This window comes from Chryseobacterium sp. C3 (genome assembly GCF_014218905.1).
Taxonomy (GTDB): domain Bacteria; phylum Bacteroidota; class Bacteroidia; order Flavobacteriales; family Weeksellaceae; genus Chryseobacterium; species Chryseobacterium mucoviscidosis.
The window spans coordinates 1-57671 of record NZ_JACLCU010000011.1 but is presented as its reverse complement, the minus strand read 5'-3'; the positions used below and the strand labels follow the sequence as shown (position 1 = coordinate 57671).

Below are 57671 nucleotides of genomic sequence, written 5' to 3'. Positions count from 1 at the left end.
AGGGAAGAGCAGATTCTATTGCTTTTAATGAAACAGACGGAGTTCTTCATATGTATACCAATCCGATTTTATGGAGCAACGGAAAACAGGTAACCGGAGATAAAGTTGAAGCCTATTTCAATACCCAAAAAGAAAACATAGATTCTCTGAAAGTTCTCGGAAATGCTTTTGCCATCAGCAAAGTAGATTCTCTGAATATGAAAGACGAATTCAATCAGGTGAAAGGTAAACTCATGACGGTTTATTACGGAGAAGATAACAATATCAAAGAAGCAAAAGTAATCGGAAATGCTCAGGCAATTACCTACTCCGATGATGAAAACGAGCAGACGAAGGAAAAGGAAAGAATCGGGATTTCTCTTACTTCCTGCGGTATTATTGATGCTGTTTTTGAGGAAAAGATGTTGTATGTTGTTGCCTGTAATATCGGAGCGGCATCAGATACCTATCCTATGAGTATGATAGAACCCGAAAGGCGGAAATTTCCGGATTTTAACTGGAATACAAAAGACAGGATTCTGAAATGGCAGGATATTCTTGTGGATACTCCTAATTATGAAGAAGTAAAATACGAAGCCGACAATACACTTTATAATAAAGCACAGGAAGCAGTGGAAAAAGAAAAAGCCAAAGAAGAAGCAAAAAAGCCGAAACGTGTAAGGCGATAAATTCGCATTTTTTTAACAGAATTTTTTTTAATTATAAAATATTCACCATTTTCTAAATAGGAGATGGTGATTTATTTTTACAAAATAGCCCTGAAAATAATGGATCCCCGATAATTTTTTAAATTTTTTTTGAATTTTCAGGTGTGTTTTATTCAAAAATCTGTGAAGCGGAAAACCTTACTGCTATTCAGTTTGTTAATTGATGAATTGTCATTGTATGTTGAATTGAGTTATTATGTTGGTATTAAATGTAAATATTTTTTAAAGAATGTGTATTTCAATTCATTTTTTTCTATATATTTACCTAAGAATATATGAAACTATATTAATATTTTGTGATTTGGTGGTATTGCCCGCAGTTTTCTGCGGGCAATTTTTTTATTCTGTCCGTTTCATTTCGGAGTTTGCCGAATCTTTTATAGTTTTGCTAAAATTTCGGAAAATGGAAATGCAAAAGGATTTTTTTATATATCAGGCTCAGACGACAAAGTTTGCCGCAGGTTTTGAAGTAGAGAAGGCGGAAGGAAGTTATATTTATGGTAAAGACGGAAGAAGATATCTGGATTTTGTAGCAGGAGTTTCTGCCAATACTTTAGGACATTCTCATCCAAAATTGGTAGATGCAATAAAAGAGCAGGCAGAAAAATACCTTCACGTCATGGTTTATGGAGAATATGCCCAGGAAAAACCGATCGCTTTATGTAAATTATTGGCGGAAGCTACTCCTGATCCGTTAGAAATTACTTATCTCGTAAACAGCGGCGCAGAAGCCATAGACGGAAGTCTGAAACTGGCAAAAAGATATACCGGAAGAGAAGAGATTGTTTCTTTTAAAAACTCTTACCACGGAAATACACACGGTGCGCTAAGTGTATCAGGAAACGAATTTCATAAGAGAGAATTTCGTCCGTTATTGCCAATGGTTTCCTTCATTGAATTTAACAATGAAAAAGATTTTGATAAAATTACCGAGAAAACAGCTTGTGTAATTTTAGAAACCATTCAGGGAGCGGCAGGATTTTTAGTTCCTAATGACGATTATTTAATTAAATTAAAAAAGAGATGTGAAGAAGTCGGCGCATTATTAATTTTAGATGAAATTCAGCCGGGATTTGGGAGAACCGGAAAACTCTTCTCTTTTGAACATTTCGGCATCGTTCCGGATATTCTTGTCATGGGAAAAGGAATGGGAGGAGGAGTTCCTGTTGGTGCTTTTATGAGTTCGCGCAAAATTATGGAAACACTGTCTCATTCTCCGAAATTAGGTCATATTACGACCTTTGGAGGAAATCCGCTTATCGCAGCTTCCAGTTATGCAACTTTGAAAGAAGTTCTGGAAAGCGGTCTGATGAATGAAGTAGAAGAAAAAGAAAAACTATACAGAAACCTTCTGGTTCATCCCAAAATAAAAAATATTAACGGAAAAGGGCTTATGTTGGCTGTAAATCTCGGATCACCGGAATATACTTTAGACGTTGCCAAAAGATGCATGGAAAAAGGACTGATTGTATTTTGGCAGCTTTACAGAAATGAATATCTGAGAATCTCTCCACCCCTTACGATTTCAAAGGAAGAAATAGAAGAAGGATGTAAAATTATCCTTGACGTATTAAATGAAAACCAATAAAAAAGCTCTTTTTCAGAGCTTTTTTTTGATACCACAAAACAAAAAGATTATGGTAAAATAATAATTAAACACGTATTTAAGAATCTCTGACAAATATCATGAAGATTATGCAAAAAAATAAATACATTTTTGTGTAATAAAAAAATTAATTTATATATTGCGGAACGATTAAAACAAAGATTATATGGCGAAACATAAAGTCCATTACGAATTCCCAATGCATTGTTTATCAGAGATTTTATATGAATATCTGGCAACAGCGGAAGGATTGTCTGAATGGTTTGCAGATGATGTGACAGAGAAAGGGGATGACTTCTTTTTCAGCTGGGGTGGAGGTCCTTCTGAGAAGGCTACTTTAATAAGATATAAGCCTGAAGGTTTCGTACGTTTCCGATGGGAAGAAGACGAAGGAACCAAGAACTTCTTTGAAATGACGATCGCAATAGACGACATTACAGAAGACCTGTCTCTTAATATTACAGATTTCTGTGAAGAAGGAGATGAGGAAGAAAACGCAATGTACTGGGAAAATCTTATCGAAAATCTTAGAATTAAATTAGGAGCAGCCTAAACGTAGGCAAGCTGAATTATAAAACTGATGAACGATTTATCGTTCATTATTTTTTTTGTAAATAAATCAGATTACAGTGGAAAATCAATATTTTACATCAGACGAAATTAATGTAAAAAACAGAGCCTTTCTTTCGGGGGATGCCGTTAAAGTTTCTTTTTTCATCAGAAACGGAAAATTAATCATGGATGAAGAATGCTATTTCTTCCTGATGGCTTCCATGAGAAAAATGAGACTGAATATTCCGTTAACCTACACTCTGGAATTTTTTCAGTCATTATTTCAGAAAGAAATTATTGAAGGAGAAAACATTCAGAATGCCATTATTAATTTTCAGGTTTTCAGAAATTCAGACGGATTAACTCTTTCCAAATCCTCAGTTTCTTATTTTTATGAAATTACAGAGACCGAAGATGTCTTAGCATTACAGGAAAGACATCTTGAGCTTGATTTAATTAAGGAAATAAACGTTAATAACAACCTTTTAAGCAGCATCAGAGTCCACAATCCGGAAAATATTTACGGAGAGATTTATGCGCAGGAAAATGATCTTGATGATGTTATCCTTTTAAACCCGAATAAAAGGATCGCGCGTACAACTTTCGGCAATCTTCTGTTTTTGGAAGGCGACGTGATCAAAATTCCAAAACAGACGGAAGGAGCTTACATTTCGCCGCTCATGGAGAATTTTGTAACCTTCTTGCATAAAAACAATCTTGCAGATATACAGGAACATGAGATCATTGCTTTTGAATCTCAGAAAGCAGAAGAAATTTTACTGATTTCAGATGAAAAAGGGATATTTTCTGTGGGGAAAATAAGAAATAAAACTTTCGGAAATCACAAGTTTTCTGAACTGATTAAAAGCTGGAAAGAAAGTTTTTAATATGAAAATTGACAAACCCGGTAAACAACAAAGTTCCGAAAGTCCTTTACCGGGTTTTATTCTGAATGAATCAGAATTTGTATCTTTATTTAGTATTCTCTGAAAATTTCAGAAAATTTCTGAGCAATTTCTTTCTGACCTTTCTCGCTGGTCAAATATTCTCTGTCTTTTGTATTATTGATATATCCGAGTTCCATTAAAACGGTCGGAGCCTTAGATTCTCTTAAAATATGAAGATTTTTCTCTTCAATTTTTAACGTGTTGAATTTCTTTGAAATTCGGTCAGCAAGCTTTTTTGAACCGTCGGTATTCTGCGTGTAGAGTTCGGCTCCCTGTTCAGTAGATTCAGGCTTCGGACTGCTGTTCACGTGAAGTGAAATAACCATTTCAGGATTCAGCGTATTGATAAGAGCTGTTCTGTCTGATAGCTGGCTGTAGGTATCATTACTTCTCGTTAAAATAACCTCGTATTGATCCTGAATATCATTGAATTTTTGAATCTCTTTTCCGATGTTCAGAACAATATTCTTTTCATAAATTCCGTTTCTGTTCGCTCCCATGTCTTCTCCGCCATGTCCTGCGTCAATAATGATGACTTTTTTATGAATTGGAGTGAAAGATAGAAATGCAGTGGAAAAAACGGAGAGAATAAATAGTTTTGTTCCTTTCATATCGTAAAGATTTTAGTTAAACAAATAACGTAAATTCTTTGCTTAAAATTGGTTAACACTTTCTTAAAGTTTGTTAAATATTAACGGAATGTTAATAATGGGATGTTTCTAATTCAGGGAAATATCTTCAGGAGAATTTGCCCATAAAAGATATTCTCCACCCAGATTCTGCATGATCGATTTCCAGAGTGTCTGATCATTGGGCAAAGTATAATCAAGGTTATAAACATCTACTACCGTCCAGAGTTTTCTCTGGATTTCCCCATCAAGCTGCAAAGCTGTCCATCCGGAATAGCCGGAAAATATTTTCACGTTATTGATGTCCAGTTCACCGTTCAGAACAGCACTGATGATGTTTTCAATGTCTTCCGTAAGATAAAATTCGGGGGTGATTTCTGTATAAATTTCGGTTACTTTTTTTCCTTTTACAATAAAGAAAACTTTGTCGTTTTCTACAGGACCGCCATCATAAACTTCAATCTTAAAATCAAAAAAATCTTTGAATTTACTGCTCATCTGGCTGTTTTTCTTATTTAATATTAAACCAAATGCACCGTTCTCATTATGTTCAATAATCAAAACAACAGATCTGGAAAAAATATCGCCGGAAATGTCGGGTGTGGAAATTAATATTTTACCTTTGTAAGAGTAATTCATACTCAAATTTAATAAAAAATATTTATGGAAAACCTGCACGACAAAAGAAAAGTGTACGAGAAATCCCAACTTATTGAAAGTGAGATAAAACAAAATCCTATCGAACAGTTTCGCGACTGGTTTCTGGAAGCCAGCGAAAATCCTAACATCTCGGAAGCCAATGCAATGGCTATTTCCACGGTAGAAGAAGATGGCTGTCCGCGTACAAGAATGGTGTTGTTAAAAGCGTATACACATGAAGGATTTATTTTTTATACGAATTATGACAGCAGAAAAGGAAAATCCATAGAAAAGACCCATAAAGCCTGTCTTCATTTCTTTTGGCCGAGTCTTGAAAAGCAAATCATTATTAAAGCAGATCTGGAACGCATCGCAGAAAACCTGAGTGACGGATATTTTCATTCCAGACCGAAAGGAAGTCAGTTAGGCGCAGTGGTTTCTCCGCAAAGTCACGAAATTCCGAACCGTGAATTTTTAGAAAAAAAGCTTAAAGAGCTTGAAGAAAAGTATGAAAATGCAGAAGTTCCAAGACCTGAAAACTGGGGCGGTTATATTGCAAAACCTTACGAAATAGAATTCTGGCAGGGAAGACCGAATCGTCTTCACGATAGGATTGTATATAAATTAGTAGATGGAATTGATTGGAAAATAGCAAGATTAGCTCCCTAAATAGCTGATATATCAATAAGAAAACCTCATCGTAAGATGAGGTTTTATTTTTTCTTTAATCTTTCAAAGATTATTTTTTCTTTTTACTTGGAGCAGGAGCGTTTGCTGAAGCAACAGCAGCAGAAAGATCTGCACCCGCTTTGAATTTAGCAACAGTTTTAGCTTCGATGTTAATTGGCTTTTTAGTTGCAGGATTAATCCCCTGTCTTGCTGCTCTTTCAGCTACAGAGAAAGTTCCAAACCCTACTAAAGAAACTTTTCCGTCTTTTTTCTTTAGCGTAGTCATTACATTAGAAATAAATGATTCTAAAGCAGCTTTAGCTGCAACTTTAGTGATGCCGGCATCTTTTGCGATTGCGTCGATTAATTCAGACTTGTTCATAATTTTTAATATTAAAGTTAGTTCGTATTAATAGCAAATATAATACTATTTTCTATATGTGCAATTTTTTTGCAAAAAAATAAATAAATTTTTTGATTTTACGTGAAAATAGTTAAAATATGATAATTCAGCTTTTTACGAAAAATCTACGTTACACGTTACTAAAATCATGCCAAATGCTTATGTATATTGACTTTATTAAAAATGTAATATTATTTTTTACATTTATTAAATCCTGAATTTTGTAATAAGTATTGATCGTTTTTAGGATATGTTTGTAAATTCTGTAAATAAAATCTTTAAAAATTATGTTTAATTAAATTAAAGTACTGGCATTCTGTGAGTTTTAAATTCATTATAAAAGGCGGTTTTGTAAATTATTATTAATAAATTTGCACCATGTTAATAGAAGTTTTTAAGTCTAAGATTCACAGGGTGAGAGTTACGGCTTCTGACCTTAATTATATTGGAAGTATTACAATAGATGAAGACCTTATTGAAGCGGCTGGTTTGGTAGTAGGAGAAAGGGTTTATATTGTAAATGTGAATAACGGAGAGCGTTTCGACACTTACGTGATCAAAGGAAAAAGAAAATCGGGAGAAGTTTGTCTTAACGGTCCTGCAGCGAGAAAAGTACAGAGAGATGATATCATTATTATCATTGCTTATGCACAGATGACTCCGGAAGAAGCACAGACTTTCCAGCCAAAAATTGTTTTCCCGGACGAAAAAACAAACCTTTTGACGTAACCGGATGGAGAAAAAATCAAAAAATCCTCTGAAATCCATTCTTACAATAGTGATCTCGCTTGCTTTTGCAGGCTTTTTTTTATGGTTTGCCCTAAAAGGTTTAGATTTTAAAGTGATCCAAAAATCTTTAGCAAAAGCAAATTACTGGTGGGTTTTATTTGCTGCCTGTTTTGGAATTGCAGCATACTGGTTCAGAGCAATCCGCTGGAATCTGATGCTGGAACCAATGGGACACCAAATTTCAAACTCCAATTCTCTATGGTCGATTTCTTTTGGATATCTTATGAATCTTACCATCCCAAGAAGTGGGGAAGTCGCAAGAGCAACTGCTTTGTACGGAGTGGACAGAATTCCGGTAGACCAGTCTTTCGGAACCATTATTCTGGAAAGAGTAGTGGACTTAATGTGTATGCTTTGCTTTTTAGGGTTGACTTTGATCTTTAAAGGAGATGTTATTTCATCGGTTTATGAAAGTTCGGGAGCCGATTTCAATCCGAATAAAATCTTTTTCATCATAGGAGTTTTATTGCTCGGTGCGGTTTTATTTTTTATGTTCAAAAAAAGACTCGCCAGTGTTCCTGTTTTAGATAAGATTATCAAATTTATAGACGGAATACTCGACGGTTTAACATCTGTATTCAAATTAAAGCAAAAAGGAAAATTCATTCTTTATACTTTAGGAATCTGGGTTTCCTATTATTTTGCCGCCTATTTGGTCTGTTTTGCGTTGCCGGAAACTTCAGACTTTACTTTTGATGACGGATTTTTAATTCTTGTTGTAGGAACATTTGGGATGATTATCCCCGCAAGTGGAGGAATCGGAGCTTTTAATCTTGCAATGAAGTACGGTTTTATGGCTTTATTTATATCCATGGGGAAAAGCGGTGAGCTTGGAGGAGAAATCGGATTAACGTATTCTTTCATTTCACTGCCTTTGCAGATCTGCATCATGTTGGTCATGGGATTAATCTCAATTCCGATGCTGGCAAAAGCTAGAAATAAAATTGTTGCAGAAAAAGAATTTGCAGAATAATTTATCTTTTAATTAAATCTTTTGAAAATATAAAATCCGGTCTTGGTGATCGGATTTTTTTGCTTTTCATTTTGCTGAATTTCAAAATTTTATGTTTTGCAATTTACATAATTTTTTGTCACAAAATATTTTGGAAATTTCCTAAAACCGCCATAACTTCGATAAACAATACATAAAACACATAGCATTATTATGGCAATTAATTTACAGAAAGGGCAAAGAATTGATCTTGGATTTACAAAAATGACCATCGGTCTTGGATGGGATCCGAATGAAGGAATGGGATATGATTTTGACCTTGATGCCTCCGCAATTATGATCGATGCGGAACGAAAACTGGTGAGTGAAGAATATTTTGTTTTTTATAATAACCTGAGTTCGCCCGATGGCGCACTCACGCACACAGGTGATGATCCGAGCGGAAAAAACAGCGACGGAGATGATGATGAATCCATCATTATTGATCTTGAAAAAGTAGATGAAAGAGTGCAGGAAATTCTTTTTGTCGTTACCATCGAAGATTTTGAAAGGAGAAAGCAGAATTTCGGGCAGGTGAGAAATTCCTACATCAGAATTGTTGACAATAACACGAATATGGAAATTGCCAAATATGAACTGGACGAAGACTTCTCCATCGAAACAGGAATAGAATTCGGAAGACTATACAAACGTGGCGGAAGCTGGAAGTTTGAAGCTTCAGGAATCGGCTACAGAGCAGATCTGGGCTTTTTCCTTGAAAAATATTACAAAGGACAAATCATTAAATAGATATGGCAATCAACTTACAAAAAGGTCAGACGATTAACCTCCGCAAAAATGAACATGGAGAAGATGCGTATGATCTTTCCTCTGTAACCATAGGTCTGGGTTGGGATGTTCGAAGATCCGGAAATTTTTTCAACCGTCTGTTCGGGATCAGCGACGGTCCGGAATATGATCTTGATGCCATCGCTTTTCTTCTGGATAAAAACGGAAAAGTGGCGGATCTCGGAATGACGGTTCCCGGAAGAAACGGGAGAGAGATTGCTTTGTATAAAAGTGATGTTATCTACTTTAATGCGATGCGGCATCCGAGCGGAAAAATATGGCTCACCGGAGATAACAGAACCGGAGCCGGAGATGGTGACGACGAACAGATTATCGTATTGCTGGATCAGTTGGATGAACGTTATCAGAAAATCGTTTTCGTGGTTTCAATTTATCAGGGATTGTTTAACAGGCAGCATTTCGGAATGATAGAAAATGCATTTATCCGCGCGGTAGATGCAAGAGGAAGAGAAATTACAAAATTCAGTCTTTCCGGCGATGCAGGTATGAACGGAATGTGTTCTATGGTTTTTGCAGAAGTTTACCGCCACAACGGCGACTGGAAATTTCGCGCCATCGGAGAACCGCACCAGACGGATAATTTTATTGAGGTTCTTGTTCCTTACACCTATAAGTAAAAAAGTATGCTGGAAATGCATACTTTTTTATTTCAATCCGATTTTCAGTCCCATTTCCTTTTTCATATACAGCAAAACTTCTGCATTTCCTCGTGCATCATCAACCGGATGATGGGTGTGTTCTGTTTTTCGTAAATGTTTCCACTGGGCAAAAGTGTCTTTTTCCAGTCCGCAATACAGATCCGCAAGTCTTCTGGAGGAAAAACCGAATGGATTTCTCCCGATGAAATGATGAAAATACCAACAGATAAACATCCAGTCGAAGCCGTTGTTATCACTAATGAAAACAGGTCTTCCTTTAGAATTTTCTTTAATCCATTCTTCAAATTTCAGCATCACTTCTTCGGGATCATCAAAATCCATTGTTTCTTCCCGCGTGAAACCGGAAACTGCCAATGCATCCGGATTGAATTTCTCTGAAATAGGTTTCAGTTTTCCGTAAAAGATGGTTTCCAGATTTTCATCCACTAAAACGGCTCCAAAACAGATCATTGAAAAATCGCCCGGAATCGGTCCGTCTGATTCTATATCGACCATAATATAACTCATGCAATTGTATTTTAAATTTTAAAGAAACGAATATATAGAAAATTGCCTTCGGAAATTAAATATCTACAAAAGTTCAAAAAAACTTCTTTTTCCGATCTTAATTTTTATTCCTTTCTCTAATTTAATTTCTTCATTCGGATCAGTTATTTTTATATTGTTGATCTGAATTCCACCGTTTTCAATCAGTCTTCGGATGAAAGATTTGCTTTCGTTACTTTTCAGTTGATGACATAGTTCTGTTAAAGTCATTTTATACTGAATATGATGAAGCGAATCCATGAAGACAGGTTCAAAAACTTTTTCTTCAAAATTCTTATTCTGAAACTGGTTCATGAAAAATAACTCGGCGTTTTCAGCCGATTCTGCGTTATGATATTGTGTGATGATATTTTTTGCGATCAGCTTTTTAATATTCATTGGATTTTCACCGTTTACGATATTTTGCTTTAAACTTTTCTTCTCTTCTGGAGAAAAATCAGTGGTAAGCTCAATAAATTCATCAATTAAAGAATCTGGAATCGACATCGTTTTCCCGAACATTTCATTCGGCTCGTCGGTTAATCCGATGATGTTATTCAGGGATTTGCTCATTTTTTCTTTTCCGTCCAAACCTTTCAGCAAAGGCATACACATCACAATCTGCGGAGATTTTCCGTGACTTTCCTGTAATTGTCGTCCCATCGTACAGTTGAAAAGCTGGTCGGTTCCGCCCATTTCAATGTCACATTCAATTTGTACAGAATCAAAACCCTGCAAAATAGGGTACACCAGTTCATGCATTGAAATAGGTGTATTTTCTGAAAACCTTTTATTGAAATCATTTCTGTGCATCAGTTGGGCAACCGTCACTTTCGACATCAGTTGGATCACTTCCGAAAAATTCAGCGCATCCAGCCATTCCGAATTAAAGACAATTTTTGTTTTTTCCATATCAATAACTTTTGAGAGCTGACTGATGTACGTTTCCGCATTATGATGAACTTCTTCAGCGGTTAAAGGTTTTCTCGCCTTGTTTTTTCCTGTAGGATCGCCGATTCTTGCGGTAAAACTTCCGACAATGATTACAATTTGATGTCCCAGATCCTGAAATTGTTTCAGTTTTTTCAAAACAACTGCATGTCCAAGATGCAGATCCGGAGCAGTGGGATCAAAACCCAGTTTGATGATTAATTTTCTGTTTTCTTTTTCGGCTTGCTGAATTTTTTCTTCCAGTCCGTTTTCAGGAAGAATAATTTCTACATTTTCTTTTAATTTTCTGATCATTTTTTTAATTTTTAAGCATGAAAAAACCCGAACAAAACTGTCCGGGTTCTATGATATTTTTAGATTAAATTTCTGCTGAATATGGTTATAGAAGTCTTCCCGAACGGTTATCCGGGTAATAATAATTGCTGAAAAAAGGAAGACGCAATATGTTGTTTAAGTGCTTCATGAATGCAAATATAGAATTTTATTAAAAGATCATTTGTTTTTTCTTCAGAAAATCTTCGACTTTTCTTTCAAAGTCATGGAAATTCTGTAAAAGAAAGGCACCGCTTCTTTTGTCTGAAAATTCTTTATCATTAAGCAGTAAATAAGTCTTTTTCAGTTGAAGGTAACAAAGCAAAACAAATTGTTTTATTTTAACTTCGAACTGTGTTTCCAGTTTAAAATTCAACTGCCCTCCGTAAGATTCTTCAAAATCATATAAAGAAACGATTGCTTTGTGCTGTTTTTCCTTTATTCTTTTTATTTCAAATTTGCATCCTCCCGGTTTGTTATACCAGATAAATTCAGTTTCCTGTTTGTCTTGTATCAAATCCAGAACGGCATACATGATTTCAGAAAAGAGATTATTAAAAGCATGGGTGATTAAATAATTAAACTTTCTTCCATGAATGTAAAGCAGAAATTCACTCCATCCGGAAGGAAGAAGGATTAAAAGCATATCCAATTCATCCGATTGTATTATTTTTTGGTTATTTCTCATTCAAATTATTAAGAGTTTTTAAAGTTTCACGATAAAACCTTTATAAAATTTGGTGCAGTCATATAGTTTTTCAAAGTCAGTAAAGTTGTTTTCGTGGGAAAAATCTTTATTTTTTATCTGAAATTTCTGTTCTGCCAAAGAATACAGATCTTTATGATTTAATTGTAAATAATCCGACAGGTAATTTTCATTTTTCTGATGTACTAATCCTGTAAAAAATATTCCATAGATCAGAAAACGGTTGAAATCTTCCGCTTTGCATTTGTACCCTAAATGTTGCATTGAATATTTTTCATAATCTGAAAGAATTTGGTTAAAATTTTCAACTTGTAAAGAATCTGTTATTTCATAAAAAATATCAAATCCGTGTACGAAAAGCTGAGTCTTCATCTCTTCCGGATCGGAGCTGTATTTTGATGCAAACCAATTGAAAATATCTTCCACTTCTTCTTTACCGAGACTTTCTGCATTCTCCTGAACTTTCTTTTTAATAAGCTCTAAACTTGTTTTCTGATCTTTTTTTAAAAACTGAAGCGCAGTGTCTTCTTCGCGGCAGAGTTTGTTGTACAGATTGATCTTTGCGGCAACAGGATTGGTTTTGATGAAATAAAGTTTTTCTGCCATAATCTTATGTATTGCCTTATTTTTCAGCAAATTTCATAACTAAGGTAGTGAAAAATTTCACATAAAAAAGCAGAGTGGTATTATTTCATACACTCTGCCGATGATTTTTAAATTTAATTTTATTATTTACTGAAAGCAGTCAGCCGTTTTAGTTCATCCTTTAAAATCACTTCTTCGATGGCTTTTTTAATCATGTTGCGAACTATGGAAAGCGGATGATGGGGAAAATCATTGTCATACTCCTCTGTTTCGGATTTATTCATAAGAGCGCCCTCTTTAAAGGAAGGATCGTAGGGATCTTCAAACCAGTTTTTCAATCCATTATCATCGAATGTAACTTCGCCGTTTTGGAGAAATCTGTTTAGTACCAGATTATCTCTCATCCCTGTTGTTCCGACTTCAACAGCTTGGGTTTTAATTACAAAACTGCAGTTTTCAAAAGGAATAGTAACGGATGCAAGATAGCTCATACCTTGTTCAGGTTGAGGGATTTTAAAAATAGTCTTTACACTCGGAATATTATGAAGGTTAAATATTGATACCTCAACAATGCCTCCACCGGAAGCAGAAACTGAGTGCCTGTGAAAATTTCTTAATTCGTCAATATTTTTAACAGTCGGTAAATCTGGCGGAATGTTGAAAAAGTACAGAGAAATCAAGGCGCTTTGTTCGGGATTTACCCAGACGATCTGAGCATCATTTTGTTCAACGATTTCCCAGCCGAAAGTTGGGATAAAAATAGAATTGATAGTAACGTCAGGCTTTTTTCTTTTAAGGAAAGTAAACATAGTTATCTTGTTTTTGTTTTTAAAGTTTCTGATGTGCCGTTTTAAGGAATTTTATCAGTTCGGCAAGTCCGTTTTGGGAAAACTGTATTTCATTCTGGCTGTAGAATGTAGCAGGCAATTTCAGATAATATTCCCATGTTTTTACATCTGCATGGTAGTTGCTTCCTGTTTCAATATTGCTTTTGGTGGTGTATTTGTATTTGGTGTCGTTTTCAGGTTTGGAAGATGAGTTCTGCTGAATTTTTTCAAGCGCATTGATGAGTTTTTCGACTTCATCTTTTTCCAGAGTAATGGTTTTTCTGGAAATATTGTCGAAAGTTTCGGAAAGTGTCATGATGCCCAAAACACTCAGCGTAGAATCATCCGACAAATCTTTAAGAACAATTTTCTGAAAATAAAGGTCTTTAAAATCCCCAAGTTTTATGATTTCTTTTTGAACAACCGTTTCTTTTTTTGAGCTGAAGTTTTGATAATTTTTCTCCAGACCTACAGTCGAAGGTTTTACAGTCGGAATCTGTGCTTTAAGAGCTGAAAAAATGATAATAAAAAATGCTGAAATAATTGTTTTCTTCATAGGAGATGGTTATTATTTATGTTTTTTAAAAATGCTGAAATTACAGAAAAATTGGGAATTGAATAGTAAACCAAATCATTATTTTTTAGATAAAATTATCAACGGGACTGAGGATCAAAATGAGCTTTAAAAGTAAGCGGATCTTCTGTTTTGTCTTCCGCAATTTCCAAAAATTCATGATATTCTTCAGGATGCTTTCCCATATAAGTCATCACAATTGCAAGATTGACGAACAGATTTTTATCCGCCGAACCCAAATTCAACGCTTTATGAAGATATTTTAAAGCCTGCTCGTCTTCTCCCATATCAGAATAGATCGCACCGGTATTAATTAAAGCGGAAGTATTTTCCGGTTCAAGCGCTAAAATTTCATCCAGTTCTTTGATTAAAAGATCGTTAATTGCATCCCAATGATCTTCATTTTCCCATCTTTTTGCCTGGAGTTTTTTTACGTTTTGGAGTCTTGTGTTTATGTTATTCATGATTTTTATTTTTTTTTCTAAAATTTCCGAACAAATGTTTTTGCCTTCATTGCACCGATAATCATAAATAATATAGTTTTTTCCTGTTTCTACCACTTCATATTCCGTTTTCTTACCAACATAAAATAAGCTGTCCGGCATTTTATATTTTGTTTTTATATTTTTTATTTCCGCTTTAAATTTACATTTACTCAGCATTTTTATATTACTTTCTATCGTAACGGTATTTTTCCCATAGATTTCTGTCATTTTATTGTCAGAAAATTTAACTTTAAAACCAGAGTTACCTTTTTTGTACCTTGAAAAAGTTCCATTTTTAATCATGTCACAATTCGGGATTTTATCAGAATACGGAAAATCATTTCTTCTTTGGGATTGTAAAGCGAAAGAAAATAACAGGGCGACGAAAAGTGTAAATTTTATTTTCATTAAGAATACACTAAGGCGATTAAAATGTGTTCTTTAAAAGGGTAGACCCTTTAAACACAGTAAAGGATTCATTGAATATAATTTTTGTTCTGATAACAGGGCTCGAACCTGTGTCCTCCCGGGTGAAGAGCCGGGTACTCTGCCGCTGAGCTATATCAGATACCAAGACAGATGTAGGGCTCGAACCTACGTCAATCCGGAAGAAGAGCCGGATATTCTACCACTGAATTAACCTGTCTTTATTTATTTTTTCCTGAGAAAAATTTGTTCTTTCTTAGAATCGTTGCCATAAATGGATTTGAAACCGTTACACCGTGTACAAGTTCGGGTGTCGGTTTAAATTCCGCAACAGAATGTTCTCTTGGTGCGATCCATCCTGATTTTTCCGGATCTATTCCTGCTTCTCTGCAAATATCTGTAATTAATTTTTTATTGCAAAATGCTTTTCCCTGAAAAACTTCCCAAGGTAGAGGGATCTTATTCCAAACCTCTGTATTAGGATCAATCTTACTGCCTGTTGCATAATGCCACGCAACAACATCTGCAGCCATTAATCTCATGACTTTTCCAAAGCAAATGTCTTCAAGGATAAAATCCATTCCCATTGCATAGATGATATTCATCCAATTGTCTCTCGCTTTATTCCATGCTCCGGCGGTATTGTTCCAGGTTGTAGAATCATTTCCACGTTTTACAGCCATTGTCTGGCGATTGATATCGTTATTATTCCATAGAACTTCTAAAAAACCGGAGATTTCCTGAATAATAGATGTCCATTTTCCCAAAAGTTTTCCTTTTTGTTCATCATTTAAATAATTTAAAGTTATATCGCTTGTGTAAATATGAGAAATTGCCCACCAATTTGTATTTTCAGGATTTTCTTTACATCTCCCGAATAAAACTTCGCAAATTTCATCAAATGGTCTTTCCTGACTTTGATTGGTAAATACACTTCTCATATTGCAGCGTGCATTATAATAGGCGATAAAACAGGCAGTATTTAGATCAGATTGAAAATCCTCAAAATTTATCGTGTGACCTAGTCCGTGTTTTGAAATTTTTTGAAATTCAAGCTTTTTAGTTTCCTGAATTAGTGTTTTTAATTTCTTTTCGATTCTTTTTAGGAGACGCCATTTTTTATTGTAATTTCTTTTAGAAATATCCAGACCAATTTCTTTTCTTTGAATCTTGTTCAGTCTGTCTGTCTTAAAATTATTCTGACCAACAGATTTAAAAATGAGGGGAGAAGTCTTATTTAAAAAATCTTCAATATCTTCTGTCTTACTACCATATTTGTCAGTTTTTTGAGTTTCAATCTTAAAAATTTCTATCGCTTTATTAATTTGAACTTCTGCACCAACTGCAATTCCAAAACTTTCCAACATTGAAGTATAACCATACAGATTTCTATTCAGAGATCCTTTCGCTGCTTTTTCCAGAATTTGATTTTCATGAGTTGAAAGTTGATCTTTCATAAGTTCAACAATCATTTCCGCAACATCTTCCGGACGTCGTCGTTCTTCTAAGGTTTTGTAAAGATCTTTGATATTATACATTGTCACTTTTTATTTCAAATCTAATAATAAACTGTGAAAATTATTCATACTTCATTTTAAAATCAAGCCCATTCTCATACTCTGCAGGATTAAAAAAAGTAATAACTCCAATATCAGAATTCAGCCTTTGTTTCAAATCATTTAAATAAATTTCAGCTAAGGTAATTGTTCCGTCAATAGTTAAACTGAAGACAGTTTTATTATCATCAGTTATATTGACGCCAAACAAAATTCTATCAGGATTGTCAGTGTATTGATTCCAGTAAAATGTCTGGTCAATATGATCTGTACTTACAAAATAATCGATCATTTCTTTATTGCTGCTAAAGCCTTCTTCGCTATCTATTCTGGAAGTATAATCTAAATTCAATGGTTCGTATTTAGGTAGATAAAGATTTAACAGTTCAAAAATTTTTTCGGTTGATTTTCCGTCAAAATAAACCTGACAGACAATGTCTTTAATTAATTCCATGGTTTTAATTTCGAATTGGTTTAAAGCGGATTCTCAAATATAAATTTTAATTCTATGCAAAGTAAAAACAATTTTTAAGATGAAAGATAACAAGCATATTTCCGTTATGTGCGGATGATGAAACGTGCGCTTCATAGCAGATGAAATCTGCCTCACTTTGCCTTACTTAAATATTTAGCTCTGAATATAAAGCTTTGTATTTCAGATTATAATTAAAGAATCGCTGAAAATTTCATCACGGATTTTTAAAATAAAACCATTAAGCTCAATAACTTAATGGTTTTATAAATGTTTTTATCCAAACGCTCTCTTCAGCAAACTCTCCACTTTCGGTTCGCTTCCTCTGAAATTCTTGTACAGTTCCATTGGATCTTTTGTGCCGCCGGAAGAAAGAAGAACTTTATATTTTGCAGCAATTTCAGCATTGAAAATTCCGTTTTCCTTGAAATATTGAAACGCATCTGCATCCAGAACTTCTGCCCATTTATAAGAATAATATCCCGCAGAATATCCACCCTGAAAAATATGTGAAAAACTCGGACTCATCGCCGTTTCAGGATTTGAAGGATATAACTGTGTTGCTTTTGTATATTCATCCTCAAACTCCTTCACACTCTTATTCTCCAGTTCTTCAACTTTCGTATGATAATTCATATCCAGTAATCCGAAACCAAGCTGTCTCAATGTCTGGTAACCCTCCATAAAGTTTTTTGACTGTGCTATTTTCTCAATTTTTTCATCCGGCAAAACTTCTCCTGTTTTGTAATGTTTTGCGAACGTTTTTAAGAATTCCGGTTCGTAGCAGAAATTTTCAAGGAATTGAGAAGGCAGCTCCACGAAATCCCATTTTACGGAAGTTCCGGAAAGAGTAGTGTATTGCGTATCGGCAAGCATTCCGTGAAGGGCGTGACCAAATTCATGGAACAAAGTTGTTACTTCCTGAAACGTGAGTAAACTTGGAGTATCCTTCGTCGGTTTGCTGAAATTGCAAACGATAGAAATATGCGGACGGGAATTTTCGCCGTCTTTTTTGTATTGATTTTTATAGCTCGTCATCCAGGCTCCCGCTCTTTTGCCTTTTCGAGGGAAATAATCTACATAAAGCAGCGCTTTGAAAGTTTTTTCAGAATGGTTGCTTCCATCTTCCATCTTCCCGCTCCCTGTTTCAAATACCTCATAAACCTTTACCTCTTCATGATATTTCGGAATATCGTTTCTTTCCTCAAAAGTTAATCCGAAAAGTTGTTTTGCCAATCCGAAAACGGCATCCTGAACCTGATTTAAAGGAAAATAAGGCTTTAATTCTTCATCATTAAGATCATATTTTGCTTTGCGAAGTTTTTCAGCATAAAAAGCGTGGTCATAACCTTGCATTTCCTCAATTCCGTCTGCTTTTGCCAAAGATTTCAACTCTTCAATTTCTTTATCGGCATAAGGTTTTGCTTTGGTTAAAAGTTCGTTCAGAAAATCGATAACTTTTGTCGGAGATTTTGCCATTCTTTCCTCCAGAACATAATCTGCGTAGTTTTTATAGCCTAACAATTCAGCTTTTTGCTGTTTTAAATTCAGCAATTCTTTAATTAAATTCTGATTATCAAATTCTCCGCCGTCGAAAGACTTTTTGCCGTTTGCCAAAGCAATTTCCTTTCTAAGCTCACGGTTTTCAGCATACGTCATGAACGGAATATAACTTGGATATTGCAGCGTTACCACCCATCCTTCCAGATTTCTTTCTTTGGCTTCTTCTGCATATTGTTCCAGAATAGCTTCCGGAATTCCCGCAAGATCTTCTTTATTGGTGATATGTTTAAAATAATTATTCGTCGAAGCCAACACATTCTGCCCGAACTGAAGCGATTTTAAAGACAAATCCATGCTGATTTTCTTTAATTTCTCTTTGTCTTCTTCATTTAATAAAGCACCGCTTCTCACAAAACCTTTGTACGTTTCATCCAGAAGCATTTCCTGCTCTTCGTTGAGGTTATATTTCTCTTTTTCATCGTACACTTTTTTAATTTTACTGAAAAGGGCTTCGTTTTGAGAAATTTTTGAAGAATATTCTGTTAAAATCGGAGAAACTTCCTGTGCGATCTTTTGGATTTCATCGCTGGTTTCTGCCGAATTTAAATTGAAAAATATATTCGAAACCACATCAAGCTGTTCGCCGGAATAAGCCAATGCTTCAATTACATTTTCAAAGGTTGGTTCTGCAGAATTATTGGTGATCGCATCGATCTCTTCTTCGGATTTTTTAATTAATTCTTTAAAAGCCGGAAGATAATCTTCAGTTTTAATCTGATCGAAAGGAGCTGAATGATATGGTGTGGTAAATTTTTCTGTTAAAATATTCATATTCTGATTTTTAATTGTTGTAAATTTAATGATTCTCCGGAACCGACAGCGAAAAAGCTCAAAAATGATGCCTGAAAGGAAGTTGTGACAAAATTTGACACCATTGTATAATCTTGTCATATGGAAAGTTAAGATGAAGCCAGATTGATTAATTTTGACAGCAAATTGAAGTGTCCTTATCATAAAAATTATAACCCTAAATTTTAATAACGATGAAAAAATTTTTAAAAATTCTTGGTATCATTTTACTATTAATTGTTGTTTATGCTTTAATCGCAATGGTGGCATTCGGCAAAAACTATCATTACGAAAAATCGATGGTGATGAATGCTCCGAAAGAGAAAGTCTGGAAACAGATCAGTTCCATGAAAGCCTTTAATCAGTGGAATCCGTGGATGAAGCTGGATCCGAATATGAAAATTGTTTATTCCGGAAACGAAGGACAGGTTGGAGATAAATATTGTTGGGACAGCAAAAATGATGATGCAGGAGCAGGTTGTCAGGAAATAAAAGAGTTGGTTACAGACCAAAAGCAGAAAACAGAAATGATTTTTGAAAGACCGTTTGCAGGACAGGCAACCTCAGAAATCACGTTGTCTCCAGAAGGAAACGGAACGAAAGTAACCTGGACGATTGATACAGAGCAGGATCCGATGATGAAAATAATGCGCCCAATGATGGATTACCAAATGGGAAAATCCTACGAAGAAGGTCTGAATAATCTGAAGAAATTAGTAGAGAAATAAAGATTTTTTAAATCAAAATAAAATAAAGCCTTGTGAAATTTTTCACAAGGCTTTATTCTTAATATTCTTTTTGACCTATTTCATTGATAGAATTGTAATTTCCTTCACCTTTCGGGTTGGGACCGTATTCATTCGGACCATGGTCGCTGTTTCCAAACAACATCCAAAGGGAATAGAAGGGAATAATCTGAAACCAGCCACTGGTTCCCAAATCATGACATCTTTTGGTACGTTGTGCGATTATAAACCAAAGTAGCGGAATAAAGCAAATTAATAAAAGATAAGGATCTGCAAAAGATTGTGTTATTTCGTCAATAATTATCAAAACAAATGCGGCAATTGCATATACTACATAAGATAAAATATATTCTATACGTCTTATTCTCCCATCAAAAGAAAATGGTGCTTTAAACATGGTATTTTTAGTTTTTATTCGTTAAAAAAACAAATGTAGAAATTATTTTAAAATTTCAGCACCATATTTGGAATTGTTATTTTATGTTAAGCCGAATAAGAATTATTGAAAAAATATTATCTTTATATAAAGATTTGATGTATGGAGAAGACCGTATTTGAGAAAAACAACATAAGAAATTATGTAAAAAACGTGATTGCCGAAAAGATCGAAAAATTAAAAAACTTCATAGAATTTACATTAGAAGCAAGTCGCGACATCAAAAAAACTCCGAAATATGACAGCATGAGAGAAGAAATGCAGGAAGAAATTTACCAGATGCAGCGTCAGTTGGGAGCGTTAAACGATTTAAAAAGAAATATGGCTAAAGTCCTGAACAATTCCACCGAAAGAGTTCAGTTGGGTTCCTTAGTCATTACCAATAAAGCAAGATTTTATATTTCGGTTTCTTTAGGTGAGTTTTTCTTCGAAGGAGATCGCTTTTACGCTATTTCATCCGAAAGTCCAATGGCAAAAAAAATGATGGGCATGAAACCCGGCGATGAATTTACTCTGAATAAAATTCATCAGAAAATTGTTGAGGTACTTTAATATTTATAAATGATGAATGATGAATGATGAATGATGAATTTTTCAAACTAAACACTGCTGTCATTTTGAATGGATCTTAGCTGACTGAAGATTCTGCTTTGGTGATATTAACGTTGAATATTCGTAAGAACGACAAATAAACTTTTAAAATAAACGGATAATCTAACTTATCAATAATTAAAAACTATCAGCTATCAACAGTCAGCCATCAACTTTTTCGTAATTTTGCCCTCATGAATAAAGCAGAAGTTTTAAAAGAAATCATAGAGCAAAGAAGAAGCATATTTCCAAAAGATTATTCAGATACAGAAATTTCACAGGAAATTCTTGACGAAATTTTACATTCGGCAACTTTAGCTCCCAATCATAAACGTACAAAACCTTGGCGTTTCAAAATATTCAGAGGGGAAGAAAAAGCAAAACTGGCTTTAGAAATGCAGTCGATTTACAAATCTACCCAACCCGAAACACTTTTTTTAGAAAAAAAATACAACGATATTGGTTTTAAAATCAATAAAGCAGATACCGTAGTTTCCATTGTTGTCAATTTCAGCGGAATGGTTCCGGAATGGGAAGAAATCGCAGCGGTTTCCATGGCGGTTCAGAATATGTATCTTACCTGTACTGCAAATAATATCGGATGTTACTGGAGTTCTCCGAAAATTGTAGACCATCTGAAAGAATCTTTAACCATTGAAGAAAACCAGAAGTGTTTAGGGTTTCTGTATATGGGAGTGATCTAATTTTATTTGATAATGAAAATCTTATAATGAGATTTATGGTAAGGATATGAGCGGTAATTTTCCCCGATATAACGGTCTATAATATTAAGTCCCATATCTTTACTGCTTTTGTTTGGCTCTGTAGATTTTTCGTCACTTGTAATGATAAACTTAGGTTTATTCTTGGTAAGTTCGTCAACTATTGTCTGCTGTCCTTTTTTAGTATTGGCAATTCCGGGGTGCAGTTCACTGTATTTTGTTGCAATTTTTCCTGGAGAAAAATAGTATAAAATCAGGTGATTAATCAAAAACTGATCATGATTGTCAACACCAATATAAAGGTAATCTTGCTTTTTTACATTGTTCTGAATAAAAAAGATAACATCTGTTAAATCTTTATCACTTTTTAAATAAGGCATTGTAAAAAGATTTACGGTGTTATAATCCCTTGTATTATGCCGATATATTTTTTTAACAGAAACAAAAAGAAGGATTACAGCTGTTGTATATTTTATCCATTCTGGTAGAGTAAAACGTAAATTTTTAAAGAATGAACGGATATAGTAAATTCCTATGATGCATCCAAAAAATAATACAGGCAAAGAATGTATCGTATCGGCTCTGTTAAACAGCTGATTTAAAAATAAAAATCCACTAAAAATTACGACCAGCAGTTTGTAATTGGGCTTTTGCTTCTCGGATCCCGTTATCTTTCGATATTCAATAGACAAAGCAAATACGAATAATAAAGGATATAAGTAATATGTTGATTTTATTGGAATTACCCTGTATTGTTTAATCAGAGAGCCGGGCTCAGCAATGAGAGTCTGAAAATATAGACTGATTTCCTGGGAAGTAAATATTGCATAATATGCACAAGCCGCTAATAATAAGCTAACTCCGGCGAATAATAAAATTTTCCGGAATAATTCTTTATCAAAAAATATGGATACAGCAAGAATTAGAATATAAGAAATAAAGGAATATACGAAAAAATCTATTCTGAATAGTGCCGTAACCTGAAGAGCTAAAAAAGACAAAAACAGGATGTACGACTTTCTTTTGTCTAAGTAGCTGAAAAATAGCAAGTATGATATACTGATACAGATTAAAGCGTTATAAATAGGAGGGAAAAAAAGGAAATCAGATTTGGAATTAAGATAATAGCAAAATATCAGAGAAGAAAAAGCTGCTGTTTTCGAAGATTTAATAAGGTTTCTGACAATAAAATAGAAGAAACTTCCAAATGATATTCCGATTAAAAATTCCAGACACCTTACCGAAAGCAGATTTCCTCCAAAAATTTTCATCCAGGATTCGAAAATCCAGTATTGACCTTTCGGATAAATAGTCCAGAAATCTTTTAAATACCTTTCTCCTTGAAGTAATCTTTTGGCATTAACCAAAACAATTCCTTCATCATAAACGTTTAATGGGGAACAAAAAACCTGGAAAAAGAAAAGAAAGGCGATGAAAAAATAAATATAAATGTTTTTACAGACATTCATTTCGAAGACTTTAATCACAAATATATAAACAGTTTTAAGAATTGAAAATTATTAGGTGGAATATTTGAAAAAAAATATTATCTTTGCACTCTTAAATATTTAACTGGGACGAGTTCCCGTAAAATTCAAACATTATGTCAGTAAAAATCAGATTACAAAGACACGGATCTAAAGGAAGACCTTTTTTCCACATCGTGGTTGCAGATTCTAGAGCAAGAAGAGATGGTAAATTCATCGAAAAACTAGGAACATACAACCCAATTACAAACCCTGCAACTATCGATTTGAACGTTGATTCTGCTGTAAAGTGGTTAAACAACGGTGCTCAGCCAACTGATACTGCAAGAGCTATTCTTTCTTACAAAGGAGCGCTTTACAAAAAACACTTACAAGGTGGTGTTGCTAAAGGAGCTTTTGATGAGGCTGAAGCTGAAAAAAGATTCAATGCTTGGGTAGAAGCTAAAGAAGCTAAAGTACAAGGTAAAGTGGACGGTTTGGCTACTGCTAAATCTGATGCTAAAAAAGCTGCTTTAGAAGCTGAAGCTAAAGTAAACGAAGCTAGAGTTGCTGCTGCTGCACAGGCTGAAGCAGACGCTAAAGCTGCTGAAGAAGCTGCAAATGCACCTGCTGAAGAAACTACAGAAGGAGAAGCTGCTGCTGAATCTACAGAAGAAAATACTGAAGCTTAAGAAAAATCCGGTATGCGTAAAGAAGATTGCTATTTATTAGGAAAAATCACACGCAGACACGGACTTGCGGGAAACGTTATCCTTAAACTGGATACCGATCAGCCCGAGCTTTACAATAAACTGGAATCAATATTCGTTGAAATCAACGGATTATTGGTTCCTTTTTTTATTGAAAAGTCAGCATGGAGCAAAAACGATGCGCTCAACATTGCTTTTAAAAACTCTTCGGAAGCCTTGGTAGACCAGTCTTTGGGAAAAGATGTGTATTTACCGTTGTCTACATTGCCTAAACTTACCGGAAAGCAATTTTATTATCACGAAATCATCGGATACAATATCCATGATGAAAATGATAACGATTGCGGTGTGATCCGTTCCGTAAACGATCAGACAGCGCAGGTTTACTTTATTACCAATCTCGACGGAAAAGAAGTGGTAATCCCTATTATTAAAGACTGGATCATAGAAGTGAACAGAGATGAAAGATTCATCAAAATGCAGCTTCCTGAAGGTCTTATCGATGTTTTTCTTGTTCCTTCCAAGAAAGACGAATAGTTTTACAAATAATTTTACTGCTTACATTTTAGTATTCAGTTTCTTTTTCAAATCCTCAATCTGATTATACATTCGGTTAAAAAATATTTTTCGGTCCCGGTTTCCCGAAGTATTCATCGATTTTGAATTTTTTATCTGATGCTCAAAATAATTCAAGGTTTCGGTACATGTCTTTTCATCGTTAATCAGAATATAACCAAACATATTGGTTGGAATAGCAAACAGTGACTGTTGAGGATGATGAAAAAAGATGTCATTGGAAAGATGCATCAGTTCATTTTCATATAATTGAAATTTAAGATTGTTTTCTGTTTTTTCCTCAATATACTGTATAAGTTCCGTTAATTCATTTAAAATAATCAGAGCCTCACTCTGTTTCAGGTGTCCCGTTTCAGAATAAAATAAAATTTGCTGCAAGATACTGGAAATGGTGCTGTTATTCCATAACTCAATAACATTCTGTTCCTCATATTTCTTCCTGAGTTCTTTTGTGTCGAGTTTAAAATCGGGAGGCGAAAACTGCAGAAAAGGAATGAAAACCTGTTTGGAATTAAGCAGATTCATCCATACATATACTTTAAAACGAGAAAGTATCGAATCTGAAAGCGTGTAGAAAAACGGAATGTCTTTCGCCGAATAATAGATCGTCATTTCTTTTGAAAGAGGAAGGTTTTCAAACACATTGAGATTGTTCTGGAAAAATGATTTTAAATCTTCTGTTTCCGTAACAACACTTGTTTTTCTTACTATAATCTGCCGGTCAGAAGTCTGAAACTGATCCAGAGAAATCTGAAAATATTTTGCCAGTTCCAAAGCTTCCTCTAAACTGAATTTTGCTTTCAGGGAAGTTCTTCGGTGTGCCGCATCGTAGCTGATATTGAGAATGTTGGCAATTTCGTCATTCAGAGATTTTTCGCCAATCTTTTTTCGGATTTCTTTAAGCAAACGTTCCTGATACATGGTTTTTGCGATTTTCACAAATGTAGAGATTTATTTTAATTTTTTTTCGCATTTATGAAACAGCTTTTCAAGTATAGTTTTGAGGTGTAATTTTTAAAATAAGCAATCATGAAAAATTTTGTATTAATCATTGCGCTGTCTTTTTGCAGTTTTGTAAACGCACAAATCGGCAACAAAAAAGACTGGGCAATTATAGGATCAATTATTTGCACTCGTCTCGAATTAACCATCATGAATGATAAATCTTTTCTTTCTTTTGGTCCGAAAATTCCTCTTAATGAAAATAATTATGTGAGTTTAAGAGGGCATTTCAATTGGTGGGATACACCGGAAAGAAAATTTATTGTTATTCCGGAACTGGATTATTTTTACAAAGTTGCAGATTTTAAAGAAAAAAGTATGATAACCAATTTGTATACCGGCGCTGGAATTACTCCATATGCGGTATCACCAAAATTTGGAATAGTTTTTTACCATTTTATTTCTGCTGAATCGGGTTATAATATTGAATATGAGCCTTACAAGTATTTTTCTACTTCAGGTTTCAGATTTTCTTTGGGATTTAATTTAGTCTTATAAATCTAAAAAAACAATTGAAATGAAAACAATACCTTATTTATTAATTGCTACACGGTTTATTCTTGCTCCGATTATCCTTTTACTCGCTTACTTCAAAGGCGTAGAATCTCGGTTTTTAATTTTATTCTTAATGTATTTTGGTTTATTAACGGATATTTTCGACGGAATTATCGCACGAAAAGTCGGTGTCTCTTCCGAAAAACTGCGACGTTTAGACAGTCAGACCGATTTGATATTCTGGCTTTCTCTTGGATTTGCTTCTTACTTTTTAAATGCCGAATTAATAAAAAACGAATGGAAAGGAGTTGCTCTAATTTTCATAATGGAAGCACTTTGCTATATAATAAGCTGGCTAAAATTCGGTAAAGAGACCTGTACTCACGCTTTTTTATCGAAAATGTGGGGACTGAGTTTGCTGATTGCTTTTACCTGTTTAATTGGATTTCAACAGGCAGGATGGACTTTTTATCTTACCGTTATTTTAGGATTTATTTCGCACATTGATGTAATTTTAATTATTTTAATCCTTCCCAAATGGCAATATGATGTTCCGAGTTCTTATCATGCATGGAAAATTAGGAAAGGAAAACAGAGAAAAAAATCGATTTTCTTTAATTGATTCTTATTTAAAGCATAATTTTTTGAGTAATTAATTGATAAATGAACTGAATTAAAACAGTGTAATCCTCAAATTGCGCTGTTTTTTTGTAACTTTGCAGACATTAATTTTTACAGAAAAATTTTAATCAACAAATGAAAAAGCAGACCATTAAGGAAATCCTACAGGATTACAAGAAAGTATTACATCATGACATTACGGTTTACGGTTGGGTAAGAACGTTCCGTGCGAATCGCTTCATTGCGCTTAATGATGGTTCTACGATTAATAATTTGCAGATTGTTGTTGATTTTGAAAATTTCGACGAAGAGATTATCAGCAAAATCAGTACAGCTTCTTCCCTTAAAATTGTAGGAGAAGTGGTGGAAAGTCAGGGAGCTGGACAGGCTGTTGAGATTTTAGCTAAAAAAATTACCATTTTAGGAGATAACTTCACGGAAGAAAGAGACAAAACGATTCTTCAGCCTAAAAAACACTCATTGGAAACTTTGAGAGATCAGGCGCATTTGAGATTCAGAACCAACTTGTTCGGAGCAGTTTTCAGAGTGCGTCATGCGGTAAGTTTTGCGGTACATTCTTTCTTTAACCAAAACCAGTTTTTCTACATCAACACACCGGTTATTACAGGAGCTGATGCAGAAGGAGCCGGAGAAATGTTCGGAGTAACGAATTTTGATCTGAACAATATTCCAAGAGATGAGCAGGGAGACATCGATTTCTCTCAGGACTTCTTCGGAAGAAAAACAAATTTAACGGTTTCCGGACAGCTTGAAGGAGAAACTGCAGCGATGGGATTGGGAAGAATTTATACTTTCGGACCTACTTTCCGTGCAGAAAATTCTAACACAACCCGTCACTTGGCTGAGTTCTGGATGATTGAGCCGGAAGTAGCTTTCAATAATCTGGAAGACAACATTGATCTGGCGGAAGATTTCTTAAAATATGTAATTAAATATGTATTGGATCACTGCAAAGACGATCTTGAGTTCTTAGACAAACGTTTTGAAGAAGAGCAAAAATCTAAGCCTGAAAAAGACAGAGCCAAAGAAGGTCTTATTGAAAAGCTTGAAAATGTAATTGCGAAACGCTTCAAGAGAGTTTCTTATACGGAAGCTATCGAGATCTTAATGAACTCAAAAGAAAATAAGAAAGGGAAATTCCAGTATCCGGTGGAAAACTGGGGAACCGATCTTCAGTCTGAGCACGAGAGATATCTGGTAGAAAAACATTTCGAAAGTCCGGTAGTTCTGTTTGATTATCCAAAAGAGATCAAAGCGTTCTACATGAAACTGAATGAAGACGGTAAAACCGTAGCTGCCATGGACGTTCTTTTCCCCGGAATCGGAGAAATCATCGGTGGTTCTGAAAGAGAAGCCAGACTGGATGTTCTTAAGCAGAAAATGGTAGAAATGCATGTTGATGAACACGAATTGTGGTGGTATTTAGATACAAGAAAATTTGGTTCTGTTCCGCACGCAGGATTTGGTCTGGGATTGGAAAGACTGGTTCTTTTCGTAACAGGAATGACGAACATCAGAGATGTAATTCCTTTCCCGAGAACTCCGAAAAACGCTGAGTTTTAATTTTTAATAAAAACATATAGAAAAATCCTTCTGATCTTATCGGAAGGATTTTTTTATTAACTTTACCTAAAATAATGATGATGAGTACAATTACCATACATACAGAAAACGAAAATCAGATCAATCTTCTGAAAGCTCTTTTGAAAGAGCTGAAAATTAATTTTGAGATTAATAAAGAAGAAAATCTTACGGATTGGCAGAAAGAGAAAATTCTAAAAGGAATTTCAGATATTTCTGAAGGGAAATTCTCATCAAGTGAGTCTGTAGCTGAAAAAGCAAGAAAATGTTTAGGGTAATCTGGTCTCATCAGGCAGAATCAGATTATCTGGATACGCTTCAATATTGGATCAGACATAATAAATCGATAAAATATTCTTCAAAATTAATGGCAGAAGTTGAGAAAAAAGAAAAACTTATCGCCGAAAATCCGAATATAGGTTCACCCTCTGAAATTGATGATGTGAAATATGTTTTGATTGATAAAAATTTTTCAATGTATTATCGGTTCAACAAGGAGGTTATTGAAATTCTTGCCTTTTGGGATAACAGAAGAGATCCGGAAAATTTGAATATATAAAAATTAAAAAGCCCTGAAAATCATGCTTCAGGGCTTTTGTTGTTTATTTTAAATAGCTTATTATACTATATTGAGTGCAAAAATCGTGCTAAAATTTAGTTTTCTCAAAAAAAAGTGTTAAATTCGTAAAATATGTTATGTTAAAACACCAACTAGTAATATGCTAAAACAACACTTACAACTCAAATTAGGACAAAAGCTGGCTCCCCAGCAAATCCAGTTAATGAAGTTGATCCAGCTTCATACATTGGAGTTTGAAGAGGAACTTGAAAGGGAGTTAGAAGAAAATCCGGCATTGGAGATCGCAAAAGAAGAATCTAAAGAGGACGATTATTCTTCTCTGGAAGATTCATATGAAACAGAAGGTACGGAAAGCATTGAAACAGATTTTGATGTAGACCAGTATCTTTATGATGATGAACCAAGCTATAAAACATCTTCCAGTAATTATTCTTCGGACGACGAAGAATTTGATAATGAAAGTCTTTTAACAGAAGGGCAGTCTTTATACGATTATCTTTTGGAACAGATTCATCTTGCCAACATCAACAAAGAAGATTTGAAGATTGCGGAATATCTTATAGGAAATCTTGATACAGACGGATATTTAAGAAGGGAAATAAAATCTATTGTGGATGATCTTGCCTTTTCTCAGGGGATTTATACCACCAAAGAAAATGTAGAAGATATCCTTGAAAATTATGTGCAGAAGCTTGATCCGCCCGGAGTAGGAGCGAGAGGTCTTCAGGAATGTCTTTTGCTTCAGATTGAGAAAAAAGTAAGTTCAGATAAAGCCGTTTCTCTGGCTGCCAATATTCTGAGACATCAGTTTGATGCTTTAACGAACAAGCATTACAACAAAATCATTCAGAAATACGATATTGAAGAAGAAGATTTGAAAGATGCTTTAGACGAAATTTCAAAATTATCTCCAAAAGTTGGCGGAAATTTCGATACTCAGACGATTACAATCAATCAGGAAATCATTCCGGATTTTGTGATTCAGGTGAAGGACGGACAGGTTATCCCGATGCTGAACAGTAAAAATGCACCTACGCTGAGAGTTTCAGAAGAATATAAAGATATTTTATCCACTTATTCTCACGATAAAAATTCTGCTGAACATAAACAGGCTGCTTTATTCATCAAACAAAAACTGGATGCAGCAAAATGGTATATTGATGCCATTAATCAGCGTCAGAATACATTATTGCAAACCATTACGGCTATTGTGAAGTTTCAGAAAGATTATTTCCTTACGGGAGATGAAAAATCTTTGAGACCAATGATTCTTAAGGATATTGCCGATATTACAGGCTTCGATATTTCAACAATTTCCAGAGTGGTAAAAAGCAAATATGCAGATACACCGAACGGAATTATTTACCTTAAAGATCTGTTCTCGGATAGTTTAACAAATGATGACGGAGAGGAAGTTTCTACAAAAGAAATTAAGACTCATCTTCAGGAAGTAATCAGCAAAGAAAATAAGAGAAAGCCTTTAACAGACGACGCTTTGGTGGTGATCTTAAAAGAGCAGGGATACAATATTGCGAGAAGAACAATTGCAAAATATCGGGAACAGCTTAATATTCCGGTAGCAAGATTAAGAAAAGAACTTTAAAAATAACAGAAAAGCATTTCAAACTGAAATGCTTTTTTTAATTATCCATAAAGTTGTATCTCATTCTGAAACAGCCTGAAAAGATTCGAACGAAGTTGAAAGAAACTCCATTCGTAAAAGTGGATTCTTCGCTACAAATGACAAGGTCTTTAAATCTTTGCCTTATCTAATCCCAATTCCTTTACAGAAATTTCACGCATTTCAACCTTTCGCACTTTTCCGGAGATCGTCATCGGGAATTCGTCTACAAACTTCCAGTATTTCGGAACTTTATAATGTGCGATCCTGCCTTTACAATACTCTAAGAGTTCTTCTTCGGTTACTTCGAATCCTTTTCTAACTTTTACCCATGCCATCACTTCTTCTCCAAATTTTTCGCTTGGAACTCCGATGATCTGAACATCAAGAATGTTGGGATAAGTGTACAAAAAGTCTTCAATTTCTTTCGGCGAGATATTTTCACCGCCACGGATAATCAGGTCTTTTATCCTGCCCGAAATCGTAATGTAGCCTTCATCATCCATTACTGCCATATCTCCGGTATGCATCCATCTTCCTTCATCCAGAACCTTTTTGGTGTTTTCAGGATCGTTCCAGTATTTCAGCATTACGGAATAACCTCTTGTACACAGTTCCCCATGTTCGCCACGCGAGACAACTTTTCCGTTTTCGCCAATGATTTTTATTTCCAGGTGATCCTGAACGGTTCCTACCGTATTCACCTGCTTGTCAAATGGAGTTCCGATCAGGGTTTGCGTAGAAACAGGGGAGGTTTCCGTCATTCCGTAGCAGATGCTCATTTCCTTGATATTCATGAGGCTTTCTACTTTTTTCATAATTTCTGGCGGACAAACGGAACCAGCCATGACCCCCGTTCTTAAACTTGAAAAATCAAAAGTTTCGAAATTTTTTACCGCTAATTCAGCAATAAACATGGTCGGAACTCCGTAAAGGGAGGTGCATTTTTCATCGGAAACAACTTTTAAGGTAATTTCAGGATCAAAACTGTCATTCGGAATCACCATACAGGCTCCGTGAGCGGTACAGCAAATATTTCCGATCACCATTCCGAAACAGTGATAAAAGGGAACAGGAATGCAGACTCTGTCTTTTTCGGTATACTTTAATCGAATTCCGATAAAATATCCGTTGTTTAAAATATTATGATGAGAAAGAGTGACGCCTTTAGGAAAACCGGTCGTTCCTGAAGTGTACTGAATGTTGACCGGATCATCAAACTGTACATGTTCTTCAAAACTATGCAGTGTGTCATCCGAAATTTCCTGTCCGTTATTTAAAAACTCTTCCCAATTGTCATCAAAGAAAATTTCAGATTTTAAAGTCGAGCAGAACTCTCTTGCATCAGCAATCATCTGTTTATAATCGCTGGATTTAAAAGCCAGAGATGAAAAAATATGGGACATTTCAGACTGATTGATTACAAAGATCAGCTCGCTGGTTCTGTAAGCGGGATTTATGTTCACCAAAATAACCCCGATTCTTGCGGTTGCATATTGTAAAAGAACCCATTCGTAGCGGTTTGTAGACCATATTCCGATGCGGTCTCCGGATTTTGCTCCCAGAAAGATCAGTGCTTTTGCAACGGCTGTTGTCTGATTATAAAATTCCTGATAAGTGGCGCGGTAATTTTGATGTACGCAGATTAAAGCTTCCTGATTGGGGAATTTTTCAACGGTATGTTTAAGATTGCTTCCGATGGTTTCACCTAATAATGGAATGTCGGAACTACCGTGAACATAAGATATTGGCATAGAATAAAAGATTTGGTTAAATAAAATTAACAATAATATCTTAAATTCCTGCTTTTTTCAGTTTAAATTTCCTGCGAATCGATTTCTTTTAACTGAATTAAATTCTTATCGAGTTTTTTAATGATAATTCCATAAACCACTCTGTAATACAGCCACACCATTATTACTGTAAAAACAGTGCTTATGATGATACCGGCTACAAATCCTATAAGGGTGGAGTTGGTAATCTCTACATTCTGAGTATTTAAAATGTAAAAAACAAAGATTGTGAAAATAGAGGTAAAAGTGATTAATAATGCGATATTTATTAAAATAAAGGCGTTAACTGTCTTTTTAAATGTAATGATCTGAAGGATAAATTTTTTAAGATTTTCCTCAATTTTTATAACCTTGTAATTTTGATAAAATTTAAATACAAAATATGCAGTAATGGTTAAGCTCAGAACTTTTAAGACCAGATAAATATTATCGAATGTATTTTCTAATTCCGAAGTTCTCTGTACACCGAGTTTCGTAAGAATATTAATGAAAGAGTTGGATTCCTTTCCCTGAATGATGTAGAATAACCCTATTAATGTAAAGAATAAAAATTCGAAAACACTGATCCAGAAAATGTACTTTACGTAATTGCGCGATTTTTTGTTGAGCATCTGAAGGATCTCATTATAATCATATTTTTCCTGAACAGGCTGTTCCTGCCATGTTTTCTTAAAGCTGTCTAAATCAAATTCAGGCATATTTTTCCATCTGTTCTTTAAGGGTTTTCTTTAATCTGTTCATTTTCACACGCGCATTTACTTCGGTAATTCCGAGGTTTTCTGCAATATCCTTATAAGGCAAATCATCCAGATACATCATCACGATTGCTCTTTCCACATTGGGAAGCGTCTTGATTACTGTATACAAAAGTGATACCTGTTGCTGTTTTTCATCATCATCTTCCACAAAATCTGCATGATTAATGTCCAGTTCATTAGTCTGTAAACTTTTGCTTTTTTTTCTGAAAAGGGTGATAGCGGTATTTAAAGCAACACGGTACATCCACGTAGAAATCTTGGAATTTCCTTTAAATGAGTCATAACTTCTCCACAATTGTAACACAATTTCCTGAAAAAGATCTTCCTCATCCTCCAAAGAGTTGGTATAAAGCCGCGAAACCTTGATAATCAGACCCTGATTATCCTTAATAAGCTGCGCAAATTCCTTTTCCTTTGAAGCCAATTGGGATGTTTAATTTTTGTAGCACGAAGATATGATATAATTTGAGAATTTGAAAATTTAAGTAATTTGAAAATGAATGAATAACATCAAACCAAAATCATTTTCTTGCAGATTAAAATTTTTCAAATTATCACATTGTCAAATTTTCAAATTATCTATCTTTGCAGCCACGAGAAAATCGGCTTGTTGATTTCCCGTTTTACGGGAGGTAGGAAAGTCCGGACACCGTAGAGCAGCAAAGCGGATAACATCCGTCACCCGCGAGGGTAGGACAAGTGCAACAGAAAGGATGTACAGTTCGGCTGTAGTGAAACCAGGTAAACTCTTTGTGGTGCAATGATAAGTATATCGGTTCTTTTCAGCAATGAAAATAGGAGTTGCTCGCTCTGAAAGCCGAGGGGTAATCAGCTAAAGTTTTGCAGCAATGTAAGGCGCAGATAAATAACAGGCACTTCTTCGGAAGAACAAAATCCGGCTTATAGATTTTCTCGTGGTTTTTTAAGAGTTGGAAGTTAGAGGCTTGAAGAAGGAAGTCTTAATGCAATCATTTAAACCTCCTTCTTCAGGCTCCCATCTTCCATTCTTCCTTATTTCTCGCTTTCCAGTTGTTTTTTTGCTTCTTCTAAATCTTTACGATCCTCTTCAGACAATTTAGGATACTGCAGATTCATTTTTTCCAAAGCATCAATAATAATCTGTATCGCGGCAACTCTTGCAAACCACTTATTATCAGCCGGAAGAACATACCAAGGCGCGTAATCTTTTGAAGTCTCATTGATTGCCGTTTCGTAGCATTCCATATATTTTTCGAATAAAGCTCTCTCCGGAAGATCGGCGGCGGAAAATTTCCAGTTTTTCTCCTGTTCGTTAATTCTGTCGAGAAGTCTTTTCTTTTGTTCGTCTTTAGAAACATTCAGGAATATTTTTACAACGGTCGTTCCGTTTTGGGCAAGATGTTTTTCAAAATTTCTGATGCTTTCATAGCGGTTTTCCCAGAATTTATCGTCAAAATCTTTAACGGATTTCCATGTTTTTTCGCTTAAATTATATTCAGGATGAACTTTGCAGACCAGTACACTTTCGTAATGAGATCGGTTAAAAATTCCGATCATGCCTTTTTGGGGTAGTGCTAAATAATGCCTCCACAAAAAATCATGGGCATATTCTTTTGAAGTGGGAGTTTTGAAGCTCGTCACGTTACAGCCTTGCGGATTCACTCCCCCGAAAACGTGCTCGATCAAGCTGTCTTTTCCCGCGGCATCCATCGCCTGAAGTACCACCAAGAGAGACTGGCTTCCATCCGAATACAATTTCTCCTGAAGCTCACGAAGCTTTTCTTTTTCGTTTAATAACAATTGTTCTCCTTCTTCTTTAGTAAGTTTTCCTTTGTATTCTGTTGAAGCTTTTTTAATGGAAAATTTACCTTTTACCAAAAAATCGTCTGAAAAGTTAGTGTCCATGTTTATTTTAAATTATTAAAAAGATTAAAGATTAATTTTGGTCACAATCTATCAGCTAAAAACCGTTAACCATCAACTAACCTAATATAAATGTAATAAAAAAACCGCCTCCATGAGACGGTTTCGTTTATTTTAGTAGAGATTTTACCATTATGCAGCAGTTTTAGCCGCTTTTTTTGCAGCCTTTTTCGCAGCTTTCGCAGCGGCTTTTTCTTCTTTAGCTTTAGCTTTCAATTCTTCAGGAGTCAATGGTTTCGGATCCGGAGCATTAGGATCTACGTTTCCTTTGATGTAGATTACGCTTCTGCTGTTTACAGGGTCGTTAGAAAATACTTCGATCATTTTGTTAAAACCACCGTTGATTGCAGTATTGTATCCTACCTTGATTTTAGCTGATTTTCCGGGTAGAATAGGATCCTGGCTGAATTCCGGAGTGGTACATCCGCAAGATGCTTTTACATTCGATAAAATAAGAGGCTTATCTCCTGTATTGGTTACCGTAAAGAATCTGATACCGTCTGAACTTGGCTTTACATTTCCGTAATCGAAAGTAGTTTTGTCAAACGTAATCGTTTGTGCAGATGCAATAGCGAATGTTCCGAATAATGCAATTCCTGCGATTAATTTTTTCATATTCTTGAATATTAAATATGTTGTTAGATAAATTTTGAGAAACAAAGTTAAAAATTATTTTAATTCATACTTAAAATATTTTTCTTTAGACTATTTTTGCAAATTGTAAATTAAAGTAAAAGAATTTATGCAGATTTCAGAAAAGTACAATCCACAGGAAACAGAACAAAAGTGGTACAATTACTGGTTGGAAAATAAATACTTCCATTCAGAACCCAATGACAAGCCGCCTTACACTGTTGTAATTCCTCCGCCAAACGTAACGGGGATTTTGCACATGGGGCATATGCTTAACAATACCATTCAGGATGTTCTGGTCCGTCGTGCAAGAATGCAGGGCTTTAATGCTTGCTGGGTTCCGGGAACAGATCACGCTTCCATTGCTACGGAAGCGAAAGTGGTTGCTAAACTGAAGTCTGAAGGAGTCAATAAATCTGATATTACAAGAGAAGAGTTTTTAAAACACGCCTGGGAATGGACCGATAAATACGGAGGAACAATTCTTGAGCAGCTTAAAAAATTAGGATGTTCATGCGATTGGGACAGAACCCGTTTCACCATGGAGCCAAAACTTTCTCAGCAGGTGATTAAATCTTTTGTTGATCTTTACAATAAAGGATTGATTTACCGTGGGTACAGAATGGTAAACTGGGATCCTGAAGCAAAAACCAATATTTCCGACGAAGAAGTAATCTTTAAGGAACAGAATGGGAAATTATATTTCCTGAAATATGCCATTGAAGGCTCAGAAGAATTCCTGTCAGTAGCGACAACGCGTCCGGAAACTATTTTCGGGGATACTGCAGTGTGTATCAATCCTAATGATGAAAGATACGCACATTTAAAAGGTAAAAAAGTAATCGTACCGATTGTTAACAGAGTAATTCCGATTATCGAGGACGAATATGTAGATATCGAATTCGGAACAGGGGCTTTGAAAATTACGCCTGCTCACGACATCAATGATTACGAAATCGGACAAAAACACAATCTTCAGATGATTGATGCTTTGGATGATGACGGAAATCTGAACGATCACGGGTTGCATTACGCCGGAAAAAATAGATTCGAGGTAAGAAAGCAGATTGCGAAAGAACTGGAAGAAAAAGATCTCTTGCTGAAAGCGGAAGATTACGTAAATAAAGTAGGAACTTCAGAAAGAACAGGTGCGGTAATCGAGCCTAAAGTTTCTGTACAGTGGTTCCTGAAAATGTCTGAAATTGCAAAACCTGCTTTGGATGTTGTAATGGATGATGAGGTTAAATTTTATCCTGAAAAGTTTAAAAATACCTACAAGCACTGGATGGAAAACATCCGCGACTGGAATATTTCCCGACAGCTTTGGTGGGGACAGCAAATTCCTGCGTTCTATTATGGTGACGGAGAAAATGATTTCGTTGTAGCCGAAAATATCGAAGAAGCATTAGAACTTGCAAAGCAAAAAACCAACAACGATCAACTGACAACTGACAACTTAAAACAGGACGAAGATGCTTTAGATACATGGTTCTCTTCATGGTTGTGGCCAATGTCTGTTTTCGATGGGTTGCTTGATCCTGAAAACAAAGACATCAATTATTATTACCCGACTTCAGATTTGGTAACAGGTCCGGATATTATTTTCTTCTGGGTAGCAAGAATGATTATGGCAGGGTTGGAATACAGAAAGGAAGTTCCGTTTAAAAATGTTTATTTCACAGGAATTGTAAGAGATAAGCAGAGAAGAAAGATGTCTAAATCTTTAGGAAATTCACCGGATCCGTTGGAATTAATGGATAAGTATGGAGCAGACGGAGTTCGTGTAGGAATTTTATTAAGTTCTGCAGCCGGAAACGACCTTCTTTTTGATGAAGATCTAATGCTTCAGGGAAGAAACTTTATGTCAAAGATCTGGAGTGCATTCCGATTGATCAATATGTGGAACCATGAAGATAAACCGGCAAATTCAACAGAACTTCAGGCAATTGAATGGTTTGAAAATAAATTAAATAAAACAATTGCTGAGATCAACGATCAGTTTGAGAAATTCAGAATTTCTGATGCTTTGCATTTGATTTATAAATTGATTTGGGATGATTTCTGTTCTTGGTATTTAGAAACAATCAAACCAAATTACGGAGAAGGAATTTCTAAGGAAGTTTACAATAAAACAGTTGCTCTTTTTGAGGAGTTAATAAAATTGCTTCATCCGTTCATGCCTTTCCTGACGGAAGAATTATGGCAAACAATTTCACAACGAAACGTTGAGGATGCTTTAATTATTGCGCAGCAAAAAAAGGCAGAAAGTTTTAATGAAGATATTATTAAAAACTTCGAATCTGCTTCAGAAATTATTTCCGGCGTTAGAAATTACCGTCAGACAAAAGGGATTTCTCCAAGAGAAGCTGCCGAAATTTATACCAATGCTTCAGAATTTCCTAACGAATCCGTGATTAAGAAATTAGGCAATGTTTCAGAAATTCATTTCGGAACAAAAACAGATAAGCCGAGCTTTACATTTTTGGTAGGCGCAACAGAAATTTCAATTCCTCTAAGTGAAAATTTGGATTTAGGAGAAGAAAAAACAAAAACAGAAGAAGAATTAAAATATTTAAAAGGATTCTTAGTTTCTGTAGATAAAAAGCTTTCCAACGAAAAATTTGTTGCCAACGCAAAACCGGAAATTGTTGAGGTTGAAAGGAAAAAACAAAAAGATGCGCTAGATAAAATAGCCATTCTTGAAGAGAAATTAAAAAGTTTATAATAAAAGGTTTAGGTTAAGGTTGAGCTTAGAGCTTAGCCTGAACCTTCATCTTAGTCTAAATATAACATGACACACATAGAAAACATCAAAAAACTGTTCTCCAAAAACTTCGTAGAAAGTCCGTTACTGGAAAGCTTTGAAGTTGGGAAAATTTATCTTTCCAGCGGAAAACTTGTTGCCTGTGATCCTCTGATTACAAATGATATGAAGCCTTTCTCAATACCATTTCCGAAAGGAGATTTTGCAGTTCTTCTGCATAAGGAAAGAGAAAGCAATTGTGTGGCGTATGCTGAAATTATTTTCAGCCAGTCTGAAATTACAGACTGGAAACTGGCGACAACAGAAGGACAGAATATAAAAGATCTTACAGAGGGAGAGGTTTTCGGATATCCCGTAGAAAGCGGAATGGGGTGCTTTATGGATGTGGTTACGCAGAATAGTCTTAACGATTTGGAACAGAGATTGTATCGTAATAAGGGTGTTGATTTTATGGGGATCTATGAAGAATTTTTTCATGAATATTTTTTTGATGAAAAAGGAGCAATCGATCAGTTCGCATTCCTAAAACCTTCAGAAAATCATCCGGGAACTATTTTTGCATTTGAAACAGGTTACGGAGAAGGTTTTTATGCAAGCTATATTGGATTTGATAAAAATAATAATCCTGTAAAAATCATAACAGAATTTATTGAAATTAGTTGATTTTTCATTAATTATTTTTGAAATTCAAATTTCAAGTCATAAATTTGTTAGAATCACGAAATATTAATTCTATAAGAAACACTAATGAATTTTTCCTCAGAACAGCCAAGAATTATCGTTGTAGGAAGCTCTTCGATAGATCTTGTTTTAGAAACCGAAAAAGTTCCCTGTGAGAACGAGACGGTTATTGCCCGAAAATCCGAAAGTTACTTTGGTGGAAAAGGAGCCAATCAGGCAGTTGGTGCAGCACGTTTGGGAGCAAGCGTCTACTTTGTAGGCTGTGTTGGAATGGATCCGCTTGGTCAGCAGATTATGAGGAATATGGTGAATGAGAACGTGAACGTAGGTTTCGTTTTTGAGACGGATCGTGAAGCCACCGGAACAGCTTATGTAACCACTTCAGGCGGAAATACCGCAATTGTGGTAGTTCCTGCAGCCAATAATTATCTTAGTGTAGAACACGTTGAGGCGGCAGATAAATACTTCCATACAGCAGATCTCGTACTTCTTCAGCTTGAAGTCTCCATGAAGGTAATTGAGTATACCATAAAAAAAGCCAAGAAATATGGTAAAAAAGTAGGATTGTATGCTTCACCTGCACAGCGTCTGAGCGATGAAATTTTAAATCATGTAGATTTTGTTGTGGTAAAAAGCAATGAACTTCATATTGTTTTCGGAGAAGATCAGAGAGAAGACATTCTTAAAAAATACTTTAACAAAGTTTTTGTAAGAGATGACATTAATTCTACCATCTATTTTGATGGTACAGAAATGAAATACTGCAGGAACGATAAGGATAAAACTGCGTATAAAATGGGAATGGGCGATGCTTTTACGGTAGGATTTTCTATTGCTCTGTGTCATAGAAACTCTATAGAAGAGTGTGTGAAATTCGGGAATGAAGTTTCGGCAAGAGTTTCTGAATCAAAAGGTTCCCAATGTTGCCTTCCCAGACTTTCAGATTTTATTTCATAAGCTATTTGTTACATATCGAAAATTTTAAACTTAACATAAAATACAAAGTAAAATTTCCACTTTTATGGTGGATTTTTTCTTTTTACCCATGAAAGAGCTAAAGCTTACAGCATCTGATGACGTTTCAATAGTTGCCCATTTATTTTCGCCTGAAAAAAGCAATCGTAAACTATTGCTTATCAACTCTGCAACCGGAGTAAAACAGCAGATTTACTTTTCATTTGCAAAGTTTTTTTCCGAAAAAGGATTTACCGTCATTACCTACGATTATCGGGGAATCGGGCTTTCGAAACCTGAAAATATGAGAGGCTTTTATGCTTCCATGAGAATCTGGGGTTCCGAAGATTTTAAAGCCGTTACAGATTACATTCAGAAAAATTTTACAGATTATCAAAAGTACTGTTTAGGACATTCCGTGGGAGCTTTAATTTTAGGAATGAATAAAGATGCTGAAATGTTTGAAGAGTTTTTCTTCGTAGGAACCCAAAATGCTTTTGTAGGACATTTGAAATTCAAAACAAAAATAGAAGCGTATTTAGGTTTTGGAATTGCCCAGCCTTTAACCACCGCATTACTGGGCTATTTTCCGGGAAATTGGTTCGGACTCGGAGAAAGTCTTCCGAAAAATTGCGCATATGACTGGAGAACCTTAATTTTAAACAGAAAATCGACCAACAGATTGCTGGAGAAAATTGAGGATTATTCTAAACATTTAACACAGAAAGTATTTGTAATATATGCTGAAGATGATGCATGGCTCACTGAAAAAGGGGTAAAAAGTCTGATGAACGATACCTATCCGAATCTTAAGCCAACTTACAGAGTGGTGAAAATTTCAGAATCGGAAAAAGGAGAGATCGGGCATATTAATTTTTTCAGAAGTTACAATAAGAAACTGTGGAATATTATTTTAAATGAAATTTCCTGATAAAAGTTTTTTTCTTTCCGATACTTTGGTCGCCCAATATTTAAAATGATTGATATAATGAAGAATCTGATCGAAAACACGGTAGAATTTGTAAAAGAAAAACTGGAAGGTGCAGAAGCGGGACACGACTGGTTTCACATTGAAAGAGTATGGAAATTATCCAGAAAAATTGCTGAAACAGAAAGCTGCAATCAGGAAGTTGTAGAACTGGCAGCTTTGCTTCACGATATTGCCGATCCCAAATTTCATAACGGAGATGAAACCCTTGCTTTAAAAGTTTCCCGCGATTTTCTGGAAAGCCAGAATGCTGAAGAGAAATTAATTGAGCAGGTTTTGTTCATAATTAAAAATATTTCCTTTAAAAACAGAGGTGAAGTTCCTAAAAATCTTCCTGTTGAACTAAAAATTGTTCAGGATGCAGACAGAATTGATGCTATCGGAGCCATCGGAATCGGAAGAACGTTCAACTTCGGAGGCTTTAAAAATAATCCGATGTATGATCCCAATGTAGAGCCCAAACTCAATATGTCTAAGGAAGAATATAAAAAATCCAACGGAACCACCATCAACCATTTCTACGAAAAACTTTTGCTGCTGAAAGATCTGATGAATACAGAAAAAGGAAAGGAAATTGCCGGAGAAAGACACGATTTTATGCTGAAATTCCTCGATCAGTTCTACAAAGAATGGAATGTTGAATAGGATTCTTTTAAAAGTCTTTAAATAAGTATCTTTGCACTATGGTATTTATTGTTCTGGTCATTTTCTGGGCTTCCGTTTTTTCTCTTTTGCTTTCTAAGCTGAAGAAAGGGAAAGGCGCAGAATGGGCAAAATTATTCCGTATTGTTACGATTATTTTTTCGTTTTCTATTTTCACGTATTGGTTCATCAAGAAAAGTACGATAGGCATTGTGGAAAATTCTGTGGCATTACAGGTGATTAATAAACTTCCGCAGCCTCTGGATTTTTATGTTCTTACGCTTAATGACACGGAAGTAGGGAAAGTTATCGATACGAAACATCTGGGAACCATCCGTCCGGAATATTACAGGATAGAATATCTGAAAATGGATAAGTCTGATGAATATTGGGTTGTGGGATATTTAGGAAAGAAAAATCTTGTCTACTTCTCCCAGAATTCTGTCCCGAATAAGAATATCGATCAGATGATAGAAGTTCAGAATTACATCATTCAGAGTTCAAAGCTTTCCGATATGGCTAAAAAACAGATTGAAGCCTATAATCATGAAAATGTAAAACTCGGAATCTGGATCACTTTAGATTTTCTGCTGCTGTTTCTCAACATCATGCTGCTTCTCAGAAAAAGAAAATAAAAAAATCCCAATCTTTACTAAAGGTTGGGATTTTGTATTGCTTTTAAAAGATTAAGGATAATCAAGAATAATCATGATTCTTTCTTTATGCTCTTCCGGACAGTTCTTAATCAGCTTATCTTTATTGTGTTTACTGATTTGTTTCGGTTCCAGCCATTCCGTAACATCGGAACTTAAGCTGTTGTTGTCGTATGTTCTTTTTATTTTTTCGTTCTCATAAAAAGTATACTCGTCACCGAGCCAGTTGCTCGTAATACTTATTGTACAAATTTCCTTTTCCATACTGTTATTGGTTTTTATTTGGCTGATTCATTAATGAATCTCTACTTCCCAATTTAGTAATTATAACAATATAAATGAAGGATTTACGGTAATTTTTTTTACAGGCAATAAAGTGAATTATTTATATTAAAAATGCACTTTTTGTTGTCATTATCCCACTTAATAGTGAATAAAATTAAAATTTATTAAATTCTAAAATAAACTTCCTGTACTTTCTTTTGCCATTTCGGGGATGTGAAGATCCTGTTTCCACTCTTCATTCACTTTTTTAATAAAATAAGCGGAAAGCAGCGGAGAAGCTTTTTCAATATTCTGATGTACAAAAAAATACAGATTCTGAAGTCCTTCCTTCTTCCATTTGCTGAGATGCTTCATCCAGTCATCCAGCCTTTCATAATCACTTTCTGCATTGGCTCCAACGTAACGGATAAACGCATTTGGTGTGGTGAGACGCATATGAAGCATATCTCTTCTTCCGGCAGTATCTACAATAATGTTGGTGATGTTGTTTTCTTCAAACAGATCGCAGGTTTTATTGAGAATCTCTTCATCGGTAAACCATTCTGTATTTCTCAGCTCTATCGCGAGAGGAACTTCCTTTGGCCAGTTTTTCACGAATTTTTCCAGCCTTTCGTAATCTTTTGGTTTAAAATTATCGTGAAGCTGAAGGAACACCATTCCCAGTTTTTCATCAAAGTTTAAAACCGCCGTAGCAAACTGTGTAACGACATCGTCTATATTTAAAAGCCTTCTGAAATGGGAAACTGTATTGGTGATTTTTGGAAAAAATTTAAAATCAGCAGGAGTTTTCTCTTTCCATGTCTGTACCTGTTCCGGAGTCGGCATACCGTAAAAGGTGGCATTCAGCTCAATAGAATTAAACTGCGTTGCATAGTATGTAAGTTCATCTTTTGTTCCTTTAGGATAAAATCCTTTAAGATCTGTTTTGTTCCATTTTGCACATCCGATGGAGATATTTTCCAGTCCGTTTTTATTGCGGCTTAAAATTTCTTTCGTTCTTGGATGGTCTTTAGGTAATGTAAAATCTATTTTTGAAGGATCTTCAACTTGTCCGAATTTCATATCTGAATATTTTAGTGATTAACTCTTTTAACAAATATAAAACAAAAACCACAGAAAAATTCCATGGTCTTCTCTTAAAAAAAACTGTTTGCTGTTTGTGAATTACTGTTTAATAATCTTTTTGGATATCTCTGTTTTATTGGTTTTTACTGTTACAATATAATTTCCGGAAGGATGAGCGGAAAGGTCAATTTTCATCAGTTCATTATCGCAGTCCTGATTGTATATTACTCTTCCCAGCACATTAAATATTTTTACATTTTTAATAGGCTCTTCAGCTTTTATCATTACAAAATCTTTCACAGGATTCGGAACAATTTTTATTTCGTTTTTGCTGTTTTCGGAATCTTTTGTGCTTAAAAAACCTCCACAATTGGTAGTGAATGTAATGTCGGCATAAAGAGCTTGTAAATCAGTTAATTGAGCGTTGTCTACACACATTGCCAAATTTGGATTGTAATTTATAAAATCAAAACCATCTTCAATGGAGCCGTTTCTTACATTTACATAGGTAAGATTTGCCATGTTCCATAAAGTAAGATACTTGAAGCTTGGTGAACTTGAAAAGTTCAGTTGTGTAATTTGAGGGCAATTAATGAAATATCCGTTTTCCAGCTTATTATTGGCTGTTGTATTCACCTGTGAAATCAAAGGCATATTTTGAAGACCGAGATATTCTAATTTTATATTATTTAAAATATTAATGGAGGGTAAAAAATTATTATCAGACAGATCTAAAGAAGTTAAGGCTACACAATCTGAAGTATTTAAATTATTTATTTTGGTAGATTGTATCGTAATTTCTTTCATACCTGTACATTGAAGGAGATTAACGGTATTTAATTCCGGGAAAATACCATCGCTTATCGGTGCATAATAGCCGATAGATAATTTCTGTATTCCGGAACAATTCTGGATATCCAATTCTTTAAGATTCTGATTATTTCTAAAAATAAAATTGGTTAGTGCTGTACAGTTTCTTGCTGTAATTTTCTGCAGATCATCATTTCCCTGTGTTCCCACCGTATTAGATCTGTCAGTTTTTAGAGCCTGAAGATTGGCAAGATTATTCACATTCACTGTGTTCATATAGCCGCATGAATTTGTAATATCAATATTCTGAAGCATTGTCGCTATGCTGAAATTTACAGCATTAGTAATAGGCTGGTTGAATGCCTTTAAAATTTTAAGTTTTGGTAAACCTGTAAGATTTAATGAAACTACATTTCCAAAATATACTCCTGAAGTTGTATTATAACCATATCTGTTGTAAAATGAACAATCAAGTTCTTCCAGGTTCATTAATCCCGCCGTTGCAAAATTAATAGAAGTGGCGTTTAATCCTTTAATTTTTTTAAGATTTGCAGAGCCATTTAAATTTGCTGAAGAAAAATAAGCTCCAACACTGTAGTAATGGTCGGTATCTGCTGCAATATCTTCAAGATTCGTGCAGTTGGTTGCTGTAAGATCTATATTTTGATTATAAACCTGACTCAATGAAGATCCACTGTTACCATTCACCAAAATATTAGTTAGTGAATTTAAATTTTGAAAATGTAATTTTTCAAGTTGATAACATGAAGTTGCTGTAATTGAAGTGATGTTATTGCAGTTTTCAAGATATAGCTGTTTGATTGTTTTTTCGTTTAAAACAATATTTCCTATAAGTTGCGGACAATTATTAAACCTTAATATAGAAGTTGTTCCGATGTAAGGATTAAGATTAGATAAAAATTTATTAATATCTTGAACAGACGAACAGCTATTAAAAGAAAAATCGACCAAAACATTTTGCGCAGTTCCCGTATTATCTGTGAAACCGCCCGTTCCCGTGTACAAAACTTTTTTGATCTTAGAATTATTGGTAAAACTGATAACTGCAGATTTACTATCATGTATATACAATTCTTCCATATTGGGAAAAAGAAGAGCATCTGTAATTTGATCGGGAAGATTATTAAAAGCAGGAGTTCCGTTTAATTTTATATTTAAAACTTTAATTTGCTGTGCCTCCGAATCCTGAATTTCGCCATCATTATTTGCATCTATTGCAATATAATTTCCACTAAGGTTTTGTGCAATCTGATTGCCCGGATTTGAGCTTAAAAGTAAAGCTTTAAATTTCGAATCTGTAAAATTGAGATTTTGGGAGTAAGCTGTGGAAAAACAGCCTACACAAAGGGTGAATAATAATTTGTTCATGATTTGAGTTTTTATTACATCAATTTCTTTTTTTCATGTGTATTGAAATTTGATGTTGCAAAAGTACCTCTTTTTTGAATTGTCTCTTTTTTGAAATTTGTTTTAAATAATTTGATTATGAATGAATTTGGTCGTAATTATTATATTTTGTCTTGCTTTAAAATAAAATATAAATTAAAAAATTAAGAAATAGTTTAATCTCTATAAAGTGATTTGAATAATGGACTTAAAAAGACTTAAGTATAATTACAATAAAAGCAAGCTCAGGTGAATAGGTGATGTTATTATTGGATAATGTATACATGATAAGCTGTACAAAGAGATGTTTTTTGGTCAGTGATTTCTCATAATCATTCTTAGTAACAAAATGTGAAATCTCCCCAGAAAATGCTTTAATTTCTTATATAATATAGTTTTAAGCATAATAAGATTTATAAAAATATAAGTGATATTTTACATTTAAGACTAAACAAAAACCACAGAAAATTTCTGTGGTCTGTCTGGTTATATAATTTAGTTAAGGTTTACTTTATGCCCTGAGTTACCATTTTATTAGAAACTACCGAATAAACACAGCCTGTTGTCTTTAAATTAACTGTAATGGTTGCAGGAACCGATCTGTACGCTGTATCACCATACGGCTCAACAATATTACCGTTAGAATCTTTTAAAGTTTTTCCTTTCACGGTATACGTCATGGTTGCAGTTCCGGTGAAGCCGCTTGAAGGATAGAAAGTTACAATTCCTGTACTTTTATTATAGCTCCATGTTCCCTGCGGAGTTACTTTTCTGCGGTATAAAGTAAGATCAGTATCACTTGTCTTTGTAAAGCTGAATGTCGTTTTATCAATATTATTTTTACTTCCTGTAGGAGGAGTTGTTATACTGATGGGACCTTTGTAGGCAATATCGTTATCCAAAACCGGGATCGAAACCGGCTGAAGTTTACAGGTTGTTGCCACATCATCATTTGTAACAGCAGAATAGGGAAGTGTTAATTTCACATTTCGGATAATATGCTGTTGATACGCTGCTCCGGTGGATGCCGCAAAACCAAGTTTTAAAACCGAAGGTACTGCAGCATTTAAAGTCTGGTTTGTAGCCGCGCCCTCAGTATCGGAACTGTTAAAATCTGTTACCGCAGGATTGGCATTTTCACTGTACGGAAGCGATGTTTTGTAGTGATAATAATTAATAATATTAATTGGTGTTCCGTTTTGTGTGGTCTGAATATCCACTTTTATATCAAATCCGTCTGTAGTAGTTGCCGTTACAAAATGAGGAATCAGATCCAGATATACTTTTCTGAATTCTCCGTTTCCGTTTCTCAGATCAAAAGTAGAAGCCAGTGTACTGGTGGTTGCGGCGTACGATCTGTCTGCCTGTAATATTCTTCCTACCGTTCCTGTATTGCTTAATGTAGATCGGGTTACCAGAACCGGATATCCGGTGTAGCCATCTCCTAAACCATTGCTATTGATGGCGGCTCCTCTTGCTCCTCTTAAAGTAACGTGACTGGATCCCTGGCTCCATGTTACTCCGGCAATACCGTTAACTCTGGATTCTCCCTGAAAACGTTTGGATTTAAAATTTCCGAATTCATCCAGCGCAATCCCGAGATATGCTCCTGATAAACCGGGTTTTCTGAATGAAGCATAATCATTTTTTGCTCTGTTATAAGCATATCCCAAACCTGCACCGGAAGATCCGATTGTAGGATTGGTGACAGATCCGTCGTACAGGAAAAAAGATAAACCGTCACCATATGAACCGCTGAACGCAGCACCGGATTTCATATCGTATTCAAACTCTACGTGTAAACCATTTACCGAAGTAAAAGTTCTGCCGTTAATAAACAATCCTCCGAACTGACTTGAGCTTGCCGGCGTAAGCTGTACTCCTGTTGCAGTATGAGAAGCATTTCCCTGTATGGTAAGCTCGGATGCCGAAGAAGCATTCATTAAAGAGCTTGAGTAAGAATAAAATCCGTAAATACTCGCAACTTCAGTACTGTCTGTCTGTGCGTACACGAGACTTGTAAGCAAAGTAAAGATAAGGCTCATCCATGACAGCCCCTTGAAATTCTTTTTCATGATGTTTTACTTATTTTACGACAAAAACAATGTTAATAAAAGAAGCAGGTGTAGCGTTTGCCAGTACATCATAATTTAAAACTCCCGTACTGCTGATGCTGTTAATCCTGAATACAGTAGAATCATATCCTGTTACATAATAATAAAGATCCGTTGCGTTAGGAAAAAAAGGAATGGTTGCCGGAGCCGAAGTACTTCTTGCATTGGACGGAATATTCGAAAACTGATTTTTATACAATGTATATAAATCTTTCGTTTGTCCGGCAGCGATGGTAGTCGTATCAAAAACAACACTCGGCATATAGAAAAATCTTGTGGAATAAGGAGATAGACATACCCAATCCGGAGATGCCGGAGTTCCTACATTCTGGCTGATACATTTTTTGTTGGTATCGAAAATAACCAGTCCTGTTGCAGGATTGGTAACCAAAGAAAGATTACTGATTCTGGGGAGTAAAAGTCCCTTTGAATTACTTGAAATGTCTAATGAAGAGCTCGGATCGGGTGAACTTGTGTTAATACCGACTTGTGCAGTAATGCCATAAGAGAGCATTACCAAAATTAGAGTGATAATTTTGTACATTTTAGAAATAATTTTTGTGTTCATACCATTGATAAGCTTTTTACCAATAGCTATTATTTGATTAGGTTTTTTTATGTGTTTTTTTATTTTGTAAACAGATTCAATGGATCTATTTACAGCTATAACTTTTTATTTTGGTAATTAAATTATGAATAGAGTGTTGTGTTTTTTTATTTAATAAAATAATATTTATCTTATGATTTAATGGAAGTTTACTCTTCGGTAGTATATTTTACAATGATACAAATCTTAAAAATGATCATTAAAAATATTTGCAAATATACTAATATTTTATTTCAAAAAATAATCAAAGTACAGAGATGCAATAATTTTATTCACCGATTCGGGATTGAAAGTGAATTATTTTCAATGTTTACAGATGATTACGATAAAAAAATATTTTCTCTATCTGTATGTTAAAATTGTATTAAAATTTTTCTTAACATAAAAAAGCACGCTTAAAAAAGCGTGCCCGATTAAATATGTAATGTTTATTATTTGAGAATCTTATGCTTCGCAAGCCGTGCAGGTAACAAAGTTTACCATCATTTCTTTAGAAACAGAAGAACTTCTTTGATAATAAAGGGTTTTTACGCCTTTTTTCCATGCTTCGATATAAAGATAGTTCACATCTTTTACCGGCATTGTAGAAGGAATCTGAAGATTCAGAGACTGCGCCTGATCAATGTATTGTTGTCTTTGGGCTGCCTGAGAAATAATCTCCATCGGAGAAATTTCCTTGAATGTTTTAAACACTGCTTTCTCTTCATCCGTTAACTCCTTCAAATGTTGTACCGAACCGTGATTCAACATGATTGTTCTCCATGTTTCTTCGTTATCAAGCCCTTTTTCCTCCAGTAATTTTGCAAGATATTTGTTCTTACGCATGAAGTTTCCTTTTGCAAGACCTGCTTTATAATAATTCGAAGCAAACGGCTCAATTCCCGGAGAAGTCTGTCCTAAAATCGCAGAACTTGATGTTGTAGGCGCAATTGCCATGGTTGTCGTATTTCTTAATCCGTACCCTTTCAGCAGTTCCGGCTCTCCGTAAATATTGGCAAGCTCTCTTGAAGCTTGTTCCGCCTGTTCTTTGATTCTTCTGAACGCTCTTGCATTGAATTGTGTAGCCTCAAAACTTTCAAAAGGAATCATGTTTTTCTGAAGGTAAGAATGATATCCTAAAACTCCTAAACCAAGCGCTCTGTGACGCATTGCGAAGTTTCTTGCACCCTGAAGATAATAGTTTCCTTCCGTTTTGTCGATAAATTCAGATAAAACAGCATCCAGGAAGTAGATCGCTAATTTCACCGCATCTGTATCTTTCCATTCATCATATAGTTCTAAGTTCATGGAAGATAAACAGCAGATGAAAGACTCTTCTCTTGTAGAAGGAAGCATAATTTCGGAACAAAGGTTACTTGCATTCACTGGTAATCCTAAGTCTTTGTAAACCTGTGGTTTATTTCTGTTAACGTTATCCGTAAAGAAAATGTAAGGAAGCCCTTTTTGTTGGCGGCTTTCCAGTACTCTTGCCCAGACTTTACGCTTTTCCATATCGCCATCGATCATATCCTGCATCCAGTAATCCGGAACACAAACTCCCGTAAATAAATTCTGGATCGGACTTCCGATGTCTTTGATGGACAAAAATTCTTCAATATCTCCGTGGTCGATGTCTAAATAAGCTGCAAAAGCCCCTCTTCTTACGCCACCCTGAGAAACAACGTCCATTGCCGTATCAAACAGTTTCATGAAAGAAACCGCTCCCGAAGATTTTCCGTTGTCGGTAACCGCAGTTCCTCTGTTACGAAGTTCCCCGAAATATCCCGAAGTTCCGCCTCCGATTTTAGTCTGCATGATGACTTCGCCCATTTTATGGGTAATTCCTTCAATGCTGTCCGGAATGTGAACATTGAAACACGAAATAGGAAGACCTCTCTGTGTTCCCATATTTGCCCAAACCGGCGATGAGAAACTGATCCATCCTTTCGTGATCATTTCCTTGAAAGCAGGCTGAAGTTCCGGCTTGTATAATCTTTTGGCAGCAGCAGTGGTAATCCTATCGATGGCTCCGTCTACAGTTTCACCCTTCAGCAAATAGCCTCTGTTCAGCATTTGCTCAGACTCTTCATTGAGCCACCATATGTTGTTGTTTTGTTCTTCCATTGTTGTTGTATATTTTCGAATTCCCGAGCGGTTTGAAGACTCAGGAATTTTGTTGTTTTTTATTATAATTATTAAAGTCTTTTCTCATTGAATAGTTGTAACTAAAGCTTGGGAGGATCTGCTTTTAAGCTTCTTAATTTACTTAATAAGCTTTCGTATTGATAAACTGCTTTTAATATTTCTTTTGTAAACTCTATTGAAATTTCAATTTCATTTTTTCCTACTTCGTTAAATGTTTGAGCCTCTATATGAGCTGCATCATTACCTAATAATCTCAATTCGTCCATAGCATCAATTAACTCTTTAGGTATCAGTATTTTTGCAGATAAATCTTTAAGACGGGAAAATAGATTTTTTCCTTCAGCCTTTCTTTCATCACAAATTTCTTCAAGTGTTTTTCTAATCATTATTGCTGATGCAATAAAACAATTATTTGAATGACAAATGATAGCTTCTTGAAAAGCATTTACAATTTGTTTAGGTATATTATCGGTATTAAAAGGAATTATTTCACTAGGAGATGTAAATATTAATTCATTAGAATGATCTGTTATAAAAAATAAATGTCCTCTGCATTTGTCACGAGGACATCTTCTTATCCCTAAAGAAAAATTACCACGTAAAAAATCTTGAACTACAATGTCATTTACTCCTGATACTAAACTTAAAAATGTACCATAATGCCCACAATGTGGACATTGTAAACTTACGTTTTTGTTATAAATAGAAGTATCAATTTTATCTATGGTAACCTTCATCTTTTCATCTTAAAACAAATCGTTCGCAGTAATACTCTTGTCGTGTTTTGTATAATCTACCGGTCTTTTCGCAAAGAAATCATCCATAGAATTGGCGAAAACTTCCTCTTCGAACCAAACCATCGGTCTGTACTGTTCTGGAGTTACGTTGTATCTTGTTTTCATGTTGATCTTCTTTAAACTGTCGTCTACGCGGTATTTCATGAAGTTTAAAAGATCTTCTTTAGAAACATTGTCGATTTCACCCAGTTCAAAGATCCAGCTTAAAATATCACCTTCTCTTTCGATTGATTCATCAACCAGAGTATAAATATCTTCAATGTCGCTGTCTGTTAAAAGATCAGGCTGTTCTTCTCTGATTTTGTTGATTAAGAAAATTCCTGCGTTCGCGTGGATCTGCTCATCTACAGAAGTCCATGCAATAATGTTAGAAACATTTTTCATAAACCCTTTAAATCTTGTGAAAGAAAGGATAATGGCAAATTGAGAGAAAAGAGAAACGTTTTCTACCAGAATACTGAAAAGCAATAATGCAGAAACATATTCTTTCGGTGTTGCAGAATTCGCGTGTCTTAAGGCATTTCCTAAAAATTCAATTCTGCTTTTTACGGCAGGAATTTCAACTACATTAAGGAATTCATCGTTATATCCCAAAACTTCCAATAATCGGGAATATGCTTCCGAATGACGGAATTCGCATTCTGCAAAAGTGGCTCCCAAACCATTCAGCTCAGGCTTTGGAAGATGAGTGTACAGATTTCCCCAGAATGTCTTTACAGACACCTCAATCTGTGCAATGGCTAAAAGTGCATTTTTTACAGCGTGTTTTTCGTGCGGCTCCAACTGCGAATGAAAATCCTGAACATCTGCAGTAAAGTCCACTTCGGAATGCACCCAGAACGATTTGTTGATTGCCTCTACAAATTGAAGAACCTCAGGGTATTCAAATGGCTTGTAACTTACTCTTTTATCAAAAATTCCCATATTAAAAATGTCTTAAAAAATTAAAATAAATAGATCAATGTGGATAACGTTCAAAAAATAATCAATATTCTGATTTGGTGTAACTTATGTGTGAAAGTTATTAACCACGGAAGCGATTTATTTTTTGATCTGTGCAAGTACAAAGTTCGAAAAAAAGAACTGTAATAAAAAGGGCGAAACACTAATTCGTTGAGTTTTAGCCTTAAAAGTTTTCCACATTTACATGAAAGCCCCTTAAATATTGACTTGCAAAGTATTATGTTAACAAAAACGTGATTATAGGCAGAATTTAATTAAACAAAAAATTCAAAAGTGCTTTTAATAAAGGGTTTATATGTTAAACAATTAATTAAATAAAGATTTTTTCAATATTCGTAACAAATTAAAAATTCTGTCTACTTATTGGGTATAAAAAACATACACCGCTTAATGTTAGTAATTCAGGATTTACATAAATCATACGATACCGGAAAAAGTAAGCTGCACGTTCTCAAGGGAATTAATCTTACGATTTCCGAAGGCGAATTTGTATCCATCATGGGAAGTTCGGGTTCAGGGAAATCCACCCTTCTTAATATTATAGGTATTCTCGATGAAAAAGATTCCGGAACGTATGAGCTGGACGGAGTTCCTATTGAACATCTGTCTGAAGTTAAAGCTGCCGAGTACAGAAGTAAGTTTCTGGGATTTATTTTTCAGTCTTTCAATCTTATCGGCTACAAAACAGCTTTGGATAATGTCGCGCTTCCGTTGTATTATCAGAATGTTCCGCGAAAAGAGCGAAATCAGAAAGCCATGGAATATCTGGAAAAAGTAGGACTTGCTCAGTGGGCAAATCATTTACCGAACGAGCTTTCCGGAGGACAGAAACAGAGAGTTGCCATCGCAAGAGCTTTAATTACCGATCCGAAAGTGGTTCTTGCCGATGAACCGACCGGAGCACTGGATTCCAAAACTACGCATGACATCATGAAGCTGCTTCAGGATATCAACAGCGAAGGAAAAACCATCATTGTTGTTACCCACGAACCCGATGTAGCGGCACAGACAAAAAGAAATGTTGTTCTCCGGGACGGAATTATTGAAAGTGATGAGTTTATTAAACAGTTGGTGCTGTGAGGCAGGAGGCTGGAAGAAAGAAGTTTAATTAATAGAATAAATCAGCGGAAAGGCAGGAGAATCTCAATCATCCCGCTTCCCGCTTCAAACCTAAGAATATGTTCGATTTAGATCGTTGGCAGGAAATATTCAGTTCTATTCGCAGTAATGTATTGCGAACGGTACTTTCCGGTTTTACTGTGGCTTTGGGATTATTTATTTTCATTGTCCTTTTCGGAATCGGAACAGGTCTCCAAAATGCTTTTACGCAGGGTTTTGCAAGAGACGCCCAAAACCTTATTTCTATTGTAACAGGAAAAACGACGATTGCTTACAACGGTCTGCAATCCGACCGTACCGTTACGATGAATAATGATGATTACGATTTTCTGGTGAATATTGATAAAGAAAAGGTAGGAAGTTCTACTCCGAGATACACCTCAAATTTACTGGTAAAATATGGCAAGGAAAGCGGAAATTATCAGATTAACGGAGCCAAACCCGAAGAGCAGATCATCGAGAACAGAAAAATGCTGGAAGGTCGCTATCTCACTCCGACAGATCTCGAAAGAAAACAGAATGTTGCCGTAATCGGAAGAATGGTGCAGCGCGACCTTATAAAAAACGGAAATCCGGTAGGAAAAGAATTGGATATCAACGGAACCATATTTAAAGTCGTCGGAGTATTCTCGGACGACGGCGGAGACTGGGACGAAAGACATATTACAGTTCCGATCACCACTTTGCAGCAAATGAAGAAAGGTTCGGATACTGTAAGCATTAATTATATTGCATACAACGACAAATTAACGCCGGAACAGGCGATTAAATATGGTGATGAATTAAAATCACGATTAAAAGCCCGAAAAAATGTAGCTCCCGATGACGAAAACGGAATCAGAGTCTGGAACAACGCTCAGAATATGAACGACACTTTCGCTTTCATGGCTGTACTTACAGGAATTGTCGGTTTCATCGGATTGGGAACTTTGGCAGCAGGAATTATCGGGATTAGTAACATCATGGTGTACATTGTAAAAGAAAGAACCAAAGAAATCGGAGTCCGTAAGGCGATTGGCGCAAAACCAAAAAGCATTGTCGCGCTTATCGTTCAGGAAAGTGTGGTGATTACCGTAATTTCAGGTTTAATAGGAGTGGGACTCGGAGTTTTGGCTTTGTACCTGATTGGAGATAATCTGGAAGAATACTTCATTAAAAATCCAAGTGTAGGATGGGGACACATTATAGCCGCATTCATTGCATTGGTTTTTTCAGGACTGATTGCAGGATTCGTTCCCGCTTACAGAGCCTCAAAAATTAAGCCTATTGAAGCATTGAGAACGGAATAATGAAAAAAAGTGAATGGTGAATGGTGAATTTTGTTTAGCAAGTGAATTTAGCTATTGACATTATTAAAAGAAACAGACATTAACAAATGAACATTATATTTAAAAAAGATACTTGGCAGGAAATTTATTATTCCTTGAGAAATAATAAGCTTCGTACCTTCCTTACCATGATTGGAGTAGGTTGGGGTATGTTTTTGTATGTAAGTTTGCTGGGTGCTGCAAAAGGGATGGAAAATGGTTTCGATAAGCTGTTTTCAGGTTTTGCCACCAATTCTATTTTCCTTTGGGCGCAGAATACCTCCATTCCTTATGACGGTTTCCCGAAAGGAAGACAGATGCATCTTAAACTTTCGGATATCGATATTTTAAAAAGAAAAATCACTGATATTGATTATATATCGCCCCAGAACTCAAGAGGAAGCTTTACCGGAACACCCGGAGAATTAATGTCCAGAAACGGAAAAAGCGGAACCTATTCTTTAACGGGAGATTATCCGGTAGGAAATAAAATTTCAGAAAAAAAACTGATCTTCGGAAGATATCTCAACGATGCCGATATTTCCGGAAATAAAAATGTAGCGGTAATAGGAGAAGAGATTTACAAGAACTTTTTCGATTCTAAAAAGAATGAAAATCCTTTAGGAAAATCCATTAATATAAAAGGAATTTTCTTTAATGTGATCGGAGTATTCAGAATCAAGAAAAACGGAGGTTTTGAAAACGATCAGTCGGTTTTTATTCCGCTTTCCACTTACACAAAAATGTATAACGCAGCAGATAACATTGATATGTTCGCGATTGTAAGCAAACCGAATGTAGATGTAAACTCTGTAGAAGAAAAAGTAAAATTAGAGCTGAAAGCCAAAAATAAAGTTTCGCCCGATGATACCAATGCCTTCGGAAGTTTTAATTTAGGTAAAGAATTTAAAAAACTGACGGGTTTCTTATCCGGAATGCAGTTGTTAACCATTATTGTGGGAACTTTAACCATTCTTGCCGGAGTTATTGCAATTTCCAACATTCTTTTAATTACGGTAAAAGAAAGAACCAAGGAAATCGGTATCCGAAGAGCTTTAGGAGCAAAACCTTCAGAAGTAAGAAACCAGATTCTTCTGGAAAGCGTGGTTATTACACTCTCTTCCGGATTGCTCGGCTTTATTTTCGGGATTTTTGTTCTGATGATTCTCGATATAGCCACGAAAGGACAGGATTCCTTCCCGTTCTACAATCCTACAGTTAACTACGGAAACGTATTTGCTGCGATGGCAGTGATGGTGGTTTTAGGATTGATAATCGGAATGATTCCTGCGCAGAGAGCCGTTAAAATCAGACCAATTGAAGCTTTAAGAACAGAATAAAAACAACTTAAATAAAAAAATAAACTATATATGAAAAAGAAATTCACTTGGAAAAAAGCCATTTATATCATTTTGGGGCTTTTGTTTGCAGTGGCGCTGTTCTCGGGGATCGGGTATCTTGTAAAGTCCAATTCTAAAGAGAGTGAGGCTTTCCTTACCAGAAAACCGTCTGTTCAGAATATGGAAGATAAAGTGATGGCAACAGGAAAAATCGTTCCCAAAGAAGAAATTGAAATCAAACCCAATATTGCCGGAATTATAGATAAAATTTTGGTAGACGAAGGAGATAAAGTGGAAGTGGGGCAGCTAATTGCAACCGTAAGAATCGTTCCGAATCTTTCTGAGGTTAATAATGCACAGCAAAATGTTAATAATCAGCAGCTTCAGATCAGCAATGCAAAACTGAATGTAGATAATATGCGCAAACAGTTTGAAATGCAGGAAAGACTTTACAAGCAGGGAGTCGCTTCCAAGCAGGAATTTCTGAATGCACAGCAACAGTTGTATTCTACACAACAGGCTTTGAGAAACGCACAGCAGCAATTAGTGACCGCTCAGAAAGCTTTGCAGATCGCAAAAACAGGATCTACTCCTGAATTACAAGGTTTGGCAACAACCCAGATCCGTTCAAAAGCTTCAGGAACCGTTCTTGAAGTACCTGTAAAAGTGGGAAGTCAGGTTATCGAAGCCAACTCTTTCAACGCCGGAACTACTATCTGCTCCATTGCAGATTTGAATTCATTGATCTTTCAGGGAGAAATTGATGAAGCTCAGGCTGGAAAATTAAAACAGGGGATGGATATGAATATCGTGATCGGTGCACTTCAGAATAAAACATTTCCGGGAAGATTAACCATGATCGCTCCAAAAGGAAAAGATAATAACGGAACCATTAAATTTCCTGTTGAAGGAGATGTTTTCAATCCCAATAATGAATACATCAGAGCAGGATTTTCTGCCAACGGAGAAATTGTTCTGAACTCTCAGAAAAACGCTTTGCTTTTGGATGAATCTTTAGTACAGTACGAAAAGAAAAATGGAAAAGATCTTCCTTTCGTTGAGGTAAAGCAGAAAGACGGTAAATTCAAGAAAGCGTATGTGAAGTTGGGAGCAAGTGACGGAATCAATGTTCAGATATTATCCGGAATTGATAAAAATGCAGACGTAAAAGTTTGGAATCCTTCCGATAAAGACAAAGAAGAGCTAAAAGAAAAAGCGAAAAAATAGTAAACTGACACTATAAATTTTTAAACTGTAAATCCCGGGAAACTTCTCGGGATTTTTTATTACGCATATTATATAGTAGAATTAAATTTGTAATTGCAGATTCTAATCGTACAATAAAGTCAATTTGTAAAAAGTATGACTATTTTATATTAAAGAAGATAGCTGCTATTTTTCCCTTCATTTAGTATTTTCAAATAAAACTCAAACATTAGTTTAAATTTCCCCAAAATATTATTACAGTGTATCAGTATTTTACGTTTAAATATGAATGCAAGATGAAATTAAAGTTAACAAAACTTGTTTTGCGTTACAATAAGTTGTTATCTTTGCCCCACTGAAAACGAGAGTTGATCAGTAAGCGCAGAAGAGCTTTTAGACAAGCATATAATTTACGATTC

Annotated in this window: 59 protein-coding genes, 2 tRNA genes and 1 other RNA gene (1 of these 62 running past the window's edge); 31 read left to right on the top strand and 31 right to left on the bottom strand. The window is 35.2% G+C overall.

Annotation, left to right across the window (positions count from 1 at the left end; genetic code table 11):
• The 4 genes from H6W53_RS19955 to H6W53_RS19940 all read left to right on the top strand — a co-directional run.
• Nucleotides 1–668, top strand: the 3' portion of a protein-coding gene (locus tag H6W53_RS19955; protein WP_185209251.1) for an OstA-like protein. It extends 1072 nt beyond the left edge of the window; only the last 668 of its 1740 coding nucleotides appear in the window; its start codon lies beyond the left edge, outside the window; its stop codon occupies nucleotides 666–668.
• 448 nt (nucleotides 669–1116) lie between these two features.
• Complete coding sequence (locus H6W53_RS19950; protein ID WP_185209250.1) at nucleotides 1117–2295, top strand: aspartate aminotransferase family protein; 1179 nt, start codon at nucleotides 1117–1119, stop codon at nucleotides 2293–2295.
• Between the two features lie 184 nt (nucleotides 2296–2479).
• Entirely contained in the window at nucleotides 2480–2866 is a 387-nt protein-coding gene (locus tag H6W53_RS19945) for an START-like domain-containing protein (RefSeq protein WP_087705963.1), read from the top strand.
• Between the two features lie 76 nt (nucleotides 2867–2942).
• The gene (locus tag H6W53_RS19940) at nucleotides 2943–3752 is read left to right on the top strand and encodes an aminotransferase class IV (RefSeq protein WP_185209230.1); all 810 of its coding nucleotides are present in this window, start codon (nucleotides 2943–2945) and stop codon (nucleotides 3750–3752) included.
• Between the two features lie 89 nt (nucleotides 3753–3841).
• Here H6W53_RS19940 and H6W53_RS19935 read toward each other — a convergent pair whose 3' ends face one another.
• Entirely contained in the window at nucleotides 3842–4423 is a 582-nt protein-coding gene (locus H6W53_RS19935; protein ID WP_185209228.1) for an N-acetylmuramoyl-L-alanine amidase, read from the bottom strand.
• A gap of 108 nt (nucleotides 4424–4531) precedes the next feature.
• On the bottom strand, nucleotides 4532–5080 hold the full coding sequence (locus tag H6W53_RS19930) for a YqgE/AlgH family protein (protein ID WP_087705957.1): 549 nt from the start codon (nucleotides 5078–5080) through the stop codon (nucleotides 4532–4534).
• Nucleotides 5081–5104: 24 nt separating this feature from the next.
• Between H6W53_RS19930 and pdxH the strand changes: the two genes are divergently transcribed.
• On the top strand, nucleotides 5105–5749 hold the full coding sequence (gene pdxH / locus H6W53_RS19925; RefSeq protein ID WP_116096849.1) for a pyridoxamine 5'-phosphate oxidase: 645 nt from the start codon (nucleotides 5105–5107) through the stop codon (nucleotides 5747–5749).
• 70 nt (nucleotides 5750–5819) lie between these two features.
• Here the strand turns inward: pdxH and H6W53_RS19920 are convergent, their stop codons facing one another.
• Nucleotides 5820–6131, bottom strand: a complete 312-nt coding sequence (locus H6W53_RS19920) for an HU family DNA-binding protein (protein WP_087705953.1) — start codon at nucleotides 6129–6131, stop codon at nucleotides 5820–5822.
• A gap of 399 nt (nucleotides 6132–6530) precedes the next feature.
• On the opposite strand from H6W53_RS19920, the gene panD reads away from it, so the two are divergent.
• From panD to H6W53_RS19900, 4 genes are all read left to right on the top strand, one after another.
• Nucleotides 6531–6881 carry an aspartate 1-decarboxylase gene (gene panD, locus H6W53_RS19915; protein ID WP_055984500.1) on the top strand — a complete coding sequence of 117 codons (351 nt, stop codon included), beginning with the start codon at nucleotides 6531–6533 and terminating at the stop codon, nucleotides 6879–6881.
• A 4-nt stretch (nucleotides 6882–6885) separates the two neighbouring features.
• Nucleotides 6886–7914, top strand: a complete 1029-nt coding sequence (locus H6W53_RS19910) for a lysylphosphatidylglycerol synthase transmembrane domain-containing protein (protein ID WP_185209226.1) — start codon at nucleotides 6886–6888, stop codon at nucleotides 7912–7914.
• A gap of 192 nt (nucleotides 7915–8106) precedes the next feature.
• A complete protein-coding gene (locus H6W53_RS19905; protein ID WP_076396075.1) occupies nucleotides 8107–8682 on the top strand; it encodes a TerD family protein in 576 nt (191 codons plus the stop codon).
• Between the two features lie 2 nt (nucleotides 8683–8684).
• Nucleotides 8685–9359, top strand: a complete 675-nt coding sequence (locus tag H6W53_RS19900) for a TerD family protein (protein WP_185209224.1) — start codon at nucleotides 8685–8687, stop codon at nucleotides 9357–9359.
• A gap of 27 nt (nucleotides 9360–9386) precedes the next feature.
• Here H6W53_RS19900 and H6W53_RS19895 read toward each other — a convergent pair whose 3' ends face one another.
• The 12 genes from H6W53_RS19895 to H6W53_RS19840 form a co-directional block, all read right to left on the bottom strand.
• A complete protein-coding gene (locus H6W53_RS19895) occupies nucleotides 9387–9908 on the bottom strand; it encodes a 3'-5' exoribonuclease domain-containing protein (RefSeq protein ID WP_185209222.1) in 522 nt (173 codons plus the stop codon).
• Between the two features lie 63 nt (nucleotides 9909–9971).
• Nucleotides 9972–11171, bottom strand: a complete 1200-nt coding sequence (gene tyrS / locus H6W53_RS19890) for a tyrosine--tRNA ligase (RefSeq protein ID WP_185209220.1) — start codon at nucleotides 11169–11171, stop codon at nucleotides 9972–9974.
• 190 nt (nucleotides 11172–11361) lie between these two features.
• Nucleotides 11362–11877 (bottom strand): hypothetical protein, encoded by a 516-nt coding sequence (locus H6W53_RS19885; RefSeq protein WP_185209218.1) that lies wholly within the window; start codon nucleotides 11875–11877, stop codon nucleotides 11362–11364.
• A gap of 18 nt (nucleotides 11878–11895) precedes the next feature.
• The gene (locus H6W53_RS19880; RefSeq protein WP_185209216.1) at nucleotides 11896–12501 is read right to left on the bottom strand and encodes a hypothetical protein; all 606 of its coding nucleotides are present in this window, start codon (nucleotides 12499–12501) and stop codon (nucleotides 11896–11898) included.
• A 122-nt stretch (nucleotides 12502–12623) separates the two neighbouring features.
• Nucleotides 12624–13289 (bottom strand): hypothetical protein, encoded by a 666-nt coding sequence (locus tag H6W53_RS19875; protein WP_185209214.1) that lies wholly within the window; start codon nucleotides 13287–13289, stop codon nucleotides 12624–12626.
• 19 nt (nucleotides 13290–13308) lie between these two features.
• The gene (locus H6W53_RS19870) at nucleotides 13309–13863 is read right to left on the bottom strand and encodes a hypothetical protein (RefSeq protein ID WP_185209212.1); all 555 of its coding nucleotides are present in this window, start codon (nucleotides 13861–13863) and stop codon (nucleotides 13309–13311) included.
• Nucleotides 13864–13961: 98 nt separating this feature from the next.
• Entirely contained in the window at nucleotides 13962–14594 is a 633-nt protein-coding gene (locus H6W53_RS19865) for a tetratricopeptide repeat protein (protein ID WP_185209210.1), read from the bottom strand.
• 267 nt (nucleotides 14595–14861) lie between these two features.
• Nucleotides 14862–14934, bottom strand: a tRNA-Lys gene (locus tag H6W53_RS19860).
• 5 nt (nucleotides 14935–14939) lie between these two features.
• Nucleotides 14940–15012, bottom strand: a tRNA-OTHER gene (locus tag H6W53_RS19855).
• A 1-nt stretch (nucleotide 15013) separates the two neighbouring features.
• The gene (locus H6W53_RS19850; protein ID WP_185209207.1) at nucleotides 15014–16330 is read right to left on the bottom strand and encodes a hypothetical protein; all 1317 of its coding nucleotides are present in this window, start codon (nucleotides 16328–16330) and stop codon (nucleotides 15014–15016) included.
• Nucleotides 16331–16370: 40 nt separating this feature from the next.
• Complete coding sequence (locus tag H6W53_RS19845; protein WP_185209204.1) at nucleotides 16371–16802, bottom strand: hypothetical protein; 432 nt, start codon at nucleotides 16800–16802, stop codon at nucleotides 16371–16373.
• Between the two features lie 294 nt (nucleotides 16803–17096).
• Nucleotides 17097–19154, bottom strand: coding sequence for a M3 family metallopeptidase (locus H6W53_RS19840; RefSeq protein WP_185209202.1), 2058 nt, complete (start codon nucleotides 19152–19154; stop codon nucleotides 17097–17099).
• A 212-nt stretch (nucleotides 19155–19366) separates the two neighbouring features.
• On the opposite strand from H6W53_RS19840, the gene H6W53_RS19835 reads away from it, so the two are divergent.
• Nucleotides 19367–19900: an SRPBCC family protein gene (locus tag H6W53_RS19835; protein WP_228457843.1), complete on the top strand. Its 534-nt coding sequence runs from the start codon at nucleotides 19367–19369 to the stop codon at nucleotides 19898–19900.
• 58 nt (nucleotides 19901–19958) lie between these two features.
• Here H6W53_RS19835 and H6W53_RS19830 read toward each other — a convergent pair whose 3' ends face one another.
• The gene (locus H6W53_RS19830) at nucleotides 19959–20315 is read right to left on the bottom strand and encodes a DUF805 domain-containing protein (RefSeq protein ID WP_185209200.1); all 357 of its coding nucleotides are present in this window, start codon (nucleotides 20313–20315) and stop codon (nucleotides 19959–19961) included.
• A gap of 141 nt (nucleotides 20316–20456) precedes the next feature.
• On the opposite strand from H6W53_RS19830, the gene H6W53_RS19825 reads away from it, so the two are divergent.
• Entirely contained in the window at nucleotides 20457–20906 is a 450-nt protein-coding gene (locus tag H6W53_RS19825; protein ID WP_185209198.1) for a hypothetical protein, read from the top strand.
• 233 nt (nucleotides 20907–21139) lie between these two features.
• Nucleotides 21140–21649: a nitroreductase gene (locus H6W53_RS19820; protein ID WP_076396039.1), complete on the top strand. Its 510-nt coding sequence runs from the start codon at nucleotides 21140–21142 to the stop codon at nucleotides 21647–21649.
• 2 nt (nucleotides 21650–21651) lie between these two features.
• Here the strand turns inward: H6W53_RS19820 and H6W53_RS19815 are convergent, their stop codons facing one another.
• The gene (locus tag H6W53_RS19815) at nucleotides 21652–22047 is read right to left on the bottom strand and encodes a hypothetical protein (RefSeq protein WP_185209195.1); all 396 of its coding nucleotides are present in this window, start codon (nucleotides 22045–22047) and stop codon (nucleotides 21652–21654) included.
• A gap of 1223 nt (nucleotides 22048–23270) precedes the next feature.
• Here H6W53_RS19815 and H6W53_RS19810 point away from each other — a divergent pair.
• Both H6W53_RS19810 and rimM read left to right on the top strand, forming a co-directional pair.
• Nucleotides 23271–23825 carry a 30S ribosomal protein S16 gene (locus tag H6W53_RS19810; RefSeq protein ID WP_087705922.1) on the top strand — a complete coding sequence of 185 codons (555 nt, stop codon included), beginning with the start codon at nucleotides 23271–23273 and terminating at the stop codon, nucleotides 23823–23825.
• A 12-nt stretch (nucleotides 23826–23837) separates the two neighbouring features.
• Complete coding sequence (gene rimM, locus H6W53_RS19805; RefSeq protein ID WP_185209193.1) at nucleotides 23838–24380, top strand: ribosome maturation factor RimM; 543 nt, start codon at nucleotides 23838–23840, stop codon at nucleotides 24378–24380.
• A gap of 21 nt (nucleotides 24381–24401) precedes the next feature.
• Here the strand turns inward: rimM and H6W53_RS19800 are convergent, their stop codons facing one another.
• Nucleotides 24402–25358: an XRE family transcriptional regulator gene (locus H6W53_RS19800; protein ID WP_317169760.1), complete on the bottom strand. Its 957-nt coding sequence runs from the start codon at nucleotides 25356–25358 to the stop codon at nucleotides 24402–24404.
• Nucleotides 25359–25448: 90 nt separating this feature from the next.
• Here H6W53_RS19800 and H6W53_RS19795 point away from each other — a divergent pair, with 90 nt between their 5' ends.
• From H6W53_RS19795 to rpoN, 6 genes are all read left to right on the top strand, one after another.
• Nucleotides 25449–25919 carry a hypothetical protein gene (locus H6W53_RS19795; RefSeq protein ID WP_185209191.1) on the top strand — a complete coding sequence of 157 codons (471 nt, stop codon included), beginning with the start codon at nucleotides 25449–25451 and terminating at the stop codon, nucleotides 25917–25919.
• Between the two features lie 19 nt (nucleotides 25920–25938).
• Nucleotides 25939–26538 carry a CDP-alcohol phosphatidyltransferase family protein gene (locus H6W53_RS19790; protein ID WP_185209188.1) on the top strand — a complete coding sequence of 200 codons (600 nt, stop codon included), beginning with the start codon at nucleotides 25939–25941 and terminating at the stop codon, nucleotides 26536–26538.
• A 134-nt stretch (nucleotides 26539–26672) separates the two neighbouring features.
• A complete protein-coding gene (gene asnS / locus H6W53_RS19785) occupies nucleotides 26673–28121 on the top strand; it encodes an asparagine--tRNA ligase (protein WP_185209186.1) in 1449 nt (482 codons plus the stop codon).
• Between the two features lie 74 nt (nucleotides 28122–28195).
• Entirely contained in the window at nucleotides 28196–28417 is a 222-nt protein-coding gene (locus H6W53_RS19780; RefSeq protein ID WP_185209184.1) for a DUF2683 family protein, read from the top strand.
• Nucleotides 28405–28698, top strand: coding sequence for a type II toxin-antitoxin system RelE/ParE family toxin (locus H6W53_RS19775; protein ID WP_185209182.1), 294 nt, complete (start codon nucleotides 28405–28407; stop codon nucleotides 28696–28698). Before H6W53_RS19780 ends, H6W53_RS19775 begins: the two co-directional genes overlap by 13 nt.
• A 160-nt stretch (nucleotides 28699–28858) precedes the next feature.
• On the top strand, nucleotides 28859–30322 hold the full coding sequence (gene rpoN / locus H6W53_RS19770) for an RNA polymerase factor sigma-54 (protein WP_087705908.1): 1464 nt from the start codon (nucleotides 28859–28861) through the stop codon (nucleotides 30320–30322).
• A gap of 149 nt (nucleotides 30323–30471) precedes the next feature.
• Here rpoN and H6W53_RS19765 read toward each other — a convergent pair whose 3' ends face one another.
• The 3 genes from H6W53_RS19765 to H6W53_RS19755 all read right to left on the bottom strand — a co-directional run bounded on the left by H6W53_RS19765 (nucleotide 30472) and on the right by H6W53_RS19755 (nucleotide 33315).
• Nucleotides 30472–32094, bottom strand: a complete 1623-nt coding sequence (locus H6W53_RS19765; RefSeq protein ID WP_185209180.1) for an AMP-binding protein — start codon at nucleotides 32092–32094, stop codon at nucleotides 30472–30474.
• A 62-nt stretch (nucleotides 32095–32156) separates the two neighbouring features.
• A complete protein-coding gene (locus H6W53_RS19760) occupies nucleotides 32157–32831 on the bottom strand; it encodes a beta-carotene 15,15'-monooxygenase (protein ID WP_185209178.1) in 675 nt (224 codons plus the stop codon).
• On the bottom strand, nucleotides 32824–33315 hold the full coding sequence (locus tag H6W53_RS19755) for an RNA polymerase sigma factor (RefSeq protein WP_076396001.1): 492 nt from the start codon (nucleotides 33313–33315) through the stop codon (nucleotides 32824–32826). Before H6W53_RS19755 ends, H6W53_RS19760 begins: the two co-directional genes overlap by 8 nt.
• 170 nt (nucleotides 33316–33485) lie before the next feature.
• Here H6W53_RS19755 and rnpB point away from each other — a divergent pair.
• An RNA gene (rnpB, locus tag H6W53_RS19750) (RNase P RNA component class A) lies at nucleotides 33486–33810 on the top strand.
• 92 nt (nucleotides 33811–33902) lie between these two features.
• Here rnpB and H6W53_RS19745 read toward each other — a convergent pair.
• Nucleotides 33903–34775: a polyphosphate kinase 2 family protein gene (locus tag H6W53_RS19745; protein WP_185209175.1), complete on the bottom strand. Its 873-nt coding sequence runs from the start codon at nucleotides 34773–34775 to the stop codon at nucleotides 33903–33905.
• A gap of 150 nt (nucleotides 34776–34925) precedes the next feature.
• Entirely contained in the window at nucleotides 34926–35408 is a 483-nt protein-coding gene (locus tag H6W53_RS19740) for a DUF1573 domain-containing protein (protein WP_185209173.1), read from the bottom strand.
• A 127-nt stretch (nucleotides 35409–35535) separates the two neighbouring features.
• Between H6W53_RS19740 and H6W53_RS19735 the strand changes: the two genes are divergently transcribed.
• The 6 genes from H6W53_RS19735 (at nucleotide 35536) to H6W53_RS19710 (ending at nucleotide 42090) form a co-directional block, all read left to right on the top strand.
• Complete coding sequence (locus H6W53_RS19735) at nucleotides 35536–38151, top strand: valine--tRNA ligase (RefSeq protein ID WP_185209171.1); 2616 nt, start codon at nucleotides 35536–35538, stop codon at nucleotides 38149–38151.
• Nucleotides 38152–38217: 66 nt separating this feature from the next.
• Nucleotides 38218–38853, top strand: a complete 636-nt coding sequence (locus tag H6W53_RS19730) for a DUF4241 domain-containing protein (protein ID WP_185209169.1) — start codon at nucleotides 38218–38220, stop codon at nucleotides 38851–38853.
• Nucleotides 38854–38937: 84 nt separating this feature from the next.
• Nucleotides 38938–39828 carry a PfkB family carbohydrate kinase gene (locus H6W53_RS19725; protein WP_185209167.1) on the top strand — a complete coding sequence of 297 codons (891 nt, stop codon included), beginning with the start codon at nucleotides 38938–38940 and terminating at the stop codon, nucleotides 39826–39828.
• An 88-nt stretch (nucleotides 39829–39916) separates the two neighbouring features.
• Entirely contained in the window at nucleotides 39917–40756 is an 840-nt protein-coding gene (locus H6W53_RS19720; protein WP_185209246.1) for an alpha/beta fold hydrolase, read from the top strand.
• 57 nt (nucleotides 40757–40813) lie between these two features.
• Nucleotides 40814–41458, top strand: a complete 645-nt coding sequence (locus H6W53_RS19715; protein WP_185209165.1) for an HD domain-containing protein — start codon at nucleotides 40814–40816, stop codon at nucleotides 41456–41458.
• Between the two features lie 38 nt (nucleotides 41459–41496).
• The gene (locus tag H6W53_RS19710) at nucleotides 41497–42090 is read left to right on the top strand and encodes a hypothetical protein (protein ID WP_087705891.1); all 594 of its coding nucleotides are present in this window, start codon (nucleotides 41497–41499) and stop codon (nucleotides 42088–42090) included.
• 51 nt (nucleotides 42091–42141) lie between these two features.
• Here H6W53_RS19710 and H6W53_RS19705 read toward each other — a convergent pair whose 3' ends face one another.
• The 8 genes from H6W53_RS19705 to H6W53_RS19670 all read right to left on the bottom strand — a co-directional run bounded on the left by H6W53_RS19705 (nucleotide 42142) and on the right by H6W53_RS19670 (nucleotide 52241).
• Nucleotides 42142–42372 (bottom strand): hypothetical protein, encoded by a 231-nt coding sequence (locus H6W53_RS19705; RefSeq protein WP_076395986.1) that lies wholly within the window; start codon nucleotides 42370–42372, stop codon nucleotides 42142–42144.
• A 192-nt stretch (nucleotides 42373–42564) separates the two neighbouring features.
• Nucleotides 42565–43455, bottom strand: a complete 891-nt coding sequence (locus H6W53_RS19700; protein WP_116097004.1) for a DUF72 domain-containing protein — start codon at nucleotides 43453–43455, stop codon at nucleotides 42565–42567.
• A 102-nt stretch (nucleotides 43456–43557) separates the two neighbouring features.
• A complete protein-coding gene (locus H6W53_RS19695; protein ID WP_185209163.1) occupies nucleotides 43558–45657 on the bottom strand; it encodes a T9SS type A sorting domain-containing protein in 2100 nt (699 codons plus the stop codon).
• A gap of 524 nt (nucleotides 45658–46181) precedes the next feature.
• Nucleotides 46182–47750 carry a hypothetical protein gene (locus H6W53_RS19690; protein ID WP_185209160.1) on the bottom strand — a complete coding sequence of 523 codons (1569 nt, stop codon included), beginning with the start codon at nucleotides 47748–47750 and terminating at the stop codon, nucleotides 46182–46184.
• Between the two features lie 10 nt (nucleotides 47751–47760).
• Nucleotides 47761–48357: a hypothetical protein gene (locus tag H6W53_RS19685; protein WP_228457842.1), complete on the bottom strand. Its 597-nt coding sequence runs from the start codon at nucleotides 48355–48357 to the stop codon at nucleotides 47761–47763.
• 483 nt (nucleotides 48358–48840) lie between these two features.
• A complete protein-coding gene (locus H6W53_RS19680; protein ID WP_317169762.1) occupies nucleotides 48841–50520 on the bottom strand; it encodes a ribonucleoside-diphosphate reductase subunit alpha in 1680 nt (559 codons plus the stop codon).
• A gap of 80 nt (nucleotides 50521–50600) precedes the next feature.
• The gene (locus H6W53_RS19675; RefSeq protein WP_185209158.1) at nucleotides 50601–51257 is read right to left on the bottom strand and encodes a DUF4145 domain-containing protein; all 657 of its coding nucleotides are present in this window, start codon (nucleotides 51255–51257) and stop codon (nucleotides 50601–50603) included.
• A gap of 9 nt (nucleotides 51258–51266) precedes the next feature.
• Nucleotides 51267–52241 (bottom strand): ribonucleotide-diphosphate reductase subunit beta, encoded by a 975-nt coding sequence (locus H6W53_RS19670; RefSeq protein WP_076395970.1) that lies wholly within the window; start codon nucleotides 52239–52241, stop codon nucleotides 51267–51269.
• A 429-nt stretch (nucleotides 52242–52670) separates the two neighbouring features.
• Between H6W53_RS19670 and H6W53_RS19665 the strand changes: the two genes are divergently transcribed.
• From H6W53_RS19665 to H6W53_RS19650, 4 genes are all read left to right on the top strand, one after another.
• Nucleotides 52671–53360: an ABC transporter ATP-binding protein gene (locus H6W53_RS19665; protein ID WP_076395968.1), complete on the top strand. Its 690-nt coding sequence runs from the start codon at nucleotides 52671–52673 to the stop codon at nucleotides 53358–53360.
• A 98-nt stretch (nucleotides 53361–53458) separates the two neighbouring features.
• Nucleotides 53459–54688 (top strand): ABC transporter permease, encoded by a 1230-nt coding sequence (locus tag H6W53_RS19660; protein WP_185209157.1) that lies wholly within the window; start codon nucleotides 53459–53461, stop codon nucleotides 54686–54688.
• Between the two features lie 86 nt (nucleotides 54689–54774).
• Nucleotides 54775–56046 carry an ABC transporter permease gene (locus tag H6W53_RS19655; protein ID WP_185209156.1) on the top strand — a complete coding sequence of 424 codons (1272 nt, stop codon included), beginning with the start codon at nucleotides 54775–54777 and terminating at the stop codon, nucleotides 56044–56046.
• 30 nt (nucleotides 56047–56076) lie between these two features.
• Nucleotides 56077–57273: an efflux RND transporter periplasmic adaptor subunit gene (locus H6W53_RS19650; protein ID WP_185209155.1), complete on the top strand. Its 1197-nt coding sequence runs from the start codon at nucleotides 56077–56079 to the stop codon at nucleotides 57271–57273.
• Nucleotides 57274–57671: the final 398 nt, after the last annotated feature.

Coding starts and splice junctions, on each gene's coding strand:
- H6W53_RS19950 (WP_185209250.1), top strand. CDS start 1,117: ATGCAAAAGGATTTTTTTATATATCAGGCTCAGACGACAAAGTTTGCC.
- H6W53_RS19945 (WP_087705963.1), top strand. CDS start 2,480: ATGGCGAAACATAAAGTCCATTACGAATTCCCAATGCATTGTTTATCA.
- H6W53_RS19935 (WP_185209228.1), bottom strand. CDS start 4,423: ATGAAAGGAACAAAACTATTTATTCTCTCCGTTTTTTCCACTGCATTT.
- H6W53_RS19930 (WP_087705957.1), bottom strand. CDS start 5,080: ATGAATTACTCTTACAAAGGTAAAATATTAATTTCCACACCCGACATT.
- pdxH (WP_116096849.1), top strand. CDS start 5,105: ATGGAAAACCTGCACGACAAAAGAAAAGTGTACGAGAAATCCCAACTT.
- H6W53_RS19920 (WP_087705953.1), bottom strand. CDS start 6,131: ATGAACAAGTCTGAATTAATCGACGCAATCGCAAAAGATGCCGGCATC.
- panD (WP_055984500.1), top strand. CDS start 6,531: ATGTTAATAGAAGTTTTTAAGTCTAAGATTCACAGGGTGAGAGTTACG.
- H6W53_RS19910 (WP_185209226.1), top strand. CDS start 6,886: ATGGAGAAAAAATCAAAAAATCCTCTGAAATCCATTCTTACAATAGTG.
- H6W53_RS19905 (WP_076396075.1), top strand. CDS start 8,107: ATGGCAATTAATTTACAGAAAGGGCAAAGAATTGATCTTGGATTTACA.
- H6W53_RS19900 (WP_185209224.1), top strand. CDS start 8,685: ATGGCAATCAACTTACAAAAAGGTCAGACGATTAACCTCCGCAAAAAT.
- H6W53_RS19895 (WP_185209222.1), bottom strand. CDS start 9,908: ATGAGTTATATTATGGTCGATATAGAATCAGACGGACCGATTCCGGGC.
- tyrS (WP_185209220.1), bottom strand. CDS start 11,171: ATGATCAGAAAATTAAAAGAAAATGTAGAAATTATTCTTCCTGAAAAC.
- H6W53_RS19885 (WP_185209218.1), bottom strand. CDS start 11,877: ATGAGAAATAACCAAAAAATAATACAATCGGATGAATTGGATATGCTT.
- H6W53_RS19880 (WP_185209216.1), bottom strand. CDS start 12,501: ATGGCAGAAAAACTTTATTTCATCAAAACCAATCCTGTTGCCGCAAAG.
- H6W53_RS19875 (WP_185209214.1), bottom strand. CDS start 13,289: ATGTTTACTTTCCTTAAAAGAAAAAAGCCTGACGTTACTATCAATTCT.
- H6W53_RS19870 (WP_185209212.1), bottom strand. CDS start 13,863: ATGAAGAAAACAATTATTTCAGCATTTTTTATTATCATTTTTTCAGCT.
- H6W53_RS19865 (WP_185209210.1), bottom strand. CDS start 14,594: ATGACAGAAATCTATGGGAAAAATACCGTTACGATAGAAAGTAATATA.
- H6W53_RS19850 (WP_185209207.1), bottom strand. CDS start 16,330: ATGTATAATATCAAAGATCTTTACAAAACCTTAGAAGAACGACGACGT.
- H6W53_RS19845 (WP_185209204.1), bottom strand. CDS start 16,802: ATGGAATTAATTAAAGACATTGTCTGTCAGGTTTATTTTGACGGAAAA.
- H6W53_RS19840 (WP_185209202.1), bottom strand. CDS start 19,154: ATGAATATTTTAACAGAAAAATTTACCACACCATATCATTCAGCTCCT.
- H6W53_RS19835 (WP_228457843.1), top strand. CDS start 19,367: ATGAAAAAATTTTTAAAAATTCTTGGTATCATTTTACTATTAATTGTT.
- H6W53_RS19830 (WP_185209200.1), bottom strand. CDS start 20,315: ATGTTTAAAGCACCATTTTCTTTTGATGGGAGAATAAGACGTATAGAA.
- H6W53_RS19825 (WP_185209198.1), top strand. CDS start 20,457: ATGGAGAAGACCGTATTTGAGAAAAACAACATAAGAAATTATGTAAAA.
- H6W53_RS19820 (WP_076396039.1), top strand. CDS start 21,140: ATGAATAAAGCAGAAGTTTTAAAAGAAATCATAGAGCAAAGAAGAAGC.
- H6W53_RS19815 (WP_185209195.1), bottom strand. CDS start 22,047: ATGCCTTATTTAAAAAGTGATAAAGATTTAACAGATGTTATCTTTTTT.
- H6W53_RS19810 (WP_087705922.1), top strand. CDS start 23,271: ATGTCAGTAAAAATCAGATTACAAAGACACGGATCTAAAGGAAGACCT.
- rimM (WP_185209193.1), top strand. CDS start 23,838: ATGCGTAAAGAAGATTGCTATTTATTAGGAAAAATCACACGCAGACAC.
- H6W53_RS19795 (WP_185209191.1), top strand. CDS start 25,449: ATGAAAAATTTTGTATTAATCATTGCGCTGTCTTTTTGCAGTTTTGTA.
- H6W53_RS19790 (WP_185209188.1), top strand. CDS start 25,939: ATGAAAACAATACCTTATTTATTAATTGCTACACGGTTTATTCTTGCT.
- asnS (WP_185209186.1), top strand. CDS start 26,673: ATGAAAAAGCAGACCATTAAGGAAATCCTACAGGATTACAAGAAAGTA.
- H6W53_RS19780 (WP_185209184.1), top strand. CDS start 28,196: ATGATGATGAGTACAATTACCATACATACAGAAAACGAAAATCAGATC.
- H6W53_RS19775 (WP_185209182.1), top strand. CDS start 28,405: ATGTTTAGGGTAATCTGGTCTCATCAGGCAGAATCAGATTATCTGGAT.
- rpoN (WP_087705908.1), top strand. CDS start 28,859: ATGCTAAAACAACACTTACAACTCAAATTAGGACAAAAGCTGGCTCCC.
- H6W53_RS19765 (WP_185209180.1), bottom strand. CDS start 32,094: ATGCCAATATCTTATGTTCACGGTAGTTCCGACATTCCATTATTAGGT.
- H6W53_RS19760 (WP_185209178.1), bottom strand. CDS start 32,831: ATGCCTGAATTTGATTTAGACAGCTTTAAGAAAACATGGCAGGAACAG.
- H6W53_RS19745 (WP_185209175.1), bottom strand. CDS start 34,775: ATGGACACTAACTTTTCAGACGATTTTTTGGTAAAAGGTAAATTTTCC.
- H6W53_RS19740 (WP_185209173.1), bottom strand. CDS start 35,408: ATGAAAAAATTAATCGCAGGAATTGCATTATTCGGAACATTCGCTATT.
- H6W53_RS19735 (WP_185209171.1), top strand. CDS start 35,536: ATGCAGATTTCAGAAAAGTACAATCCACAGGAAACAGAACAAAAGTGG.
- H6W53_RS19730 (WP_185209169.1), top strand. CDS start 38,218: ATGACACACATAGAAAACATCAAAAAACTGTTCTCCAAAAACTTCGTA.
- H6W53_RS19725 (WP_185209167.1), top strand. CDS start 38,938: ATGAATTTTTCCTCAGAACAGCCAAGAATTATCGTTGTAGGAAGCTCT.
- H6W53_RS19720 (WP_185209246.1), top strand. CDS start 39,917: ATGAAAGAGCTAAAGCTTACAGCATCTGATGACGTTTCAATAGTTGCC.
- H6W53_RS19715 (WP_185209165.1), top strand. CDS start 40,814: ATGAAGAATCTGATCGAAAACACGGTAGAATTTGTAAAAGAAAAACTG.
- H6W53_RS19710 (WP_087705891.1), top strand. CDS start 41,497: ATGGTATTTATTGTTCTGGTCATTTTCTGGGCTTCCGTTTTTTCTCTT.
- H6W53_RS19705 (WP_076395986.1), bottom strand. CDS start 42,372: ATGGAAAAGGAAATTTGTACAATAAGTATTACGAGCAACTGGCTCGGT.
- H6W53_RS19700 (WP_116097004.1), bottom strand. CDS start 43,455: ATGAAATTCGGACAAGTTGAAGATCCTTCAAAAATAGATTTTACATTA.
- H6W53_RS19695 (WP_185209163.1), bottom strand. CDS start 45,657: ATGAACAAATTATTATTCACCCTTTGTGTAGGCTGTTTTTCCACAGCT.
- H6W53_RS19690 (WP_185209160.1), bottom strand. CDS start 47,750: ATGAAAAAGAATTTCAAGGGGCTGTCATGGATGAGCCTTATCTTTACT.
- H6W53_RS19685 (WP_228457842.1), bottom strand. CDS start 48,357: ATGAACACAAAAATTATTTCTAAAATGTACAAAATTATCACTCTAATT.
- H6W53_RS19675 (WP_185209158.1), bottom strand. CDS start 51,257: ATGAAGGTTACCATAGATAAAATTGATACTTCTATTTATAACAAAAAC.
- H6W53_RS19670 (WP_076395970.1), bottom strand. CDS start 52,241: ATGGGAATTTTTGATAAAAGAGTAAGTTACAAGCCATTTGAATACCCT.
- H6W53_RS19665 (WP_076395968.1), top strand. CDS start 52,671: ATGTTAGTAATTCAGGATTTACATAAATCATACGATACCGGAAAAAGT.
- H6W53_RS19660 (WP_185209157.1), top strand. CDS start 53,459: ATGTTCGATTTAGATCGTTGGCAGGAAATATTCAGTTCTATTCGCAGT.
- H6W53_RS19655 (WP_185209156.1), top strand. CDS start 54,775: ATGAACATTATATTTAAAAAAGATACTTGGCAGGAAATTTATTATTCC.
- H6W53_RS19650 (WP_185209155.1), top strand. CDS start 56,077: ATGAAAAAGAAATTCACTTGGAAAAAAGCCATTTATATCATTTTGGGG.